Annotated in this window: 50 protein-coding genes and 1 tRNA gene (2 of these 51 cut by a window edge); 26 read left to right on the top strand and 25 right to left on the bottom strand. The window is 45.5% G+C overall.

Translation table 11 applies throughout. From position 1 onward, the window contains the following. The 5 genes from rpe to purH all read left to right on the top strand — a co-directional run. Positions 1-183: the 3' end of a ribulose-phosphate 3-epimerase gene (rpe, locus tag ACFSKO_RS05100; protein WP_380249070.1), read on the top strand. It extends 480 nt beyond the left edge of the window; 183 of the gene's 663 nt are visible here — the last part of the coding sequence; its start codon lies off the left edge, out of view; it ends in the stop codon at positions 181-183. Positions 184-196: 13 nt separating this feature from the next. Next, positions 197-1,990: a heparinase II/III family protein gene (locus ACFSKO_RS05095; RefSeq protein WP_380249068.1), complete on the top strand. Its 1,794-nt coding sequence runs from the start codon at positions 197-199 to the stop codon at positions 1,988-1,990. Further along, the gene (locus tag ACFSKO_RS05090; protein ID WP_380249066.1) at positions 1,987-3,006 is read left to right on the top strand and encodes an MraY family glycosyltransferase; all 1,020 of its coding nucleotides are present in this window, start codon (positions 1,987-1,989) and stop codon (positions 3,004-3,006) included. The genes ACFSKO_RS05095 and ACFSKO_RS05090 overlap by 4 nt, the downstream gene beginning before the upstream one ends. A gap of 141 nt (positions 3,007-3,147) precedes the next feature. Continuing rightward, positions 3,148-5,106: a polysaccharide biosynthesis protein gene (locus ACFSKO_RS05085; RefSeq protein ID WP_380249064.1), complete on the top strand. Its 1,959-nt coding sequence runs from the start codon at positions 3,148-3,150 to the stop codon at positions 5,104-5,106. A gap of 212 nt (positions 5,107-5,318) precedes the next feature. Further along, the gene (purH, locus tag ACFSKO_RS05080; RefSeq protein WP_380249062.1) at positions 5,319-6,893 is read left to right on the top strand and encodes a bifunctional phosphoribosylaminoimidazolecarboxamide formyltransferase/IMP cyclohydrolase; all 1,575 of its coding nucleotides are present in this window, start codon (positions 5,319-5,321) and stop codon (positions 6,891-6,893) included. A 114-nt stretch (positions 6,894-7,007) separates the two neighbouring features. Here the strand turns inward: purH and ACFSKO_RS05075 are convergent, their stop codons facing one another. Next, positions 7,008-8,231 (bottom strand): NAD(P)/FAD-dependent oxidoreductase, encoded by a 1,224-nt coding sequence (locus ACFSKO_RS05075; protein ID WP_380249060.1) that lies wholly within the window; start codon positions 8,229-8,231, stop codon positions 7,008-7,010. Between the two features lie 414 nt (positions 8,232-8,645). Between ACFSKO_RS05075 and ACFSKO_RS05070 the strand changes: the two genes are divergently transcribed. Together ACFSKO_RS05070 and ACFSKO_RS05065 are read left to right on the top strand one after the other, a co-directional pair. Continuing rightward, the gene (locus ACFSKO_RS05070; protein WP_380249058.1) at positions 8,646-9,566 is read left to right on the top strand and encodes a LysR family transcriptional regulator; all 921 of its coding nucleotides are present in this window, start codon (positions 8,646-8,648) and stop codon (positions 9,564-9,566) included. A gap of 155 nt (positions 9,567-9,721) precedes the next feature. Continuing rightward, a complete protein-coding gene (locus ACFSKO_RS05065; RefSeq protein WP_380249056.1) occupies positions 9,722-10,222 on the top strand; it encodes a hypothetical protein in 501 nt (166 codons plus the stop codon). A gap of 875 nt (positions 10,223-11,097) precedes the next feature. Here ACFSKO_RS05065 and ACFSKO_RS05060 read toward each other — a convergent pair. Together ACFSKO_RS05060 and ACFSKO_RS05055 are read right to left on the bottom strand one after the other, a co-directional pair. Beyond that, positions 11,098-12,363: a hypothetical protein gene (locus tag ACFSKO_RS05060; protein WP_380249054.1), complete on the bottom strand. Its 1,266-nt coding sequence runs from the start codon at positions 12,361-12,363 to the stop codon at positions 11,098-11,100. 410 nt (positions 12,364-12,773) lie between these two features. Continuing rightward, complete coding sequence (locus ACFSKO_RS05055) at positions 12,774-13,190, bottom strand: DUF2000 family protein (protein ID WP_380249052.1); 417 nt, start codon at positions 13,188-13,190, stop codon at positions 12,774-12,776. Positions 13,191-13,219: 29 nt separating this feature from the next. Here ACFSKO_RS05055 and ACFSKO_RS05050 point away from each other — a divergent pair, with 29 nt between their 5' ends. Further along, complete coding sequence (locus ACFSKO_RS05050; RefSeq protein ID WP_380249050.1) at positions 13,220-14,113, top strand: AraC family transcriptional regulator; 894 nt, start codon at positions 13,220-13,222, stop codon at positions 14,111-14,113. 92 nt (positions 14,114-14,205) lie between these two features. Here the strand turns inward: ACFSKO_RS05050 and ACFSKO_RS05045 are convergent, their stop codons facing one another. Together ACFSKO_RS05045 and ACFSKO_RS05040 are read right to left on the bottom strand one after the other, a co-directional pair. Continuing rightward, complete coding sequence (locus tag ACFSKO_RS05045; protein ID WP_380249048.1) at positions 14,206-14,883, bottom strand: NADPH-dependent F420 reductase; 678 nt, start codon at positions 14,881-14,883, stop codon at positions 14,206-14,208. A 59-nt stretch (positions 14,884-14,942) separates the two neighbouring features. Beyond that, entirely contained in the window at positions 14,943-16,442 is a 1,500-nt protein-coding gene (locus tag ACFSKO_RS05040; RefSeq protein ID WP_380249046.1) for an MFS transporter, read from the bottom strand. A 179-nt stretch (positions 16,443-16,621) separates the two neighbouring features. On the opposite strand from ACFSKO_RS05040, the gene ACFSKO_RS05035 reads away from it, so the two are divergent. The 3 genes from ACFSKO_RS05035 to ACFSKO_RS05025 all read left to right on the top strand — a co-directional run bounded on the left by ACFSKO_RS05035 (position 16,622) and on the right by ACFSKO_RS05025 (position 19,159). Next, on the top strand, positions 16,622-17,545 hold the full coding sequence (locus ACFSKO_RS05035) for a LysR family transcriptional regulator (protein WP_380249044.1): 924 nt from the start codon (positions 16,622-16,624) through the stop codon (positions 17,543-17,545). Positions 17,546-17,672: 127 nt separating this feature from the next. Beyond that, the gene (locus tag ACFSKO_RS05030) at positions 17,673-18,941 is read left to right on the top strand and encodes an MFS transporter (RefSeq protein WP_380249043.1); all 1,269 of its coding nucleotides are present in this window, start codon (positions 17,673-17,675) and stop codon (positions 18,939-18,941) included. Positions 18,942-19,015: 74 nt separating this feature from the next. Further along, positions 19,016-19,159 carry a hypothetical protein gene (locus tag ACFSKO_RS05025; protein WP_380249041.1) on the top strand — a complete coding sequence of 48 codons (144 nt, stop codon included), beginning with the start codon at positions 19,016-19,018 and terminating at the stop codon, positions 19,157-19,159. 53 nt (positions 19,160-19,212) lie between these two features. On the opposite strand, the gene ACFSKO_RS05020 is transcribed toward ACFSKO_RS05025, so the two are convergent. Next, positions 19,213-19,581 (bottom strand): hypothetical protein, encoded by a 369-nt coding sequence (locus ACFSKO_RS05020; protein ID WP_380249039.1) that lies wholly within the window; start codon positions 19,579-19,581, stop codon positions 19,213-19,215. 216 nt (positions 19,582-19,797) lie between these two features. On the opposite strand from ACFSKO_RS05020, the gene ACFSKO_RS05015 reads away from it, so the two are divergent. Next, positions 19,798-20,424 (top strand): LysE family translocator, encoded by a 627-nt coding sequence (locus ACFSKO_RS05015; protein ID WP_380249037.1) that lies wholly within the window; start codon positions 19,798-19,800, stop codon positions 20,422-20,424. A gap of 185 nt (positions 20,425-20,609) precedes the next feature. On the opposite strand, the gene ACFSKO_RS05010 is transcribed toward ACFSKO_RS05015, so the two are convergent. The 5 genes from ACFSKO_RS05010 to ACFSKO_RS04990 all read right to left on the bottom strand — a co-directional run bounded on the left by ACFSKO_RS05010 (position 20,610) and on the right by ACFSKO_RS04990 (position 24,690). Continuing rightward, positions 20,610-21,446: a hypothetical protein gene (locus ACFSKO_RS05010; protein WP_380249035.1), complete on the bottom strand. Its 837-nt coding sequence runs from the start codon at positions 21,444-21,446 to the stop codon at positions 20,610-20,612. A gap of 180 nt (positions 21,447-21,626) precedes the next feature. Further along, positions 21,627-22,121, bottom strand: coding sequence for a cupin domain-containing protein (locus ACFSKO_RS05005; protein WP_380249033.1), 495 nt, complete (start codon positions 22,119-22,121; stop codon positions 21,627-21,629). A gap of 24 nt (positions 22,122-22,145) precedes the next feature. Continuing rightward, positions 22,146-22,709 carry a cysteine hydrolase family protein gene (locus tag ACFSKO_RS05000; protein ID WP_380249031.1) on the bottom strand — a complete coding sequence of 188 codons (564 nt, stop codon included), beginning with the start codon at positions 22,707-22,709 and terminating at the stop codon, positions 22,146-22,148. Positions 22,710-22,921: 212 nt separating this feature from the next. Further along, positions 22,922-23,557 (bottom strand): LysE family translocator, encoded by a 636-nt coding sequence (locus ACFSKO_RS04995; protein ID WP_380249029.1) that lies wholly within the window; start codon positions 23,555-23,557, stop codon positions 22,922-22,924. Between the two features lie 248 nt (positions 23,558-23,805). Further along, positions 23,806-24,690, bottom strand: a complete 885-nt coding sequence (locus ACFSKO_RS04990; protein ID WP_380249444.1) for a LysR family transcriptional regulator — start codon at positions 24,688-24,690, stop codon at positions 23,806-23,808. Positions 24,691-24,892: 202 nt separating this feature from the next. Here ACFSKO_RS04990 and ACFSKO_RS04985 point away from each other — a divergent pair, with 202 nt between their 5' ends. Continuing rightward, positions 24,893-25,840, top strand: a complete 948-nt coding sequence (locus tag ACFSKO_RS04985; protein WP_380249027.1) for an NHL repeat-containing protein — start codon at positions 24,893-24,895, stop codon at positions 25,838-25,840. 18 nt (positions 25,841-25,858) lie between these two features. Then, positions 25,859-27,646, top strand: coding sequence for a HEPN domain-containing protein (locus tag ACFSKO_RS04980; RefSeq protein ID WP_380249025.1), 1,788 nt, complete (start codon positions 25,859-25,861; stop codon positions 27,644-27,646). A 90-nt stretch (positions 27,647-27,736) separates the two neighbouring features. Here ACFSKO_RS04980 and ACFSKO_RS04975 read toward each other — a convergent pair whose 3' ends face one another. From ACFSKO_RS04975 to ACFSKO_RS04965, 3 genes are all read right to left on the bottom strand, one after another. Next, positions 27,737-27,979: a ribbon-helix-helix domain-containing protein gene (locus ACFSKO_RS04975; RefSeq protein ID WP_380249023.1), complete on the bottom strand. Its 243-nt coding sequence runs from the start codon at positions 27,977-27,979 to the stop codon at positions 27,737-27,739. 116 nt (positions 27,980-28,095) lie between these two features. Next, on the bottom strand, positions 28,096-29,127 hold the full coding sequence (tdh, locus tag ACFSKO_RS04970) for an L-threonine 3-dehydrogenase (protein WP_380249021.1): 1,032 nt from the start codon (positions 29,125-29,127) through the stop codon (positions 28,096-28,098). A 302-nt stretch (positions 29,128-29,429) separates the two neighbouring features. Next, on the bottom strand, positions 29,430-30,617 hold the full coding sequence (locus ACFSKO_RS04965) for a glycine C-acetyltransferase (protein WP_380249019.1): 1,188 nt from the start codon (positions 30,615-30,617) through the stop codon (positions 29,430-29,432). A 210-nt stretch (positions 30,618-30,827) separates the two neighbouring features. Here ACFSKO_RS04965 and ACFSKO_RS04960 point away from each other — a divergent pair, with 210 nt between their 5' ends. Next, complete coding sequence (locus tag ACFSKO_RS04960) at positions 30,828-31,757, top strand: leucine-rich repeat domain-containing protein (RefSeq protein WP_380249017.1); 930 nt, start codon at positions 30,828-30,830, stop codon at positions 31,755-31,757. 152 nt (positions 31,758-31,909) lie between these two features. On the opposite strand, the gene ftrA is transcribed toward ACFSKO_RS04960, so the two are convergent. Beyond that, positions 31,910-32,866: a transcriptional regulator FtrA gene (ftrA, locus tag ACFSKO_RS04955; RefSeq protein ID WP_380249015.1), complete on the bottom strand. Its 957-nt coding sequence runs from the start codon at positions 32,864-32,866 to the stop codon at positions 31,910-31,912. 148 nt (positions 32,867-33,014) lie between these two features. Here ftrA and ACFSKO_RS04950 point away from each other — a divergent pair, with 148 nt between their 5' ends. Continuing rightward, positions 33,015-33,413 (top strand): rhodanese-like domain-containing protein, encoded by a 399-nt coding sequence (locus tag ACFSKO_RS04950; protein WP_380249013.1) that lies wholly within the window; start codon positions 33,015-33,017, stop codon positions 33,411-33,413. 83 nt (positions 33,414-33,496) lie between these two features. On the opposite strand, the gene ACFSKO_RS04945 is transcribed toward ACFSKO_RS04950, so the two are convergent. Further along, positions 33,497-34,081 (bottom strand): helix-turn-helix domain-containing protein, encoded by a 585-nt coding sequence (locus ACFSKO_RS04945; protein ID WP_380249011.1) that lies wholly within the window; start codon positions 34,079-34,081, stop codon positions 33,497-33,499. 241 nt (positions 34,082-34,322) lie between these two features. Here ACFSKO_RS04945 and ACFSKO_RS04940 point away from each other — a divergent pair, with 241 nt between their 5' ends. Both ACFSKO_RS04940 and ACFSKO_RS04935 read left to right on the top strand, forming a co-directional pair. Next, the gene (locus ACFSKO_RS04940; RefSeq protein ID WP_380249009.1) at positions 34,323-34,613 is read left to right on the top strand and encodes a putative quinol monooxygenase; all 291 of its coding nucleotides are present in this window, start codon (positions 34,323-34,325) and stop codon (positions 34,611-34,613) included. A 136-nt stretch (positions 34,614-34,749) separates the two neighbouring features. Then, positions 34,750-35,070 carry a YbjQ family protein gene (locus ACFSKO_RS04935; RefSeq protein ID WP_380249007.1) on the top strand — a complete coding sequence of 107 codons (321 nt, stop codon included), beginning with the start codon at positions 34,750-34,752 and terminating at the stop codon, positions 35,068-35,070. Between the two features lie 120 nt (positions 35,071-35,190). On the opposite strand, the gene ACFSKO_RS04930 is transcribed toward ACFSKO_RS04935, so the two are convergent. Continuing rightward, positions 35,191-40,026 (bottom strand): NAD-glutamate dehydrogenase, encoded by a 4,836-nt coding sequence (locus tag ACFSKO_RS04930; protein WP_380249005.1) that lies wholly within the window; start codon positions 40,024-40,026, stop codon positions 35,191-35,193. Between the two features lie 793 nt (positions 40,027-40,819). On the opposite strand from ACFSKO_RS04930, the gene ACFSKO_RS04925 reads away from it, so the two are divergent. Beyond that, positions 40,820-41,164 carry a hypothetical protein gene (locus tag ACFSKO_RS04925; protein WP_380249003.1) on the top strand — a complete coding sequence of 115 codons (345 nt, stop codon included), beginning with the start codon at positions 40,820-40,822 and terminating at the stop codon, positions 41,162-41,164. 68 nt (positions 41,165-41,232) lie between these two features. Here ACFSKO_RS04925 and ACFSKO_RS04920 read toward each other — a convergent pair whose 3' ends face one another. From ACFSKO_RS04920 to ACFSKO_RS04910, 3 genes are all read right to left on the bottom strand, one after another. Then, positions 41,233-41,631, bottom strand: a complete 399-nt coding sequence (locus ACFSKO_RS04920) for a hypothetical protein (protein ID WP_380249001.1) — start codon at positions 41,629-41,631, stop codon at positions 41,233-41,235. After that, the gene (locus ACFSKO_RS04915; RefSeq protein WP_380248999.1) at positions 41,615-41,833 is read right to left on the bottom strand and encodes a DUF2842 domain-containing protein; all 219 of its coding nucleotides are present in this window, start codon (positions 41,831-41,833) and stop codon (positions 41,615-41,617) included. The genes ACFSKO_RS04920 and ACFSKO_RS04915 overlap by 17 nt, the downstream gene beginning before the upstream one ends. 196 nt (positions 41,834-42,029) lie before the next feature. Then, a tRNA-Gly gene (locus tag ACFSKO_RS04910) sits at positions 42,030-42,104 on the bottom strand. A 194-nt stretch (positions 42,105-42,298) separates the two neighbouring features. Here ACFSKO_RS04910 and ACFSKO_RS04905 point away from each other — a divergent pair. The 5 genes from ACFSKO_RS04905 to ACFSKO_RS04885 all read left to right on the top strand — a co-directional run bounded on the left by ACFSKO_RS04905 (position 42,299) and on the right by ACFSKO_RS04885 (position 45,365). Beyond that, positions 42,299-42,832, top strand: coding sequence for a prolyl-tRNA synthetase associated domain-containing protein (locus tag ACFSKO_RS04905; RefSeq protein ID WP_380248997.1), 534 nt, complete (start codon positions 42,299-42,301; stop codon positions 42,830-42,832). Between the two features lie 167 nt (positions 42,833-42,999). Continuing rightward, complete coding sequence (locus tag ACFSKO_RS04900) at positions 43,000-43,914, top strand: tetratricopeptide repeat protein (RefSeq protein ID WP_380248995.1); 915 nt, start codon at positions 43,000-43,002, stop codon at positions 43,912-43,914. 77 nt (positions 43,915-43,991) lie between these two features. Beyond that, positions 43,992-44,651, top strand: a complete 660-nt coding sequence (locus ACFSKO_RS04895) for an LON peptidase substrate-binding domain-containing protein (protein WP_380248993.1) — start codon at positions 43,992-43,994, stop codon at positions 44,649-44,651. 65 nt (positions 44,652-44,716) lie between these two features. After that, complete coding sequence (locus ACFSKO_RS04890; protein WP_380248991.1) at positions 44,717-44,902, top strand: Trm112 family protein; 186 nt, start codon at positions 44,717-44,719, stop codon at positions 44,900-44,902. A gap of 64 nt (positions 44,903-44,966) precedes the next feature. Then, positions 44,967-45,365: a gamma-butyrobetaine hydroxylase family protein gene (locus ACFSKO_RS04885; RefSeq protein ID WP_380248989.1), complete on the top strand. Its 399-nt coding sequence runs from the start codon at positions 44,967-44,969 to the stop codon at positions 45,363-45,365. 44 nt (positions 45,366-45,409) lie between these two features. On the opposite strand, the gene ACFSKO_RS04880 is transcribed toward ACFSKO_RS04885, so the two are convergent. The 5 genes from ACFSKO_RS04880 to ACFSKO_RS04860 all read right to left on the bottom strand — a co-directional run bounded on the left by ACFSKO_RS04880 (position 45,410) and on the right by ACFSKO_RS04860 (position 54,734). Then, complete coding sequence (locus ACFSKO_RS04880; RefSeq protein WP_380248987.1) at positions 45,410-45,985, bottom strand: TetR/AcrR family transcriptional regulator; 576 nt, start codon at positions 45,983-45,985, stop codon at positions 45,410-45,412. A gap of 72 nt (positions 45,986-46,057) precedes the next feature. Continuing rightward, entirely contained in the window at positions 46,058-46,744 is a 687-nt protein-coding gene (locus tag ACFSKO_RS04875) for a hypothetical protein (RefSeq protein ID WP_380248985.1), read from the bottom strand. 157 nt (positions 46,745-46,901) lie between these two features. Continuing rightward, positions 46,902-48,152 (bottom strand): UbiH/UbiF/VisC/COQ6 family ubiquinone biosynthesis hydroxylase, encoded by a 1,251-nt coding sequence (locus ACFSKO_RS04870; protein WP_380248983.1) that lies wholly within the window; start codon positions 48,150-48,152, stop codon positions 46,902-46,904. A 260-nt stretch (positions 48,153-48,412) separates the two neighbouring features. Beyond that, positions 48,413-52,798 (bottom strand): translocation/assembly module TamB domain-containing protein, encoded by a 4,386-nt coding sequence (locus ACFSKO_RS04865; protein ID WP_380248981.1) that lies wholly within the window; start codon positions 52,796-52,798, stop codon positions 48,413-48,415. Position 52,799: 1 nt separating this feature from the next. Further along, positions 52,800-54,734 carry an autotransporter assembly complex protein TamA gene (locus ACFSKO_RS04860; protein ID WP_380248979.1) on the bottom strand — a complete coding sequence of 645 codons (1,935 nt, stop codon included), beginning with the start codon at positions 54,732-54,734 and terminating at the stop codon, positions 52,800-52,802. Between the two features lie 403 nt (positions 54,735-55,137). Between ACFSKO_RS04860 and amt the strand changes: the two genes are divergently transcribed. Both amt and ACFSKO_RS04850 read left to right on the top strand, forming a co-directional pair. After that, positions 55,138-56,520: an ammonium transporter gene (gene amt / locus ACFSKO_RS04855; RefSeq protein WP_380248977.1), complete on the top strand. Its 1,383-nt coding sequence runs from the start codon at positions 55,138-55,140 to the stop codon at positions 56,518-56,520. Between the two features lie 341 nt (positions 56,521-56,861). Continuing rightward, positions 56,862-57,671, top strand: the 5' portion of a protein-coding gene (locus tag ACFSKO_RS04850) for an aminotransferase class I/II-fold pyridoxal phosphate-dependent enzyme (RefSeq protein WP_380248975.1). It continues 489 nt past the right edge of the window; 810 of the gene's 1,299 nt are visible here — the first part of the coding sequence; it begins with the start codon at positions 56,862-56,864; the stop codon falls past the right edge of the window.

Genomic DNA, 57,671 nt, shown 5'->3' with positions numbered 1-57,671 from the left:
TTACGTAAAAAAATTGATGCAACAGGCCGAGATATCGACCTTCAAGTTGATGGTGGCATTAACTTTGAAACGGCACCAAAAGCAATTTCTGCAGGAGCTGACGTCCTAGTTGCAGGTACCGCAACTTTTAAAGGTGGACCTGAAAACTATGCCGACAACATTAAAAGAATGAAGGGTCTGTAAGAGCGTATAACGCATGGAAGGGCGAAGCCAAACCCACTCAACAGATACAAATAAAACGGTAGGTCGCTGGCTACGCGGTAAAACCAGTTTGCCTGAACGCTTGGCCTCATTTTTCAGGCTACCCTTACACACTGCCCTGGAGAGGTTAAGCTTTAAACTCAAATACCCTCTCTATTCCAGTCCGCTCTATAGATGGTTATTACAAGGGAAATCCGTCCCAAACTTGAATTACACGCCCACTGACCCTTGGCTTGGGGATCCAGCCAAGGGGCGTGACATTTTGAACGGGAAAATAGAACTCGCTGGGCAAACCATAACGAACCCCGCCCCTCTTTGGGCACCTCTCGGCGCGCAATCAGACTGGCTTAAGGAATATCATTCTTTTAGCTGGCTTCGCTCTTTACGTTCCTCGGCAGGCGACCACGCACGTCGAACAGCAAGAGAAATGGTAAAGCGATGGATTGAAGATAACAGCAGATGGCGGGCAATGTCTTGGGAACCAGCCACTACGGGCTGCCGTCTCTCTAATTGGCTTGGACACTATGAGTTTATAGGTAGCTCAGCCGATATAGACACCCGACAAAGTTTACACGACAGCCTCGCACAACAGGCACGGTATCTCTCCCACTGTTTACCCGCAGGCCTAGCTGGCGTTAACTTGATTAGAGCAATCAAAGGTTTGCTTTACGCGGGAGTCTGTCTTCCTGAAGGAAAAGAATGGCTCAACCACGCGCTGAATCTCCTATCTAAGGAATTATCGCAACAGATCCTACCTGATGGCGGCCATATCCAACGCAGTCCGCACATACATCTCGAAGTTCTCCGTCATCTTATTGATATCCGCGCCACCCTTCATGCAGGCGGTGAAGCCGTACCCGGCTCCATCATCTCGGCAATAGAATCAATGTCACCCGTATTAAGGCTTTTCCTCCATGCTGATGGTGGACTCTGCCTGTTCAATGATTCAAACGAAGATCATGGCTGGCAAATTGATATGGTCTTGCAAAGAGCCGAAGGCCGCAAACAACCGCTAATGTCCGCACCTCAAAGTGGCTTTCAACGCGTACAATCGGGACGGATACTCTTGATCGTGGACGCTGGTGCGCCTCCACCACCTGGATATGACCTCACAGCTCACGCGGGTACACTCAGTTTTGAAATGTCTATTGGTAGAGAACGTCTTATTAGCAATTGTGGTGTTCAGCGCCATCATCCCCAATGGCAATGGGTACCAAGAGCCACAGCGGCACACTCCACAGCAACCTTGGCAGAGACTAATTCGGCACATTTAACCCCTTTTGGCGGGCTCGCAAAACGACCACAAAATGTCACTTGTCGTCGAGACGAAGATGGTGGTGAAATATCATTGGATATGAGCCATGATGGTTATACTGAAAGATTTGGTATTACTCACCAAAGGCATCTCACAGCTCTCGCCAAAGGCGCCGGTATAGAAGGCTGTGATCAGTTTGCACTAAATGCCATTGGAAACCACAATTCGCGCCAAGAATTTGCCATCCGTTTTCATCTTCATTCAGACGTGCAAGCCTCGACAAATAAGGATGGAGAAGCGGTGTTATTACGTCTTCAAAAAGGCGGTGGGTGGCAATTCACCTGCACAGATGCTCATGTTGCTCTCGAACCTAGTGTTTACCTTGGTAAGGCGGGTGAAATCCGGCGTTGCCAACAAATAGTGCTTTCTGGCATTACTTTAAGCAAAGACACCGTAATTAATTGGTCGTTGTTAAGAGTCACGGCAAAAAAACCACCCGCCAAGAATAATCAAACCAATCTATGGGACCTATGACAGAATTCATTCATCTCTTAACAATATTTTCCATATTTGGTTTATCTTCTTGTATTGCAACAGCCCTGTTACGCAAAATTTTGATACAAAAAGGTGTCTTAGATACCCCCAATGCACGAAGCAGCCACACGATCCCCACCCCAAGGGGAGGCGGAATTGCCTTGATGGCAGTACTACTCTTGGGATGGCTTGGCTACGGGCTCTCTTCAGCAACGTCAATTCCCGGGTTATGGCAAATTATGGCCGGAAGCTTGGGCCTTATGGCGATATCCTGGCTCGATGATCTTAAGAACCTCTCAGCTAAAGTTCGATTGATCGTTCAGTTTGTAGCTGTTGTTATCGGCTTTTGGGGACTGAGCCAAGGCGGGCTCACAATTAAGCTCTTTCCAGAATTTATCCCTCAAACTGTGGATCTTATAATTTTGGGCATGGCATGGGTCTGGTTTATCAACCTCTATAACTTTATGGATGGTATCGACGGTATCACCGGGATTGAAACAGCATCGATTACCGTTGGCCTCATAGCCCTTGCTTTGCTTCTATCTTGGCCTCAGGAATATTATTATTTACCCTTAATTGTTCTCGCAACTACACTCGGGTTTTTAATATGGAATTGGGAGCCTTCCTCGATTTTTCTCGGCGATGTTGGCTCGGTTCCTCTTGGTTATATTCTTGGTTGGTTCTTTCTGTTGCTGATTACAAAAGGATTGTGGGCTGCAGCCTTTATATTGCCGCTCTATTATCTTTGCGATGCCACATGGACGTTGGTCAAACGGGCATTAAGAAGAGAGAGAATCTGGCAGGCTCATAAAGAACATTACTATCAAAAAGCCGTTCGAAATGGCGCAAGCCACAAAAAAGTGGCTCTTATTATCTTGGCCTGTAATCTTTGCCTCATTTGTATAACGATCCTGTTCAGCCAAACTTATCCGTGGTCAAGTCTTGGATCCAGTCTGATAATTGTGGCATCCACAATGGCGGTACTGTCTCAGAAAAAAAACGTAAAACACCCATAAAACCAACACCACTTAATAGAAATCCTTTCTGGTAAATATCAATTTTACCTCCTATTGTGCCCTAGTTGCGCTCAAACATTTTATTGCGCGAACGCATATACCCAATAATTTTGACAAGACGTACCTAAGGAAATGACACGCATGAGGTTTTTGGTTAAGTCCAGCACCAAATCAATGATCGCCTTTGCCCATGATTTAATTATGGTTGCGGCCTCTTTTGCGTTTTCCCTTGCTCTTAGAATGGACGTAACTGAAACAGTCCATCTTCCAGCAGGAAGCCTACTGCCGGCTTGGGGGTTGTTTATAGTCATTGGTGCCCTGACTTTTTGGATGCTTGGATTCTACAAAGGTATTTGGCGCTACGCCTCGATGAACGATTTGTTAAACATTATCAAAGCTTCCACCTTGATAATGTTATTGTTTTTACCCGTATTGTTTTTTTGGAACAGGCTTGAAGACGTTCCCCGTAGTTCCTTAATCATCAACTGGTTTGTCTTGATTTTCCTGCTCGGTGGCCCTCGGATGATTTACCGTATCTGGAAGGATCAAGGCCTTCGGCGATTGATGGAAAAAAACAGTCATCTACGGGTACCTGTTTTTCTCATAGGGTTTGATGATATTGCTGAAGCCTTTCTACGGCACATCTCCAGGGACCCAGAAAATGCATATGAAATTGTTGGCATATTAGATCCAAGCGGAGTGGAAACAGGGCGGCGCATTCACGATGTCCCTGTTATGGGTCCTTTAGATAAACTCGAAGATGCTCTAAAAACAACCTCTTCTGACAATAGAGCACCACAACGCATTATTATCTCTAAGGTTATTGACCGCGATAGTATGCAATTGATCAATCAGGTTGCTGAGAAGAACGGCCTTAGCATTGAGCGTTTACCCAACCCTACTGAATTCAAAAGTAGTGAAGGTAACGAGATTGAAGTAAAGCCTATTGCAATCGAAGATCTGCTTGGCCGGCAACAAGCAAAGCTGGATCGCCCGGCAATGAAAAAACTTATCACCAATCGCAAAGTCATCATCACTGGGTGTGGCGGATCAATCGGATCAGAGCTTGCACGTCAAATTGCATCTTTTGGACCTACCCATCTTGTCCTTTTGGATAGTTCCGAATTCAATCTCTATTCCATTGATTTAGAGATCAGCGAAAACTATCCCGATTTAAAACGTGATGCAGTTCTCGGTGATGTAAAAGATCGAGCTCGCCTCAATCAAGTTTTTGAGCGCTACAAACCCGAACTTGTCTTTCACGCTGCCGCGCTTAAACATGTTCCTTTGGTCGAAGCGAACCCTGTTGAAGGAGTTCACACCAATACAATCGGCACCAAAAATACGGCCGATGCCTGCCGAAAAGTTGGCGTCAGAACCATGGTGCTTATTTCCACGGACAAAGCTATCAACCCACCCAACATCATGGGTGCGACCAAACGATTAGCCGAAAGTTATTGTCAGGCCTTAGATCTTTTGGGCAAAGCTGAAAACAGTACACGGTTTGTAACCGTACGCTTTGGAAACGTTCTCGGATCAACAGGATCTGTTGTCCCGCTCTTCCAACGCCAGCTTAAAGCGGGTGGCCCCTTAACAGTCACACATCCAGACATTACGCGCTATTTTATGACGATCAAAGAGGCTGTAGAACTGGTCTTACAAACCATGACCCTCGGAGCCGAAATGGCAAGTGACGATGCCGGAAAAATATACGTTCTTGATATGGGAGATCCCGTCAAGATCGTTGATTTAGCGCGGCAAGTTATCAGATTGGGCGGCTTTGAACCCGACAAAGACATAAAAATAAAATACACTGGTCTACGGCCCGGAGAAAAACTCTACGAAGAGCTTTTCCACGAGACAGAACCTATGGTTCCCACTCACCACAATAGCCTAAAATTAGCAGCACCGAGAATTACAAATCTTGAATTTCTGTCCCAGAATTTAGATCATTTGGCGAACCTAATTAACGAGAGAAACCGTAAAGAGGTGATTCAATTACTGCGTCAACTCGTACCTGAGTATAATGGACATCAAGGAACAGTTGAAGAAACACAACTGATTGAACAGAAACAAAAAATCAACAGTGTATCCTCTTAAAAGACGAAACCGGATGTTTTCAATCTACGACAAGATTTTAAAAATGGCGTACCCTCTCATTGCATCCACTGGTTCTTCGGGCTATTAGTGGCCCCGCCTAATAAATTTTCGGCCAACCAGGGCTTTATTTGATCCCAAAACTTGATCAAAATCGTCCTTATCTTCCCGCCCCGGTGGGCACCTGGGGTGGATGACAGCTGCAAGGAACTGCTATGTCTAACGCCATCCGTCGTGCGCTCGTTTCCGTATCCGATAAATCGGGTCTTGTTGAATTTGGTAAATTTCTCACCGCTCAAGGCATCGAAATTCTCTCCACTGGTGGCTCGGCTCGCGCCTTGAGCGACGCTGGTGTTCCCGTTATAGAAGTATCCGCTCATACAGGTTTTCCAGAAATCATGGACGGCCGAGTAAAAACCCTTCACCCAAAGATCCATGGCGGTATTTTGGCCAGACGGGATCTCAAGACTCACACCGATGCGATGGAAGAGCACGATATCGCACCTATTGATTTGGTTGTGGTCAATCTTTACCCTTTCGAAGCAACCGTAACTTCTGGTGCTGATTATGAAACCTGTGTTGAGAACATAGACATTGGTGGACCTGGGATGGTTCGGGCGGCGGCGAAGAACCATGGTTTTGTGACCATTGTTACTGATCCTGCGGATTACGCACTGATTGAAGAAGAGATGAAAGCCAACGCTGGCGCTACGTCTTTGGGGCTTCGTCGGAAATTGGCCGCGACGGCTTATAGCCATACGGCGCGGTATGATTCCATGATCTCTAACTGGCTCCAAGGGGAATGTGGGGTAGACTTTCCCCGCGAAACGACACTTGGTGGTAGACACAAGCAATCCCTGCGCTATGGCGAAAACCCGCATCAGGTGGCCGCCGTTTACAGCTCCATCGATGCCCGCCCCGGCGTCGTGACCGCAGAGCAGCTTCAAGGTAAAGAGCTGAGCTACAACAACTTAAACGACACGGATGCTGCTTTTGAGCTGGTCTCAGAGTTTGAAGCCCCGACCATCGCGATCATCAAGCACGCCAACCCTTGCGGCGTCGCAACGGGTGATAATCTCAGCGAAGCTTACAAGGCGGCCCTTGCTTGCGATCCCACCAGTGCTTTTGGCGGTATCATTGCCACCAACACCACAATGGACGCCGCAACGGCCCATCTGGTGGCGGATCTGTTTGCCGAAGTGATCATTGCGCCGTCTATTGATGACGAAGCACGCGCCATTTTTGCGACAAAGAAAAACCTGCGTGTCCTCGTAACAGGTGAAATGCCAAACCCCGCCGATACGGGCATCGCAATGAAAACCATCTCTGGCGGCTTTCTGCTTCAAGGCCGAGACAACGGCCGCATTACGGCTAAAGACCTCAAGATCGTGACCAAACGCGCGCCAACCGATCAGGAAGTTGCTGACATGCTCTTTGCCTTCCGCGTTGGTAAGCATGTGAAATCAAATGCCATTGTTTATGCCAAAAACGGCGCAATCGTCGGTATTGGTGCGGGTCAGATGAGCCGGGTTGATTCTTCGAGGATCGCCGCATGGAAAAGCAAAGAAGCCGCAGATACCGCTGGTCAGGCTCAAGCTGGAACCATTGGCTCTGTCGTCTCTTCCGATGCCTTCTTCCCTTTCGCTGATGGCTTGCTTGCTGCGGCGGATGCCGGAGCGACTGCGGTTATTCAGCCCGGTGGTTCCATGCGAGATGCTGATGTTATCGCGGCTGCTGATGAAGCTGGCCTTGCCATGGTCTTTACCGGAATGCGTCACTTCCGCCACTAAGGACGTATAGGATCTCAAAACTCAAGGTCCGACTTCAACAAGCGAGATAGAGCCTCAGCACTCTGGCCCAATACTCTGGAAAGGCTGCCGATTTGGCAGCCTTTCTTTGTTCTGTTAAGCCGCTTTGTCTTCTTCCTCAAAAGCAACAAATGCAAATATCTCCTCTCGGGTCGCAGCTTCTGAGGGCGGATAGATCCATTGCGTATTAATCATCTGTTTCATTGCTTTGCCCTCTGCACCCGTCTTATCCGCAACACGGTCCCAACCCGTGGTAAACAAGGCCCCCCAATCGCCGAGATCCAAGCAGGTCGCGTAAAATGCTTGCTCATAAACTTTTGTCGCTTTGTCACAAAGAACACGAACGGCGTTATACCCCGCGTAACGGCCAAGTTGAATGGCATGCTGGCAAGATAGCAATGTCTTGTGGCGCGTATCCGTGTATGCCGAGGCCACATCCCCAGCAGCAAAAGCCCCCTCAAAGCCCGGAATTAACAAATCTGGACTAACCTCAAGCCGCCCGTGAAAATCCAGATCCTCGCCAAAGGCCTTCGCTAACGAACTGGCCACCAGCCCTGTTGCCAAGACCACGGTTTGGGTGGGGATGACCTCGCCGTCGCTCAAGATCACACGATCTTCTTTAAGCTCCGATATACTGGCATCCATGCGGAGTTCGATATCATGGAGGCGCAGCGCTTCGTCAATATAGGGCTTCGGGTTCACGCCGAGCTCTTGTCCTGCAAGTTCACAACGATCCACCAACACAATCCGAAACTGTTTGTCTGATGCTTTTTTCAAACGACTGCGTAGCTCTGTCGCCAATTCAAGCCCGGTAAAACCAGCCCCGACAACCACTAGGGTATTGGAAATCGACGCACGACTGGCTGCAATCCGTTCCAACTGGTTGTCCAGTGCGGTTGCATCTTCAAAGGTATCAGCTGAAAAGCTATATTGTTCCACACCCGAAACCGGTAGTTTTTTAAGCTGACTGCCCGTGGCCAGAATGACACTATCGTAACGCAGTATTTCCCCGCTGCTTTCCGACCCCCTCCTATTATCCGATAGAGAGATTTCTTTCGCCACAGGATCTATGGCCTCTACAGATGCCTGAACAAACGTGACACCCATACGATCAAGCAAGGGCTTGAGTAAAACCCGTTTATCGTCACCTGACCCCTCATAAAGACGGGGACGAATAACCAAATAGGCATCACGAGAAACCAAGGTAATCTTGATCTCTTGATTATCACCAGAAACTGCCGCCTTTGCGCGTTCTCCAGCCGCAGACATCGCCGCCCAAAGGCCCGCAAACCCGCCGCCCAGGATTATAAGATGTTTCATTATAAGTTTGGTCCTTTTACATCGTTCAAACGCCACTGAGGCTTACCTCGCATAAGCTCGGGCGTGTGGTCACACTTGCCAAATTGAGGGTTCAATTTGGTACTAATCGTTCAAACGCCACTGAGGCTTACCTCGCATAAGCTCGGGCGTACCCTCCATCCCCTTGGCACTCTTGCCAAATTGAGGGTTCAATTTGGTACTAATCGTTCAAACGCCACTGAGGCTTACCTCGCATAAGCTCGGGCGTCCCCTGCATCCCCTTGGCACACTTGCCAAATTGAGGGAATCAATTCGGATGATTGGTTCCGTTTAATTGTAGCTATGAAATCATATGCATTTATGAGATAAAAGTTGCCTCTTTGCCTTTTAAATTTGCGAGAATGCAACTATGATTTTCTGGAATGGTTTCCTGGCATGATTTCCTGGAATGACTATCGTTATGTGCTGGCGATATCCCGCGCGGGTAATATCCCGAGTGCTGCAAGTCAGCTCGCGGTCAACACCTCTACCGTTTTTCGGCGTCTGGAAAAAATTGAAGAACTCTATGCCATAAAGCTATTTGAGCGGCATCGTCAGGGGTATATTGCCACAGAAGCAGGACAAGAAATCATCGCCGCAGCAGAACGGATGGAACAGGAAGCTTTCACGGTTGATCGCGCTCTTACAGGTAAGGATCAACAACTTACGGGGCGCTTACGGATCACCACAACAGAAACACTCGCCGCCTCATTTCTCAGTCGACACATTCCCTCTTTTTCTCAAGAAAATCCCGGGCTTTACGTGGAAATTATCAGTGACAACCAACGCCTGAGCTTAACCGAGCGGGAAGCTGATATCGCCCTGCGTCCGACCCGCCCCAAGGAAGAAACCCTGATTGGTCGGAAGATCGGCACTTTAAATTGGGGCATTTACGGTTCCCGCCTTTGCTATGACAACAAAAGCTTTCGCACTGCAAAGGATCTCACAGGGCATCGTTTTATCGCCTGGGGTGGCGGGCCTCTTGCCCAGCAAACAACAGACTGGATCAAACGCAATATTCCAGACGCCAGAATTGTTTACGAAAGCAGCAGCATGATCACCAATGCCCAACTGGCTGCCAACGGGTCTGACCTGACCCTCTTGCCCTGTTTGACAGGAAGCCGTTGGCAAGGGTTAACACCCCTCCTCCGCCCTCTGGAAGGCACAGAGGGCGAACTTTGGCTGGTTACCCATAAAGATTTGCAAAAAAATGCACGTGTACGTGCCCTTCTCGATTACCTCGTAAAAGCGGCAAAGGAAGACGGCCCTCTGTTTGAGGGCAAAGATCAGGAAAAGGACTGTACAAGAGACAACTAAAATAACATCATAAGTTGTGTTTAAATATCAGGTCAGTGTCATACGGAAGCTTCCCTAGTCGGAAAACTTACTTCTCGGAAGAGGTCTGCTTCCAACCCAAAGCGGACTACCAGATTAATGCGAATTAAATATATAAGCTATGTTACAGGGAAACTATGCGTAACCTTATAAATGTTCATAAAGCCCGGCAGAAATCATTAGAATCACAGTTTCCGGATTTACTATTGCTCGCTTGTGTAGAACCTGCGGAAGATTATGAATATCTTGCTGTGTCCATTTTTGACCGTTGGTTAGGAGAAGAATTATCTTTGAAACTTCTACATAACGTTGAGGAAAAAGAACAAAAGCGTAGGGATGAAATGTTAGATCAATTTAACGAAATTCTTATTGCCAATACTGAAATATTAACATTTCGCTTTAATACCCGTAAAAGTAAGCCACAATTTAAGGCATTTACTTCTGAACAATCAAAGCATGAGTATTTAAGGCATACTGATTCCCCTATGTATATGGTCGTTTTACCCGAAATAAATGCAGTGTATTTTGAAGGCTGGGATGACACTAATGTATTTTACTTACGAGAGCATTCCACAAAGAAAAAAATACAAAACTGGGCTAATGAAGTTGGCTTACATTGCCTTAAATCTAGAAAATAACTTTGGGAACAGCCGCTTCTGGCACTAAACGGATAAAACCATAATCGGGTCTAACACAACGGAGCCCTCTAACCATGGATGCCAGGGCAATTACTCATAGGGAATTGGAAGTAATGATCCGAGAGCATGATGTTGCCAAGGTTGAGTGGATAGAACCTGTAGCCAGTAATTATTATCAATCGCTTTGTTTGGTGAGGAGGTATGTTCCACATTAACGTTAAGTTATTAAGTAGTGTAGATTTGTAGCTGTAGTAATGTTGTGTAAATTTTTCTTATCAGAAAGTAAATGTGATGATAGGATTATTTAAGTTAAGGTGTATCTATGTTTAAGGAAGCTATAGTTGCCGTATTGTTTGTTGTTATGTTGTGTGTGATTCTTAATTGTTTTCGCTATGTGTACATGTATTTTTCTGCTCGAAGTAGAGGTAATGTAAATAAGTATAAATATTTATGGAATTTTGTTTTTTATATGATGTTAGGTCAAATGTTATTTGTTGCTTTAATTTTTGTTAATGATTTACTTTGAGGATATCAATATGGGCCGAATAATAGATCCAAAAGAGTTTTTAGTTAATGAACTTATCGGGCTTTGTTGCAAAAATTCATACCTTGTTTAAAAGGCCACGAGAATTAAGCCAAAAGTTAGGTGGCGGCAAAGTTTTAAGGCTATTTAAACTTATCTTATGAGATGTCATCAGCTCAGCTAATGTTATTGAATACAGTTATAAACGCCTAATTATTTTTACTAGATACAGAGCTAGGACTCTTCAAAGCACATATTTTTCAGTAAGAATTTCGATATGCCAGATAAATCCTACAATATCTCTACAGTCCCAACAGCAGAACTCTTGACCTGCTCCCCAATGTGTACTCATTTATAAGTTAGTTGTGTTTATGTTTTGGGGGGATGAAGGCTCTTGCTCGAGGAGCTTTGAAGAATATTTTAAACCTTCAAACCATATACCAGCTTGAAAATTACCTTTTAATGTTAAGTATCGTACTCTGGGTAATCCGAGAGTCTTAATCCATTTCTCATGCCGACAAGATGTTCCAAGCCATGAGAGAAATGCGTCTCTGATAAGTGGATTTGTCCGGTACCACATTTCTAAAGTTGGTATTACCGCCCCAGTTGATTTTTGTCTCTGATGAATCCAATAATCCTCGGGCCACTCTTGGTGGCGATCTTTATACCATCTCAAACTAGTAATCTCCCAATCAGCAGGAGACGTTAATTGATCGTTTTTTGCATAAAGAGTGGAAGTGATATTACTATCAGCATAAAAAAACTGGAGAGTTGGAGGTTGATAATTTATATCTTCTTCTGTTGATCCTGTTTTAAAGGCAATGATTGATAATTTATCAGCACTTTCCAAATATACCGTTTGCCCGTGAATACCTGATATTTGAACATCGGTTGGATAAATAGCTTTGTGTTTTCCTGAAATTATCACACCTTTTGTATCTTTTTGAGGTACTTCTTTTATCCCCTTTAGATATAAGGTGTTTCTTGAAAAACTTGAATCTACGGATGTATGGAAATTTTCGGACCGAGGGTCTTCCCCAATATCATTATGAAATAACCATTTAGAAGGGCTTTTTTCATTTAAGGGGAAAAGCCATGAATTCTGTAGGGAAGATGAGTCAATATCTTTAAGGACATCGTCCGATATATCGGTTAAATGAAAATAGACACGCTCCAAAAGAGCAGACCATTCGCTGTTAAACCAACCCCCGTTTACTATCAGTTTAATAGGCGAATTTCCTGTGGCATATCTTTGGGGCCAACAGCTTAATGCATCGACAAGACAGTCATCAATTCTGCGCCAATGCCCGTATGATGGTGAGGAGGCATTTGTATCTTGTTCATTATTCCAGAGTTTCGCAGAATAAATGTGATTTAGGCGCCACCCAATACCCTGTTTTATTTGTTTTGTCTGAGTTTCGTATTCTATCGGCACAACTTCGATTATTGCCGGATAGCTATCACCCTTATATTCGTACTGGAAATGCAACCATTGACCTTTTGCAGGGGCATTCTCACCTGACATGCGGGCAATAAAACGCACCCGCTCGCCGGTTGTTTTGTTAACCAAGGTTTCGTTCTCAGGGTCAAAAGCCCACCAACCAAAGATATCAATCATAATTATAGTACCCTGTTATGGCGTTCACAGATAAGTGCAATTTAACTCAAATGAAGTCTTGTTGGGGTGTGGTTATAATCTCGTTAAAGTATTCAACAAAGGCCTATTCATAATCATCCATAATGGTACCTATAAGAATATTCTTGAAAACCATAATGTTTTAAAATATCAGAACATTGGGGACCTTGCCTCTTGCCCGAAAACCTAACTGTGACTTATTAGAGGTTGGGCTATTTTATTAGTGACCGATACCATAACCCCTGAGGATTTGGTCATATTTTTCATCCTCTTTCATCTGGTCCATTGCTTTGTCAACGCAATGTAAGGCAGCGGCATTACTGTCATCTAACTTCCGCTAATGGCACTAAGCTGCCTTAATACACACGATCTATATGCGTAGCTCATTCCACTTATTTGTGCATCTTTGCGCCTTTGATAATTTTATCCACCAATTTTTTATCGGCATGAAGACCAATACCGACAACGCTGGCATTCTCAGGGTCATATTCTGCAAAAACGGCCCGATTAGCTTCATCGTGGCCCGTAGAAAACATCTCTTCGATATAAAGTGATGATTTTACGTTACGTGCTAATGAGCGTTCATGAATCTTTTTCAAGGTTTCTTTTGCCGCTGAAAGAACGATAATTGGTTGCCGGATTAAAGCATTGTAAGTGTTACCTGCACGATCTTTATAGGACTCCCCTATGATGTCGCCATCTTGCGCGGTTATGCCGCCGGTTAAAAAGGCAGTGACATTCAAGGCCTGCCAAGGCATCAAGTCGTCGCGTAGGACTATTGCAATTTTGGTATCAAACACTTCGGACATAACGTATCTCTATTCTCTGGCTGTAATCAATGGAACAAGACACCCATAAAGAAGGAAAGCACGGCACGCGTCTTGAACGTTTGTGCAAACCTTCGCGATCAGGTGTCGGTGATGTTGCCAAAATAACTTCCGCGCCCTCGGTCCCCGGCATGTCACGGATTGAGGCCAGCTTTGTCGGGGATTTTTTCGAACCCCACAGACACGATACCTATGCGCTGGGGCTGACCATGCAAGGTATTCAGGCCTTTCAATATAGGGGGGAGCGACGATACAGCCATCCCGGTCGCATTATTGTGCTCCATCCTGATGAGCTACATGACGGGGGATCAGGCACGGATCAAGGGCTGCTTTATCGCATGTTGTATCTTGAACCTTCAGTCGTGCGCGAAGCCTTGGGCGAGATGTTCAAAGGCCTGCCTTTTGTTAAGGCGCCCATTCTCGATGATCCTGCGTTGCAACGTGCGATGATAGAGGTGCTTGGTCAAATGGGGGGGCAAATGGAGGGCGCTCTAAGTGATCTCGCCGCCAGTGACGCGATTAGTGCGATTGCTCAGGGTTTGGTGCGACACAGTGATATCGTTGCTAAACGGCCAGATAAATCCTGTATCAGAGCCGCCAGTCTGGCCCGCGACTTTCTTTATGAAAATGCCTTTCGAACCGTAAGATCAGAAGAGCTGGAAGAGATTACCAGCCTTAATCGTTATGCCCTCTCCCGCCACTTCAGAGCAAGTTTTGGCACCAGTCCGCATCGGTTTTTGTTAATGCGCCGCCTTGAGTTCGCCCGGAGCATGATCGAAGAACAACAGCCCTTGGCCGATGTTGCTTTTACTGTTGGATTTGCGGATCAAAGTCACCTGACCCGCCATTTTAAACAGGCTTTCGGTGTCACCCCGGGCAAATGGGCGCAATACATCACTCAATAAACCAAACATCATTTATGGTGCGACAAAAATTTAGCCGAACCAAATAAAACTGCCCCACCCCACAGCGTATTGATAAGGGCTGCTTTATCATATTAATCAGGAATAGAACCGGGAGTAAGCCAATAGCCGTCTGGCACTTTCGTTTCGCGCAGAGTCCGCGACAAAACTTTTTCCAGTTTTATCCTGTTGAGTGGAACACAATATGCTGGCCTAAAGCGCTCAAACTTCCAACTATCTTGCAGTAAGCCACCGTCGACCACATCAAAACCAAGTTGGTCCATCAAATCGATCATTACTTTCTTGGCCTCGGTATTGTCGCCACAAATTGGAAGCGCACGTCGATCTGGAGAGCTTGCAGGACGAGCGTCTTTTTCTAAATCCTCAACGGTAATTGCATTAAATGCTTTAACGATGCGAGCGAGCGGTAAGTGCCTTGCTACTAGCTCACTTGTCGTAATCTCACCATCTTCAAGCTCTGGTATATGGCCATCCCTATGCGGAAAATAATTAAGTAAATCCACAACGATTTTATCCACAAGAGGAGCAACCGGTATAGAACGATAAGCCGCAAGAGGAATTGCAATAAAAACAATTTCACCGAACGCCACTACTTCTTCTACGGTGCCCGCTTTACAGCCGAGGGTCTTGCTCTGTTGACGCAACGTTTCGGTTCCCCTCGAATTACTGATCATAACATCATGCCCTGCGTTAACAGCATGTTTCGTAATTGCCTGTGCCATTGCACCCGCACCAATAAAGCTTATACGCATACCTATTTTCCTTTTTATTTACAGTTTTTATTACCGAAATATCTTTTGTTTCAGCTATTTCAACCTGTCACCGATACTGATCTTCGACCGAAAACAACCAGACTGAATACTGAAAGTCCCCAAGAACAGGCCGCACCATAAAACATTACCCAACTAAAGCCTTGTGAAAGGGCCTGACGTGATACCGAAATTGAAATGCCAATGGCTTCGCCTGCATCTAGGTTTCCTGCGGCAAGAGATTCAACAAGGGTTTGGGTTTGAACGCCCGGTATGACTTGCTCTAGGCCTTGTTGAATTCCCCAAAGCAAGATGAACCCCATAAGTGCAATGTTAATCGCAAGCGAGATCATTCGAGCACTCATATCCATGCCAGAAGCCATGCCAGCGCGTTCGACAGGAAGTGAAGCGGTGGCTGTATTGGTTACTGGTGTGTTTGTCAGGCCCAAGCCGATCCCCGCAAGGACGCTGCCCGGTAACATGGTCATCCAGCTTGCATGGTCGCTTGTTGCTGCGAAGTGCATAAGAAAGAAACCCGTGCCAATCGTAAAGAGGCCGAGCGGAATGACACTGCCCGGTCCAAAGCGAAGCAGGAGCCGTTCAGCGATCGGTGGGATGATCAAGGTTGGCAATGTATAGGCGAGAAGAATCAACCCCGTCGTAACGCTATCGTAACCAAGAACAGCCTGAAAATAGATAGGTAGATAGATAACAAAAGGCCAAAAGCTAAAATTCATACCACACGATCCCAGGAGCGCGCCGGAGAAGTTTCGAACCCGAAAAGCCGCAAAATCAAACATGGGACGCACGACCCTGTTTTCGATAAATATGAAAAGGAGAAAGCTGAGCGCGCTAACGGTCGCAATGACTATTCCAGTAGAATTCTCAAAGCTCAAGCTATCACCCTGGGTAATAAGATAAACCAGACCAAAAACGGATATCGAGAGTGTTCCCATACCCATGAGATCAACACGCCCTGCATTTGGATCTACTGATTCTTCAACCCCGATACGTACCAGAAGCAAAGTGATAACCGCTAACACCACATGGACCAGAAACACCCATTGCCAATTAGATAAGGCAACGATTAATCCGCCGACAATCGGACCAAAACCCAGCCCGATCCCGAAGATGATACCCCACCATCCGAAGGCTATCCCCCGCTCTCGCCCATCACGAAACTGATGAGACAATATGGCGACCTGACAGGCCAGCATAGCCGCAGCGCTTATCCCCTGAAAAAATCGAGCTCCAATCAACATCGGCGCACTCGTCGCCAATCCACAGACAAGAGATGCGATACCAAAAATAACGATGCCAACCATAAATATACGCTTGCGACCAAAACGATCCGCCAAGGCACCCATCGCCATCAGACATGTGGTCATGGCGATGGTATAGGCATTCATGATCCATTGAAGCTGTTTAAAATCAGCCGGAAGGATATTTTCCAATGTGGGGAGGATCGTCGGAATACTGGATATTTCCAACCCCAGCATCAACGCCGACAAGCATACGGCGGCCAAAGCCACCAAATTTTGAGAGATTGCATTTAAATTCATAATTTAACCTTACTTCTTCCAACCACAGCAAAATGTAGATTTCATCCATGCTAATCGCCCAATTGTGTACAGTTATCATTTGAACGTCTGGGATGAATTGGGTGTAAGGTGGGGAAATATTGACCACAACACAATCGTATGAAAGAATATTTCAATGACAACAAAATAGGATAGTTAGCATGACAACACTTGAGGTTGATGCCGTCAGGACCTTTGTAATGATCGCTGACCTCCAGAGCTTCACCCGCGCTGCTGAAGCGTTAGGATCTACCCAAGGTGCTGTGAGTGTGAAGTTGAAAAGGCTCGAAGACAGGCTTGATCAAAAGCTGATCGAACGAACACCGCGACAGGTGCGTCTATCGATGCAGGGCGAGATATTTATCACGTCAGCTCGTGATTTTCTGGCCGCTCATGATCGGGCGATTTCTGACCTCACAACGTCACGCCGACGGTTTAAACTCGGGATCGCCAACCACGTGATGGGGCCAGAATTACCCTCTCTTCTCGCCAAGTTAAAGTCAATCGATCCTGCTCTGACGATAGAAGTCCGGGTCGACAACTCCCGAGAACTGCTCGATTTTTATGAAGAGGGCGCTCTTGATGCTGTCATCATACGCAGTGATGACGATCGGCGAAGTGGTCAGGTTCTCGGCCCTGAACATTTCGGTTGGTACGCTTCGCCAAACTTCCAATTTCGAGAAGGTGAGCCGTTGCAACTGGCGAGCTTTTTGCCCTGTTGCTCTGTACGCAATGTTGCAATGAAGCTACTTGATCGTGCTACGATTCCCTGGACTGAGGTCTTTAGCGGCGGTAGCTCTGCATTAGAAGCCGCGTTATCCGCAGGGCTTGCCGTTGCAGCCTATCCCCGTCGGCTTGCCCCTGTGGATGTCGTTGAAGTCAGTGCCGCGCTAAAGCTACCGCCCTTACCATCTCTATCTATTGTTATGCATTCCTCTTTGTTTGATCCCAAAACCAAAGAATCCTTAAATGCCATCACCGCCGCATTCCGGGAACATCATAAAACCAACAGAAAGAGCCCTTATCAACCGTCGCCCAAAGCAGAAAAAATTCAAGATGCACGCCAGCTCCAGCATGCTCCTTAAAACCAATATATTCCTGCTAAATGTAGTTAAATTGAGATAACTGCTTGATTCCGGTGTAGAAAATCAATCAGACTGGCTTTAGATACACGCCAACCACCAAAGCCTTTAGATCCCGGGACACCAAAATATGTGGCAAACGCTCAAGTCTATTTCCTCGCTTCTGATAAGCTTTGGCATGTTGATGTTGGGTCAGGGCATGATCAACACTCTGCTTGGCCTTCGTAGTCGTATTGAAGGATTTTCCACAGAAACCACCGGTTTCATCATGACGGGTCAGTTCATCGGTATGTTAATCGGTGCTTTGTTTGCCGTACGGGTAATTGCTGCCGTTGGACATATCAGATCTTTTGCTGCCTTTGCCTCTATCATGTCGGTCACCGTTCTGGCCCACGTTCTCTATGCTGATCCCATATTCTGGTTTGCCTTACGCCTTGCGACCGGGTTTTGTATGGCCGGGATGATCATGGTTGTCGAAAGCTGGGTCAACGAACGATCAGTAAACGAAAATAGGGGCAAAATCCTCTCTCTCTACATGATTACCAGCTATATCGGCTCTGGTACCGGGCAATTTATGATGCTGCTTGGCGATCCTGCGCAATTCCAGTTGTTTGTCATTGCTTCCATGATCTATTCCTTTGCGCTCGTGCCTATCCTGCTCACCCGCGCGACAGCACCCAAGCCAAGTTCGCCGCAACGGATGAAATTTACCAAGCTGTTTTTAGTCTCTCCCGTGGGTGTTTTTGGTACAGTGTGTGCGGGTATGACCAATGCCTCGCTCAACGGGATGGGCGCTGTGTTTGCTCGCGAGGTTGGGTTGACTATCGCGCAGGTATCCATGTTTATGGCCGCAGCAATATTTGGCGGCATGCTATTACAGTTTCCAATCGGCCGTATTTCGGATCGGTTTGATCGACGTACCGTGTTGATCGCAGCCACCTTTTGTACTGCTCTTTCCGGACTGGCCGTGATTTGGGCGACAGATCAAAGTATCTATATTCTGATTGCTTGTATCGCGTTGTATGGGGGGATGTCTTTTACGATCTATCCCATATCTTCATCCCAGGTAAACGACATGGCAGACCGGAGCAAACTGGTTCAAATTTCTGCTGGATTGCTAATCGCCTATGGGGTTGGCGCCAGCATCGGACCTATCGTCGCCTCACAATTTATGTCTTTAACAGGCCCCAAGGGATTTTTCATATTCACCACCGGAGTCAACTGCACTTTGATACTCTTTACCGTCGTACGTATTATCCAACGTCGCCGACATACAAACCATAAGGCTTCCTTTATGCCCTTAGGCGGTATGAATATCAGTAGTAAACAGCTCTATACTGCAGCAGTAACAGCTGATCAGGAAAAAACTGACGGCTCGAAACACTCAAAACAAAGTTGAGATTTTCATACCAAGAATTATGAGAGTTCAGGCGCTTATGGATGAACAGCAAAAACTCATCTAGGAGACCAAAAATGTTGCTTGTCCTGCACTCATCGGGGAAAGAATCGCGAGACAAAACCATTTATAAGCTCTTGCTGCCCACCCATAAGCGTCCAAACTATCGTCGTTTAATTTCACTCTTGCTCATCGTTGTTTCATCACTCGCATCGGAATAGCTACACTTCGCTCTTCACGCCTTGAGAAAAGTTAAGCTAAACAACGATAACGCTTAGCCGACGACGTTATGTCCACGTCCCTTCATACAATTCTTTACGATCTGTTTGCGTTCGTCTTGTGTATCCCAAGCCTGAGTACCAGCACCGATACCTGCGCCAAGAACACCCCCGACAAGCGCACCGCCGAGACCATCGGCTAGCCCACCAACAACAGCGCCGAGACCTGTACCAAGCAGGGCGCCGTTTTGCACATCTCCGTTCAGGTAACCGCGTTGATCAGCAACTTCGGCACAGGCCGTAAGATCGCTTTCATAGATCTCTGTATCTCCCCCATCAACGATTGGTCTGTAATCAGCACCTGTATTACTACACGCTGATAGGCCAAATATGCTGACGATCCCCATACATAACGAAAATTTCATTACTGCGGTCCTAATTAAAGACTAAAGAATATTAGAGCCTCTTTTAAGGGAAGTTTCTGACAGTAGTCTGACCAATACACATTGGTTAAAAACACTTTTGTGATACTAAAAGCCTGATGGAGTTGCAGGATATAACCTTTAAAGCTAACTTTGAGGCGCCCTCAAATAATCAGGATTTGCTGATTATTCAGGATATAAAAATAAAAAGAGAGCGTCATGGAATTCCACCTTTTCCTTATTTTCGCGGTCACGACAGCCATTGTGATCTCATCCCCCGGACCTTCGGCGATACTCGTGGTTTCTCAAGGAGCAAGTCATGGTTGGGAACGTGCAATATTTGGAATATTGGGAATTGCTGTTGGGGCGATGTTCTATTTTGCGCTCTCAGCAACAGGCGTTGCGTCCTTAATACTGACCTCAACACTTGTTTTCTCGGGCATCAAATGGATTGGCGTCGTTTTTTTGCTCTACCTAGGTTTCAAAGGTTTATTCAGTAAATCTGCCCTGATCAACATCCATCCCGACCGCGTTCAGAAAAAACGGTCCGCCCTTTTTCTACAAGGATTGTTCATCATGGCATCAAACCCCAAAGCAATGCTCTTTTTCACAGCAATCCTCCCTCAATTTATAGATCTGGATCGTGCAATTGTTCCCCAAATCCTGATCATGGGAGCAACCACCTTTGCCCTGCAGCTCCCAATCTATGGTTCTTATGCTTATATGGGAGAACGGATAATGCGTGGCAGCATTAAAGTTTGGCTTGTCAGTGGACTAAATAAACTGGCCGGAGCAGCCCTTGTTTTTGCAGGTCTGAAGATGATTACCCTGACAGTAAGCAAATAAACGAATTATTGAAACATCAAGGATCAGGACTTATTAATTCCCAGCGTTTTAGAATTAGCAGGTCCAGTTCCCCTAACAAAGAAAAGGCCCTGATGCCTACGAGGGAGAAACCTCTATTACACCAGAGCCCTTATTCGTCCTTTAAATGGCAACATTGCTGTTTCCATTACTTAGAACAAATGACGTTATTTTTTCAACCTTAGATATTCAAAAGCAAAAAGGCTGGTTGTTGATTTTTTATTGTAATATTGGCAATAAAGTTTTTCACCCTGAGCTGGCGCCAAAGTGCTTGTATTTGCCAAGACACTCAACATCGTTTTACCTTGGTTTTTAAGCTTTTTCTTCCAAGCTGAACTCCGGCTGCTATTGCTACCCTCTGCGCACTCAGCAATGTTTTCAGAGTTCCCGCAATGAAGCATCATGTCTTTACCGCTTAACACTTTCACATGATAAGGGTATTCCGTTTTGGGTTCCTTTGCGCCGACAATACCTTCATCCGGCTGTGCCGATTTTAAACACTGGATTTCCCAATCGTTAGAGCTGCCCATGGCTTCGTAAGCCTTGGTATCAACTTCCATGTAAGCAATTTGCATTGACTGAAGAGAAGGCAAAATACAGCCATTGCTTAATGTCGCTGTCTTCCGGTTGATTAAACCTGACCGCTTTTCATTACTAAAACCTTGTTTAAATGTGTATTCACCCATAGTACCGATGGTGATGTTTTCTGGTTGAAAATCGGTACACTTGGTGAGGCTTGTCAGATCTTTCGACGGTGTTCCAAGTTCGACCTTTTGACCATTCGCATTTGGCTGGTTCACCGCCACTTGAGATGTCGTTGATGGAACTGTTGCCTGACTACCATTCAGTGACTTCTTAATCTGCTTAGTTGCTTCATCTGCCGCTTCATTTTCCAAATTTTTCTTTAAATTTTGTAAAAATCCCTGTTGTGCCTGGGCAGTACTTACACACCCAAATGCCGCCAGAACAAAAATTCCTGTTTTTAAATTACGACGATAACCCATACCCTAAATATCCCTCTGCTATGTCCTGAAAATCGACAAAAATAAACCCTCATAAGACCAGGAATTAACCTCGTCTTATGAGGGTTACAGTTCAGAAAGAATTTTATTCCCTTAAAAGTGAAATTAATTTCAGGGCTTAAGACAAAACCTTGATTTTTTACTCGATTAATCCGTGATCTATTAATCTGTGGCTGGATTAATCACAGGACCACCAAGAGTTTCGATATTCTCAAAATCCACGAGCTGTGAGGGTGTGTCTCTTTGACGGTAGAGGCGTTTGTTCAGGTTTGGATAGTCACAGATATCAAAGTCGCGCCTTTGCCCCACCACGATGTATTTTAACGTCTCATCACCTGTGTTGGTTAAACTATGAGCTTTGCCCCCTGCGCGGTAACCGATGAAATCACCGGCACCAACTTCGTGTTCTTCATCCCCGACAAAGGCAAGCCCTCGACCAGACAGGATATAGACACACTCCTCTTCATGTGAATGGACATGAAATTCAGTAGAATTTTTGCCCGGCGCTACTTCAACAATATGAAAACCAAAACCTGCCAACCCTGTGAGATCGCCCAAAGACTTACTTGCCCTCAGTGCGTTGGGGTTCAGGAAATGCTCTTTCGCACGCGCTTCCATATCGTCGATCTCAGCTTTTTTAACGAGGTATTTATCCATCTTCATTCCAGACTAATCATGAGATCAAAGTAGATCCGTACTCTTTACGACCCGACAGTATTCACCATCCATGTTGGCCAGTGACATGTTATGTACGTCCTGCGCAGTTCGCAAAGTCCCGGCATAATCCGGGAAGGCAAAAGTAAAACAGGCGTCCTCAATCAAAAGAATATCAAAGCCAAGATTCCCCCCGTGCCGCACGGTGGCCTCTACCGAGTTATTGGTAATTACCCCCGCGACAACAAGCTTTGAAATACCTTGGCCCTTCAACTGGTCTTCCAGACCTGTGCCAACAAAGGCTGAATTGGCTGTCTTCCCGATAACAACCTCTCCTGCTAAGGGTGCCACTTCAGCCTTAAAGCCATGCGTTGGTGTTCCCGGCGCATAGGTAGATCCGGCATTTACACTGTCGTGGCGAACATGAAAAACAGGCCGATCCGCTTCGCGCCAAGACTTCAAGATCTCCGCCATCACTTGTTCCGCATCCGGATTGTTTCTGGGGCCGTATTTAGACCAGAAAGCTTCATCAATGGCTTTTTGCACATCAATGATCAGAAGGGCAGTGTTTTGATCCAAGAACTCTGGCATAGAGTTATGTGTCCTTTTGTTTCGTTCAAGCGCCACTGAGGCTTAACCTCGCATAAGCTCGGGCGTCCGGTCGGACTTGCCAAATTGAGGGTATCAATTTGGGGTATTTCGTTCAAACACCACTGAGGCTTAACCTCGCATAAGCTCGGGCGCCCGGTCGGACTTGCCAAATTGAGAGATCAATTTGGGGTATTTCGTTCAAACACCTCTACTCATAACCGCCTTAACGCGTCATAGGCGACGCCCAGACCGAGTAACGTAAAGATGGCGCCAAAGGTCTGTGTAATCTGGCGGCGCATGGCGATAAACTTTCGGGTGATAAATTCAGTCGAAAAAACTGTCGCCGTTATTGTATGACCAGACACCCCGAAGGCAACACAAACAATTAAGATTTCAACCAACAATTCAGTCGAGGCATTAGCAGGAACAAAGGCAGTTAAGATTGATCCAAAAAACAAGGCTGCCTTGGGGTTTGTCGCGCAAATGAGAAAGCCGGTACGGAAGGCCTGAAGGCCCGAACTGTTCGAAGAATTAAGAGGGATTTGCGTATTATCCATACGTGCAGCACTTCGGAACGATTTGATCCCAAGCCATAGCAAATATCCAGCCCCAAGCAATCGAAAAGCAAGTACGACATCTGGGAAAAGCTCAAACAACGCCGTTACCCCCAAGACCGCCAGAACCGCCCAGATAAAACTCGCCAGTGAAATGCCAAAGCCCGTCAACACGCCATGCCGACGTCCCTGATTAAGAGAAGCGCTCATAACCGCAAACATGTTTGGCCCCGGAGAAAGCCACCCCATGATGTTCACAAGTGCAATTGTCGATAAAACACTCAGGGTATCCATTTATTTAAGAGTCCTTATGTTTCGTTCAAACGCCACTCAGGCTTACCTCGCATAAGCTCGGGCGTGCCCTCCTAATCTCTGGCGAACTTGCCAAATTGAAGATTCAATTTGGAGTATTACGTTCTTGTCTGCTAGGGCTTAACTTGAAGCCTTGTGAATTCAAAACTTCGTACCAGCACTTTAAAAAATTAACCCGGGGCAACCGCCCCTATATAAAATTATTCACCCCTAGATAAAATTATTCACCCCTAGATAAAATTATTCTCTGGGAGGTTGAATTTTTCAACCATAAAGTCGACGAAGACTCTTACTTTTGGGGAGAGATGCCGACCGGGGGGGTAGATGGCGTAGATCGCGCTGTCGGGAACGTGATAATCGGGCAGAATTTCAGAGATCTTCCCTGCCTTGATTGCCGGCCCCACTAACCAAAGGGGCAAAAGGCCGATGCCCATATCCTGTCCGATGAGATCCATAATAACTTCGGGGTTATTGGTCTCAACCGCGCCATTAACATGAACCGTTTCTTCCCCGTCCGGGCCGTCTAAACGCCAGTCGTTACGAAAGGCGCGAGAGGCATAGATCAGGCAATCGTGGTTTTCCAAGTCTGACGGTTTTTTCGGGCTACCGTGTTTTTCCAGATATGTCGGCGAGGCACAGACCACCCGACGGTTGGCTGCGAGCTTACGCGCGATCAGACTAGAGTCTTCCAGATCACCAATGCGCACGGCGAGGTCATAGCCTTCACTCAACAAATCGACAAAACGGTCGTGGAGGTTGAGATCCAGTTTGATCTCTGGATAACGCTGCATAAACTCGGGGATCAACCCGGTAATCCACAACCGTCCAAAAGCCACGGGCACATTGAGCTTTAAGGTTCCGCGCGGCGCGGCATGGAGGTTTGCCACCGCATCTTCTGCCTCTTCCACATCCACAAGGATCTGGCAGCAACGGTCATAAAACCCCCTCCCCACTTCAGTCAGGGAAAGATGCCGCGTGGTCCGGTTAAACAACCGCGCCCCAAGACGATCTTCGAGGCGACCAACCTGCTTGCTGACAGCAGAAGGCGTAAGAGATGACGCCCGCGCTGCTGCCGAAAAGCTGCCCTCGTTCACCACCTTCACAAAGATGCCCATCGCAGAAAGATTGTCCATGTGTTCGCCTAGAGTCTGAGTTTATTTATGCCGCACGGGAATAAATAGCAGAAAATTCATACTGTGTAACCTAATTTGAGAATTAATTTTACGGTTCTTAAATGACGCTTAAACTCAAAATTTTACAGACAAAAATTGAATAATAGTATTGCTACACACCTAAATATTTTGCACTCTTTATCGCATGTTAGACATCTGGCTTGAACATATTGACACGATTTCCGATACAGAAGTCGGTTATGAGCTTATTTCACATTTTATCACATTAAATGGTGATGCAGTTTATCTGCATAAAAAGGAATCTAAGCCAGACACTCTAGAAACAATAGGGCAGCAATACAAAGTTCTGAGACACACAAAGGGACAGGTTGAAGAGACATTCCTCCCTCCCCTAAAAATGATGACCCACCTCGATCCTATCATTGATTTCTTTTCTGATGGGTCCCTTCTTATCGCCGACAGACGTTGCCAATATCGGGGTGTAGATGACTATGATTTAAACGGGATGATCTACAATCCCAAGACAAAAGAGATCCGCCAATTTCTCGCCGGCGATGGTATTGAACAAGCGCAAATAGACCACAACGATAACATTTGGATCTCATATTTTGATGAAGGAACCATTGGAAATTACGGTTGGGGTAATGTTAATGCACGCCCGCTTGCGGACCCGATAGGAAAAACCGGACTAAACTGCTTTGATTCATTAGGAAATATAATTTGGAAGTTTGATCAAGCAGACGCATTCATTGATGATTGTTACGCAATGAACGTTACCCCTCAGGATACTCATATCTACTATTACAGCGATTTTGATTTCTGCACTATTTCAGAAAACTACCAAACTAGTTTCTTTTCACCGAAGCTAGGAGGCTGCGAAACCTTTGCAATTTCAGGGAAATATTTACTCTTCGATGGTCAATATGAAGGTGATATCTGCAAAGCTTACCTCATCAAGAAAGCAGGAGAATCGTTTAATTCTCCCATTCCCGTAAATTTGAAATTAAGTCATGGAGAAGCTTTTTCTGAGGGAACTTTAATAGGAAGAGGCAATAAATTGCACCTATTCACCAAGACAGACTGGTTTGCTATTGATGCACGCGAGGCTTTTGAACAAGCTGATGCCGTCTAAAAATAACGAGAATAGTTTATGTTCAAAGAGGATATCCACTTTACCGATAAAATTACTGAAACTGTCAAAGTGTATACAAAGACTGGGGAATTTGTCTGTACTGGAGAATTAAAAATATCACCTAAGGAAATCCCTTCTGTACAGGTAGATTATATTGAACCATTTAAATTCCCCAAGAAATCTACTCACTTCATTTGCTCTTCTAGTCATCAAACCTACACGCTAATAGGTTGTAATTTAGAAAACGGGATAGCTATATATCCAAAATTAATAATAAAGGGAACGAAAAAACAAGCGCAGTTTAGAAAATTTAGTATATTGCTTCACGGTATCTCAGAATGGATGGACAATAGTTCCCGTTTTAATATTTCCGAAACTGAAATATTAAAAAAAAGAGAGGCAAAAACTTTCAAAGTCTCAATCAAAGATCACAACAATAAAAAATTTACGATATCTAGTAAACATTGGTGCAATGTTGAAAAAGAAACAGATAACACCCAAACTATAAATCAGCGCACTATCATCACTTATAGTATCAAAAACGGTTCATTCTCTGCAGACGAAGTACTTAAAAAATCTCATGAGATACAAACAATTTTCACATTACTACTAGGCTTTTCAACAAATATTGAATACATATGGGACCAAGAGGAAAAATCATCACCTAAGTCTATTTATTTCGTAAATAACTCAACACGGGAATATCCATATAAATATAAAGAGTATTGTCTTACTGACTCCAAATACTTATTTGATAATAATAAATGGCCCGTAATATTCAAAAAATTTTATGAAGAGAAATACGTAAATTTTGAAAATTTATGGGCGCGTGTAGCAGGAATGTTTTCATACTCAGGATTCTGGGAGTTTGAAATTTTAGCCTATGTTAGCTTAATTGATCGAGTGACATTTTTATTTGCAAATAAAAATAAATCGATAATGAATAGAAAACAATTTTTAAGAATTCAATCTGAAATAAAAATGCTAATCAAAAATAAAAAACATTTTACAGATCAACCATCTCCTCAAGATAACATAGACAATCAAATCCTAGACAGCCTTTTGGAACAGATAAATTATCTTAAAAATTCCGACTTAAACTCTTTCCAACAATATTTTGATCAGGCCTTATCAAAAATAGATAGCAATATAAAAGATATCATCAATCTAACACCAGAACAGTTCGCTCACTTAAAAAAATTGCGCAATCAAATTGCTCATGGCGACACGCCAAAATTAAATAAAGACAACAACTTAACCTATGAATATATACTCAAAAGCAAATTATTAATATTGCTATTATATTGGATCTATCGAGATTTTGGTTTTACAGATAATGATTTCATTACTTTTATTAGTAACTGGCAACACCCAAACGTTAGAGAAGCGTATTTGAATCAGAAGGTTATTGATCGTTTTTTTGGAAATCACCATTATTTTAAAATTAGCAACACCGCGCTAAAAACGATAAAAACATCCAAACCAAACATCATTATATTAGAATATAAACCAAGTATAAAAAGATATGTTTTTAGACCAGAGTACTCAAAAAAAGCCGCAAACATATGGAAATTTAGCACACATAATTTGAGTTACGAGGGTTATGTCGCATCCATTATCGATCCACGCTACATAAAGAAAGTTACTTATGCCAACAACGTATATTTAGAATCCAGCGACGAACAATATAAAATCCACATGGGTATTTGTATATTAAATGGCCCTAAACATTTGATAAAATCTAACAGAACTCAAATATACGATGAAAAAGATAATCAATGGAAATCAGACCTAAAGCTTAAGTAGCTTTTAAAAGATGATCGAGGATCAGAGAGAAATCCTGTTCGGCATTTGCCGAAAATTCAATCCGCCACGCCATGGGTACGACGCTTATTGTTAATCGTTGTAGAAAGACGGGATTTCATTTTGGGTGTGGAAATAAATTCGCCCTCTCGCCGCTGTGCGAGTAACAGGGCGAAGAGCCTCGAGATCTGTTTCTTCAGCTTCGGTTTTTTGCTGTAACAAATCTAGGCCTTGCTGGACAACGGCGCTTAGACTGCTGTGACGCCCTTTTTCAACTAGTGACCGCGCAAAGGCAGCTTGTTGATCAGTCAGAGAGATTGAGGATTTAACGGTCATAACACCTTCATTAAAAGCTTCCTGAAACTAAGAGTATCAAGCTTTGGAAGAAATACGGTACTACCAAGTAGCACCATATTCAAGATGCGCGCAAACAAACCATTCCCGAGCGGATGTTAATCCATCCCCCAATCCAAAATCACCTTACCCGAATTCCCAGAGCGCATGACATCGAAGCCTTCTTGGAAGTCGTCGATGTTATAATGGTGAGTGATGATCGGGGTGAGGTCGAGGCCGCCTTGGATTAGGGCGGACATTTTGTACCAGGTTTCGAACATTTCACGGCCATAGATGCCTTTGATCACCAAGCCTTTGAAGATCACCTGATTCCAGTCAATCCCCATATCCCCCGGTGGGATACCGAGCATCGCGATGCTGCCGCCGTGATTCATGGCAGCCAGCATTGAATTAAAGGCGGGCTCACTGCCGGACATTTCCAGACCGACGTCAAAGCCCTCTGTCATACCAAGGTCGCGCATGGTTTCTTCGACAGAGGTTTCGGTGACGTTGATCGCGTGTTGAATACCCATCTTTTTTGCAAGCTCAAGACGGTAGGGATTGATATCTGTAATCACCACGTGGCGCGCGCCGACATGTTTGCAGATCGCCGCGGCCATTATGCCAATGGGGCCTGCACCTGTGATCAACACGTCTTCGCCAACCACGTCAAAGGAAAGCGCAGTATGAGCTGCGTTGCCAAAAGGATCGAGGATAGCGGCGATATCATCCGTAATATCATCGGGTAGAATGAAAACATTGGTGGCTGGCAGGCAGAGGTACTCAGCAAAGGAGCCTGTGCGGTTTACGCCCACGCCCTCTGTATTACGACAGAGATGACGACGACCCGCGCGGCAATTACGGCAATGCCCGCAAGTAAGATGCCCTTCACCAGAAACACGCTGACCAATTTCTAGATGGGAAACCTGACTCCCGATCTTTTCAATGGTGCCTACGTACTCATGACCCACGGTCATACCCACAGGAATGGTTGCCTTGGCCCAGTCATCCCAATTGTAGATATGAACATCGGTGCCACAGATCGAAGACTTCCTGATCTTGATCAGAACATCGTTCGGGCCGATTTCAGGCAGGGCTTCATCGCGCATCCAGATACCGGGTTCAGATTTGAGTTTTGCCAAGGTTTTCATTTTTATAACTCCATCGGCTTTGCCGATTAATTTGTTTGTGTCGCTTTGTTCCCATGAATGGGAACTTTGCTCACGTTCAAGCGCCGACTCTGTACCGCTTTCTCAAGGGAAAGCGTATTTACGCTCAAGTGCCGCGCAGGCTTTACCTCGCATAAGCTCGGGCGCGTGGTCACGCTTGCCAAATTGAAGGAATCAATTTGGTTATTTCTTAAATCACGCTCAAACGCCGCTGAGGCTTTACCTCGTATTAACTCCGACGCGTGGTCACGCTTGCCAAATTGAAGGAATCAATTTGGTTATTTCTATATAATTCCCAGTTCTTTTCCGGCTTCGCCGAAAGCGACTATGGCACGGTCGATTTGTTCTATGCTGTGTGCAGCCGACATTTGTGTGCGAATGCGCGCCTGACCTTTTGGCACCACTGGGAAGGAGAAACCGATGACATAAATACCCCGTTTGAGCAGCGCGTCTGCCAACTTGGTCGCAAGCGCCGCATCGCCGATCATCACCGGGATAATAGGGTGTTCGCCCGGAAGAAGGTCAAAGCCTAGCTCTGCCATGCCTTTGCGAAAATGGTTGCTGTTTTCAACCAGTTTGGCCCGCATGTCCTGACCATTTTCAACGCGGTCAAGCACCTCAAGAGTCGTTGCCGTAATAACGGGGGCCAATGAATTGGAAAACAGATAAGGACGAGAGCGTTGACGCAGCCAGTCCACGATCTCTTTTTTTGCTGATGTATAGCCACCGGACGCACCACCCAATGCCTTACCCAGAGTTCCGGTGATGATATCAACCCGATCTCTCAGGCCCCAGTAATCCGGCGTTCCCGCACCGTTTGGCCCCATAAAGCCAACGGAATGGCTGTCATCAACCATCACCAGGGCATCATATTTATCGGCAAGATCACAGATAGCAGGCAGGTTGGCGATATAGCCATCCATGGAAAATACGCCATCTGTCACGATCAACCTGAATCGCTGATCTTGTGCCTCTATCAAGCAGCGTTCCAGTTCAGCCATATCACTGTTTGCGTAACGATAACGCTTGGCTTTGCACAATCGCACGCCATCAATAATGCTGGCATGATTCAAGGCATCACTGATAACCGCGTCTTCAGCCCCCAGAATCGTTTCAAACAGGCCCGCGTTGGCATCAAAACACGAAGAATAGAGAATCGTATCTTCCTGTCCCAAGAAACGGGAAAGGCGTGCCTCTAGCTCTTTGTGAATATCCTGTGTGCCACAGATAAAGCGAACAGAAGACAAACCAAAGCCATAAGCCTCAAGAGCTTTTTTCGCCGCGCTTACCAAACCGGGATCGTCAGAAAGGCCAAGGTAGTTATTGGCGCAGAAATTCAGCACTTCGCCGCTGGATTGAACCTTGATCGCAGAGGATTGGGATGATTCGATCACCCGCTCTGCTTTATAGAGGCCCGTTTCCTTTAGCGTTGCGAGTTCGCCCGTGAGATGCTTGATGATTGATCTGCTCATTACCCTGTCTGGATCCTGTTTCAGTAGAAATTCAATATAGTAGATATATTATCTAGTATAAAGGATACGTCAAGTTTTGAAGTTTAAATTTTTAGCTTCATCTTCCCAACGCCCTTTAAAAGGGAATACTATCACAGGTGAGTACGAAGACTCTTAAAGACCCTTAGGGCCGTTTTACACCCTCATAAGCTAATATCTAACAGGCATCCGATGTTCCATTCCCTGAAATCTCTTGAAGCCTTTGAATCTGGTATCTCTGTTATAGAAGTCAGTCATATTTCCGAACGCCTCGATGGCGTGGTGAGTTACTGTAAACAGGATGCAGGCACACAGGATACAGGCACAACGAACCCGGAGTTTTGGCAAATTGCCGCAGAAAACTGTGACTTTGAGATTCTGCCAGAAGACTTTTTAACGTTCAATAAACTGGAAAAACTCTTTATCGGGCGTAACAAGATCAAAGCAATTCCAGACGACATTGCCAGATTTGCCTGTCTCAAAGAACTTTATATCTATGGTAACGCCCTCAAGACACTCCCTGAATCTTTGGGAAGTCTTCCAGAATTGCGCATACTTGATCTCAGCCACCAAAGACTGGTGTCTCTGCCGGATACGATCGGGAATTTGAAGAAACTAGAGATTCTCTACGCAAGCAATACAGAAATTACTGATCTTCCTGAATCACTCTGGCGTTTAAACAAACTCAAATACCTGAACCTCACCGATAACAAACTAACCCGTTTGCCAGAGATGGTATCAAACTTGTCAGCGCTGCGGGAATTTCGGCTATACAATAATCACCTTACGGATCTCCCTGACTCGCTCAGCCTTCTCAAAAACCTTCGGGAGCTTTATCTCAACGGGAATCAACTCAAGAAACTTCCCGAGAATATAGGTATGCTGAAAAGCTTGGAAGTCCTGGATCTTCGCAACAACCGAATTGGCGCAATACCTGAATCTTTGGGTGAAGCAAAAAACCTGATTCATCTCGACCTCAGGGCAAACCACTTTACAAAGCTTCCTGAATGCCTTGCCAAGTTACCAAACCTTAAAAAGCTCGACCTGCGCTGGAGTCACCTTCGAGAACATCCCGCGTGGCTGCAAAGCCTTGAAGATCGTGGATGCGCCATCTATCTCTAAGCCTTGATTCAGGACTTTCTAGTCGCTTAGCTTAACTCTTGCTCATCTTTGTTTCATCACTCGTGTAAGAGTATCTACACTTCGCTCTTCACGTCTTGATCAAAAATTAAGCTAAACAACTATAGCTTTGAGCTTGAATCCTCAGTCTTGAATCAGCCTAGCTGATAGTTTTGACGATATCGTGTTGGGCTGATTCCCATTTGGTCCCGGAAATGGTGGCGCAGTGTATCCGCAATACCAAAACCACAATGGGTTGCGACCTCTTCAACCGACATCATTGTTTCTTCCAGACAGGTACACGCCAGCGCCAAACGCTCTTGAATCATCCACTTCGCCGGGGGAAGCCCTGTAGCCTCTTTGAAACGCCTAATAAAAGTCCGCAAGCTCATATGTGCGCGCTTTGCCAGATCCTCGACCTTGATCGGCATCTGGATATGGTCGCGAACCCACTGTAACAGCTCATCCATTGCCTGCTCTCTACGCACCAGAGGTCGATCAATAAACTGAGCTTGTCCACCATCACGCTGTGCTGGCAACACCAACCGCTTTGCCACTTTGTTCGCAACCGCCGGGCCAAAGTCGTTGCGAATAATGTTCAGGCAAAGATCAAGCCCCGCCGCAGATCCCGCAGAGGTCATAATACGGCCCTCATCAATAAAGAGCACATTAGGATCAACCTTTAGCTCTGGATATTTCTCGGCGAGCAAGTCCGCATAACGCCAGTGGGTCGTTACCTTTTGATTCTGCAAGATTCCTGCCGCCGCCAGCACAAACACACCAGAGCAGATAGAGACAATACGCGCGCCACGATAATAAGCCGCCCAAATCGCTTCTAGAAGCGCTTCCGGTGGACGTTCATGCACAGATCGCCATCCCGGAATCACGATAGTATCTGCCTTTTCCAAAGCTTCGAGACCATTTTCAGCCGTCACCTGAAGACCACCTAACGCACGGCACGGGCCAGAATCTGCCGAACATGTCGTGAAATCATACCAGGTTTCAAACTCGGGACGTTCCAGACCAAACGCCTCAACAACCATGCCGTATTCAAACGTACAGAGTCCATCATAGATGACAGCAGCAACAAGATGGTTTGGTTTTGACGTCATCATTTAACTCTTTTCGGCATACAGGAAACAATACTTATTTGGCATAATATACATGTATATAGTCATTTATGCCAATAGGCAAACTTAAAATGATGGTTTATGTTGATTGTATTGAGATAATTCGTTTTAAATTTATGGAGAAAGATCAATGCCTTCAGCTGTCGCACTTGTCCGTGCAGCCAAGCCGGAAGAAGCCCTGGCCCACTTTGAAAGACGCTTGCGTTTGGAAGCTGATTGCTGGGATACCCACTACGCCCTTACCGAGCAGATTCAGGACTTTGTTCTTTTGGACGTGCGATCCCCTGACCTCTATAATCAGGGTCATATTCCAAAGGCGATCAACCTGCCACACGGCAAGATCATTGCCCGAAAAATGAGAGAATATCCTGACGACACGCTCTTTGTCGTCTATTGCGCAGGACCACATTGTAATGGTGCCAATAAGGCAGCGGTCCGCCTGGCAAAACTTGGTTACCAGGTCAAAGAGCTAATCGGTGGCGTAGAGGGCTGGAAAGATGAAGGCTTTAAGTTGGCTGTGACGCCATAAACCCCGGGATTTATGCCAAAACAAAAGGGCGTTCCCCTGTCACAGGAGAGCGCCCTTTTGTTTGTTGAATATATATTTTGGCCCTAAAGCCCCTGAAGACGTTCCACAACAAGCAAGGCCACAGCCTCTTTATCCCCCTGATTCACCAATGCATGATCACAATCTGCGGGATATCGGGCTGTACCACCTTTTTCGACAATATCGCTCTCACCCGCTGATTCGACCAGTATTTGGCCCGACAGAACGGTTAGGTGTTCGCGTGTGCCTTCAACGTGGGGCGCAGATCGCAGGGCACCACCGGGCTCAAATGTCAGCTCATACCACTCGCACAAGGCCGCGCTCTCTACAGGAGAGAGAATGCGCATCACGCAGCTGCCATCAGGGCTGGACATTGTCGGCGTCAGGTTTGCCGGTACAACCTCGACCTTGATCACTTCAGGCTCTCGCGGCGCTCCTTCAAGTAGCTCATAGATATCCATGCCAAAGCTTTGCGTCAGGCTCCAAAGCGTTGCAAAAGTTGGGTTGGCTTGCCCGCGTTCAATTTGGGAAAGCATGGACTTGGACACACCAGATAACTTCGCAAGTTGATCCAGCGTCAGCTTCTTCTCCTTGCGTGCGTCACGCACCTTATCCCCGATAAGCGGGACGCCTTTGCGTTTTGGTGCCATCTGCATTTATCCTTGAAATCAGTCTTAGTGGAAATTCCAGCATAGTGGATTTAATTTATAGAGACCAGATCGGAAATTACTCATTCCCCCCATACCTTTTTACTTGAGCACTCAATACACGACACAAAAAGAACCTACACGCCCTGCCAATATTACAGTTTATATTACACGATTGTGCCTACTTGCGCTTTAAGACATTAGACAATATCTATTTATCTCAATTACTTACAAAGAGATCAAAATGCCAAACCTAACAATCGTTGCCAATATCTACGCCAAATTAGATAAAATTAACTTGGTCCGTGAAGAGCTGGAAAAACTCATCCCAACAACCCGCGGCGAACAAGGATGTTTACAGTACGACCTCCATCAGGATAACGAAAATCCTGCACATTTCATTTTTTTCGAAAGCTGGCAAACCCGCGAACTATGGCAAGACCATATGAGCGCACCGCATGTCTCAGCTTTCCTGATCGCGGCAGAAAACGCCGTTGAAGACTTTAGCGTCAATGAAATGACTCACTTGACTTGAGTTCTCCCTTTGTTGAACAAGCCAAATCATTGCACTTGTATATCAAACCCGCCGTTGCCATGATCGAACCGACAGGTTTTAAGATACAACAGCAGCCAACAATCTATAAATTCAAGAGATAAAAACGGGGATAATCATGCAAATCGTAACGACAGATTCCATTGAAGGAAAACGCATTACCGCTTACAAAGGCATCGTGAGTGGAGATGCCATCGTAGGGGCAAACTTTATCAAAGACTTCTTTGCCAAAATTACCGATGTTCTGGGTGGCCGTGCTGGTGGCTATGAAAAGGCTCTCCGTGGCGCAAAAGAACACGCAATGAACGATATGATAGAACAAGCCCAGTCTGTCGGGGCAAATGCTATTATCGGCGTCGATCTCGATTACGAATCAATTGGCGGCACCATGCTTATGGTTAGCGCAAATGGCACGGCAGTTGTGCTTGAAGACGCTTAACAGCCATATACCCACTACAAACAAAAATAAAAAGGCCAGTGAAATTTTCATTGGCCTTTTTATATTAAAATCAGATTTTTAAGCCCTTAAACGGACTTAAAAATAAGCTTGGGACATGCCTTAAGAAGAAACCATGTTCTTTAACTGTCGATTGGCAACCGCAAGCATGGCATAATCAGGCTTACCCGCGGCGTTAAGCTCGGCCAGAATTTGTTCCGTCCGATTAACCAGCGGCTTTTTCGATTCAGCCCATTCCTTAATCGCAGCTTCTACACGGTCAACTTTACCCGCATCCTCAAGTACCCGCGCTGTAAGCTCACCCTGATGACCATAGAGATCATCGACAATGGCTGTCACAGCAAGCTTATCCCAGGCAGATTCGCTCGGAAGACGGCTCGCAGCACTACGCAGCCAATCAAATCCATAACGTTCTCCGATAGAGAAGTAAGTGCTGCCAACAGTATCTACTGGCATTTTAAGAGTATGAGAAAGACGAACGATGTCACAGGCAGGAGTCAATAGACGTAGGCCCGCAATCCGTTTGGCAATCTCTGCAGGAACACCTTTTTTGGTAAAGGCTTTTATCTTTTCATGCAAAAGAGCTTTATTTTCTTTAGAAAGAAGCTTTTCCAAATGAGTTGCAATTGTTGTCACTTCCTTCACATAAGAACCAACTTCTTTACTGATATCCAGAGGATGCTCGCCATGACGCAAGAACCAGACAGTACCTTGCTCAATCAAACGTCCACATTCAGCGAGAAGTATCGCCTGTAGTGAAGCTGGCGCTTTATTGTCTAGGCCCTCAATCAAGGCAAACAATTCGTCCATGCCAAAGACTTCGCGGGCAATGGTATAGGCCCGCGCGATATCACACGCCGCCATACCGGTTTTTTCCTGCACCTCATAGGCAAAAATGAGCCCCACCCGATTAACCATGTCATTGGTTACTGCGGTTGCAATAATTTCACGGCGTAAACGGTGCTCCTTGATTTGCTTCTCATATTTTTTATGAAGAGGTGTTGGGAAGTACTCAACAAGCGTATCTTCCATATAAGGATCATCCGGAAGATTGGATACCAAAAGCTCATCATACAGTGCAATTTTACTATAAGACATCAGTGTCGCAAGTTCTGGCCGCTCAAAGCCCTGTCCTTGCTTCATACGCTCCATAACCATCTCATCATCCGGGAGGTACTCGATAGCTCTGTTAAGCATACCTTTCTTTTCCAACGTACGCATATACCGCGCTATACGGTCAAGAAGACGGCCGCCAATGTTCGCGGTTACTGAAATGGCCTGACTTTGTAGATAGTTATCACGCAGAACCTGCTCACCGACCTCATCCGTCATGCTTTCCAGTAACTTATCGCGCTGCTTACGCGTAATATCTCCATTAGCCTCAACAGCACCCAACAGGATTTTGATATTAACCTCGTGGTCAGAGCAATCCACCCCGGCAGAGTTATCGAGGAAGTCGGCATTAACGTGCCCCCCCTTTTGTGCGAACTCAATACGTCCCTGATGGGTCATACCAAGGTTGGCACCTTCGCCAACGACCTTACAACGAAGTTGCTTGCCATTGATCCGCAAGGCATCATTGGCACGATCACCAGCATCACCGTGGGTTTCGCCAGACTGCTTTACATAAGTCCCAATACCACCAAACCACAGCAACTCAGTTTCAGATTTGAGCATCGCCCGCATCAAATCAACTGGCGCCAGCTCATCTTCAGTGATTTCAAAAAGTACTTTCATTTCCGGGCTGATTTTTAGCGATTTGGCTGAACGCTCAAATATACCGCCACCTTTGGAAATCAGTTTGGTGTTATAGTCTGTCCAAGATGAACGTGGCAGATCAAAAAGGCGCTGACGCTCAACAAAGCTTTTTTCGACGTCCGGATCCGGATCGACAAAAATATTGAGATGATTAAAAGCTCCCACCAACTTGGTATGCTTTGACAACAACATCCCGTTGCCAAAAACATCGCCAGACATATCCCCAACACCTACTGCTGTAAAAGGTTCACTTTGAATGTCTTTACCTAATTCCCGGAAGTGACGCTTTACGGACTCCCATGCGCCTTTGGCTGTGATACCCATTTTTTTATGGTCATACCCTGCTGACCCGCCAGAAGCAAAAGCATCGTCCAGCCAAAACCCGTAATCAACAGACACACCATTAGCAATATCCGAGAAGGTTGCTGTTCCCTTATCCGCTGCGACAACAAGATAGGGATCATCCTCATCCCGGCGCACCACACGTTCTGGCGGCACAACTTCGCCAGACACAAGGTTGTCGGTAATATCAAGCAGGCCACGAATAAAAGTTTTATAACATTCTATCCCCGCCGCTAAAAAAGCTTCGCGTCCCTCAGAAGCCGCAGGAGGGTTTTTCATCACAAAACCACCCTTAGAACCAACAGGTACAATCACAGAGTTCTTAACCTGCTGTGCCTTAACCAGTCCCAAAACCTCTGTTCTGAAATCCTCACGGCGATCAGACCAACGTAAGCCACCCCGCGCAACAGGACCAAAGCGAAGGTGAACACCTTCCACATCCGGACTGTAAACGAAAATTTCACGATAAGGATTAGGGAGAGGGAGATCCGTAATTTTTTGTGAATTTAGCTTAAAGGAAAGGTACTTCTTAAAGTGTCCTTCTTGATCTTTTTGCAAGAAGTTTGTCCGCAAAGTGCACTCAATCACATTACGGTAACGACGAATAATTCTGTCTTCATCCAGATTACTTACTTTTTCGAGTAGATCATTTATTTTCTGGTTCGTATCTTGAGCTAATTGGTCATCGCGTTCTGTCCCCTTACCTGCGAAACGGACCAAAAAGAGATCAACGAGAAGCCGGGTAATTTCTGGATTACTGGCCAGCGTCTGCTCCATGTAAGATTGAGAGAAAGGAATGTTGGCCTGAAGCAGGTACTTACAATAAGCCCTAAGAATTGTAACCTCTCTTACCTTTAGTCCTGCCCCGAGAACCAAACGGTTAAAACCGTCATTTTCCATACGCCCGTGCCAGACAGAGGAAAAGGCCTCGTGGAACCCTTCACGTAAAGTACTGATGGAAATATCCAGATCATCAGACACCACCATGTTGAAGTCGTGCATCCACACGCTTTCACCTGTTTCAGCAGAATGAAAATGATAAGGAATTTCACTAAGAACCTTTAACCCCATATTTTCCAACATTGGCATAACATCAGATAAGGGAACCGGATTATCCCTGAGGTAAATCTTGAATCGAACCTGTTCAGGATCTGCCCCAAGTGGGCGGTAAAGGTTCATGGCCAAGCCATCACCCTCTAAAGCCTCTTCAGCACGGCTAATATCAAAAACAGCATCATTTTCGTTAAAATCTTCCTGATAATTAACCGGGAACGAAGCCCCAAGACGGCGCATTGTCCGGATGCCCTGCTCTTCACCGCGACCTTCAATCAAGGCTTCTTCTAAACGATCTTCCCAAGAGCGGCCAACCTCAGCAATACGTGCTTCGAGTTCCAGCACATCAACATCGGGAAGCTGTCCACGCGTTGTCTTAACAATAAAATGTACACGAGCAAGCGCTGTATCAGACAAATGAGTAAAGAAGGCGCTAATCTGGCCATTGTAAGCCTTGCAAAGAATCTCACCGACCTTGCGTCGTAATGCCGTGTCAAAACGATCCCGTGGAATATATGTCAGACAGGAGATAAAGCGTTCGAAAGGATCCTTGCGCACAAAGAGCGCAATTCGCCGACGTTCTTGGAGGTGTAAAATACCATGAGAGATATCAAACAGTTCGCTCGTAGAAATTTGAAAAAGCTCATCGCGAGGATAGGTGTCAAGGATATGAGTCAACCCCTTACTATCATGGCTTCCCGGTTTGAAACCCGACTTCTTCAACACTTTTTGCACCTTATGGCGCAACAGCGGAATATCGCTAGGAGAACGTGCGTAAGCTGCTGATGTCAGAAGCCCAGCAAATAGAATCTCCCCGACGACCTTACCTTCTTTGTCAAAGCGTTTAACCGCAACTGTATCCATGTGGACTGCGCGATGAACAGTTGATCGTCTATTTGCCTTCGTAATACGGAGTAAAACAGGTTGCGTCATAAAGGTACGCACCTCTGCAGGTAGAGATCCAAAATCTCTCAGACCGTCAAAAACATGAACATCAATATCACTCAAAACACCGAGAGAGTTTGGTTGAACCTTGAGGATTGCATTGGTGCCTGTGCCCTCAAACTGGTACTCACGGTAACCCAGAAAAGTAAAGTTATCCTGGTTCATCCACTCAAGGAAGGCGATTGATTCGTCGATCTCTTTTTTGGAAAGCGCTGGCGGAGATTTCTTAAGGTCAGCAATAACCCCATCCATTTTAGCTATCATCGGCTGCCAATCAGCAACCGCAGACTTCACGTCTTGAAATACGGTTGTCAGCTCATGCGCTATTTGTGTGTGGCTTTCAGTGACTTGCTCGCTAATTTCGATATGCAACAGCGATTCTGTCAAAATCCCTTTAGCACCACCGTTACAATTGAATGCAGTAATCTTGCCTTTTTGATCCCGCAGACAGCTGATAACCGGATGGATCACCAAATGGACTTCAACATCCAGACGTTCCAAAGCAGATGTCACAGAATCGACCAAAAACGGCATGTCATCATTAATGACTTCAATAACCGTATGGGATGATTTCCACCCGTGCTCTTCCGGGCGCGGATTATAAACTCTTATCTTTGTTTCGTTCTCATTACGCTGCTGGAGTTGCCCCCAAAATGACAGTGCAGACCCAAACAGATTATCTGGTGTCTCTTCCCTCAAATCATCGGGAGGAACATTGTCATAAAAAGTCCTGACAAACTGTTCAACCATTGGCGCTTTAGCTGCACTTATTTTTTTGTGAACCAGTTCGACTACTTTTTCGATACATTCAGATGTCGTGTCTATGCCATGAATGGCCATTGTTCTTTCCTCGGACCGCTGTCGCTTATTAAGTTTATTAATTATTAGGTTACTACTCTATTCGACGTCCTCACCCTAGGTCCGCGCCATAGGACAAAGGACAATCCACGTTAACCTATTTAAAAATCAATGTTAGTAAAAAGTGCGTCGCTCACAGGATATTTTTCTAATACTTAGGAAACAGTAAATTAAATGAGGTTTAATTCTCGTTAAAGTTGCTCACCAAGCCTTTTCACGCCTAAATTTTGAAGAACAAAAGTAGCTCATTGAGAAGACCTATTTCTTATATGGGCCAAAACAATCACACACCCTCCGCGTACTTTTCAGAGTCGCGAAACGCGCCCGTGGGACAATTCCATCAAACTAAATGCTCCAGAGCACTATTTTTTTTAAGAATTAAGTCCTGCAGTAAAAATTTCCAAGAAAAACAATAATTTCTCCTCATAATGATCACACTTTACAAACAGGATATATCTTTTACGCCAGTTACAATCCGAACCTCATAATTGTTGGTAAGAGAACGTACCCGCATAAAAATACTAATGATACAGAATCTACTTAGGAGCAGCCCTTATGACCCTTACTAAGCTGAGAAGCTAATTCCTTTCCATCTGATTATTTGGACAGAACTTGCACTCAGAAATAAGAAGGAGTAATAGTGTGAATATGTATCAGAGTAACAACGCCACATATGCGCGAATGTATACGACCACGCGAATGATCCGCGGCATGAAAATGCCGACGGTAATGTCTACGCCTGCTCGTTTACTTCTATGCCTTATGAGATCTGATCATGAACGTCCTTGCACTACAACTTCCATGTAAATCTGCTAACGCTGAACAATCCGTTAGATTAAACTTCTCCCTTGATCTGCAATCGATTCATATCGTGACACGCCTGCTGATAGATCGTGGATATTTTATTTCTCCAGAAGTCGCCTCAGAGTTAAGTTCTCCACTAAAAGATGGGTATTACTGCCTGATGATCGACACAGAAATCGATCCTCACTGGATTATTCCCTTTAGCCGTTGGCTATTCAAAAAGGCGAATCTCGCGTCCCTGGAAACCAGATTGGAAGATTCTGAAGGTACCGTTATTGTGCAATGTAATCTTTATGGTACTGGCATGTTCTTATAGGATCGGTCTTGCCCAAACAGGTATTAATCACACAAAGCTCTGTTTAATAGAGCTTAGCTCATAGAGTATTATTTAGCGGGGATAAGCAGCTTTTGAAGCAGAGGATCATTAAAGATTTTTGGACAGCTACTGTTTAGCATGGCGAGATAGAGAAACAAGCTACCTGATTCAGCCTTAAACGCAGCCCGATCTTCCGCTCGAATGCTCTGACGGCGAACCAGTCTCGTAAAAGGAGCCTGCAACCTATCTGGTGTTTTCTCCAAAGCCAGATCAGCAGCACATACACAGTGCTCTTCCATCTTCAACGCATTCTCAGCGCCAAATTTCCGACCCAACTCTGTAACACAGAAATCAACGGTTTCTTCTCGACCCAAATCACCAAAAGCCCAAGCTTTTTTCTCTAATAGTTCTCCGTTAACAACGGTTAGCAACAGAGTTAGAAGAAATATCTTACTGAGTGTTCTCATCGTCCAGTCGATCCCGCTTACGTTTTAACCAGAACATTACCTTAATAACTGGGTAGATCCAGATCAAACCGACAAAAGGATAATACACCAGATGAATCAACGGATGATCTGGTAACCAGTCTGTCCCAATTGTACTCACCACAGCAGCATAAAGTGCCAAAAAGGTAAAAAATAACATATAGCCGATAATATTCTTAATCACAGCGCCTTGTCCTCATCTTCAACGATACCTGCCTACCAGTTAAAAAATAGAATCAAAAGACAAAACCGCCCTTACGTCTTTCATGCAATATTACGATTTATGTCGTGCTGGAATCTAGATCGATTGGAAACTCTTTTATCTACAGTACCCAAAAACGAAAAAACCCAGCCGAAGCTGGGTCATTTTCATACAACACTGGAGCGGGCGATGAGATTCGAACTCACGACATTCTCGTTGGCAACGAGATGCTCTACCACTGAGCTACGCCCGCGTTCACTGTGTTGATGGAGGGGTATTTACGCCACGCTGTTTGACAATGCAAGAGCTTTTTTTACAAAAAAATTAATGTTCTGGTTTCTTACTTGATTATTGGTTGCTGCAAAGGCTAAAAAGTTCAACATATCCTTGGGCACAAAGGAAATTATACCATTTCAGAATTTTACATATAGCTACAGGCATCAGAGTATGACCAATCCAGCCCCAGCAACTCCCGGGCAACTTTTAGAGAAGCTAATTACTCTTGGAATCGAATCAAACACGATTTCTCACCCTGCTGTTTATACGGTAGAAGAATCCAAAGCACATCGTGGAGACCTCCCCGGGGCTCACACCAAGAACCTTTTCCTGAGAAACAAGAAGGGAAAGATGTGGTTACTTGTTTGTTTGGAAGATCGAAAAATTGATATCAAGCTCCTGGGTAAAGCACTTGGGGCAGGAAAGCTATCTTTTGGTTCACCCGATCGTCTGAAAGAATTTTTGGGAATAGAACCCGGGTCCGTATCACCATTTTGCGCCATCAACGATATAGATGGTCATGTTAAAGTCATCCTGGATTCACAGATGATGACCATGTCACCCATAAACGCGCACCCTCTAACAAACACCATGACCACCGCGATTGCGCCAAATGATCTGGTTCAATTTTTACACGGAATCAATCACCCCCCCGAAAATTTGGATATGGATAATATGGAAGAACTTGCAGCACAGGCAGTGTGATTCCTTGCGGTAAGACCCTTTCGACCTCATCTTGTGCACTAAAGCTTCTTTAGATGAGCAAAAGACTACTCGTAATCTGACACTCGACACTTAAATCGACTTATATATTGCCTACATCAAGGCTACCTGCTTTTAAATCTTAGATACCCGCATTGGACACTGGCATCATGGAAGAACTCATCGGCACTTCATCTGAACAGCCTGCAGATTTAATAAAAGATACAAATCAACAGGACTTTCCAAAAGACGTTATGGAGGCATCCATGAGTCAGCCTGTATTGGTTGATTTTTGGGCCCCTTGGTGCGGCCCCTGCAAACAAATGATGCCCGCCTTGGAAAGTGCCGTACTGGCGGCCAAGGGTGCCGTCAAGTTAGTTAAGATTAACATTGATGAAAATCAAATGCTCGCCTCGCAACTGCGTGTCCAATCGGTTCCAACTGTCTACGCCTTCTTTCAAGGTCAACCTGTTGATGGTTTTAACGGTGCGCTGCCTCCAAGCGAAATTAAAAAGTTTATCGATACACTGGTTCAGAAAACCGGTGGCGAGAAAAAAGACCCTGTAGCCGATGCCCTCGAACAAGCCACACTTGCGCGAGAAGCAAAAGACTTCATGTCCGCCATGTCAATATACAGCCAAATTTTAGAGCATTTCCCTGATAATGAACCTGCCATGGTAGGCATGTTAGAATGCCAACTCTCATCGGATATGACCGAAGAAGCCCAAGCCCTGTTTGATGAACTTCCCGAAGATTTACGGACCAAGCCTGAGTTTTCTGCTATCATTGCCAAGTTGGAATTAGCTGCTCAGAGTCTGGATAATGAAGAAGTGCTCGAACTGAGACAAAAAATAGAACTCGATCAAGCAGATAACCAAGCAAGATTTGATTTGTCATTGGCTTTGCAAGCCTCAGGGAATCATGAAGAAGCAGCAGATCATCTCCTTTACATTATCAAGAATGATCGTAGTTGGAACGACGATGCAGCCCGTCAACAGCTTCTTCAATTCTTTGAAGCCTGGGGTATCACAGACCCAATGACCATCAAAGCACGTAATCGGCTTTCATCCCTTCTGTTTTGTTAAAATCTTTTACGAAAACAGTAGATATCTACTACGGTTAAATCAGTAATTTTTAGCTAGGAATGTAATTAGGAACGAAAATGACAGGTGGTATCTTCGATCCAAATTTTGAGGATCTTCCGACGGAAATTCCCCTCTTCCCCCTAGAAGGTGCCCTTCTGTTGCCCGGCGGGACCCTACCGCTCAATATTTTTGAACCTCGGTATCTGACGATGATTGATCAGGCTCTCGGGAATTCACGATGCATAGGTATGGTGCAACCCAGTCAGACCACACAGGATGAGGGAACAGCACCTATCTATAAAACAGGGTGTCTCGGTCGAATCACCTCCTTTATGGAAACAGATGATGGACGGTACCTGATCTCTTTACAGGGAATAATAAGGTTTTCGATTAAACACGAACACCTTAATGATTTTGGATACCGTAAAGCCGTTTGCGATTACAATAGCTACTGTAAAGACATGGAAGAAGCAGATGACAGTAACCTTGATCGCACAAAACTTCTTCACTGTCTGAAAGCCTATTTTGATACAAACTCTATTGATGCCGACTGGAAAGCTATCGAACACACCAGTAATCATCGGCTGATAAACACACTTGCGATGATTTGCCCCTTTTCTGCAGCAGAAAAGCAGGCAATATTAGAAGCAACAACCCTGATCGAACGTGCAAATATCATGGAAACAATTATGAATATGGCCGTTCATCAAAAAAACCAAAATACTGCTCGTCAATAACTGGAATAATATCTTTGTTATAAACAATTCGATCCAGAATTAGTTTTACTGAAATGGAACTGAAAATGAAGGCCCACCCTCGCGTTGACAGAAAATTGCTCGAAATTCTTGTTTGCCCAAAAACCAAGGGACCCTTGGAGTATGACGCCGAGAATCAAGAACTTATTTCTCGGCAAGCAAAACTCGCATACCCCATTCGCGAGGGTATTCCCGTAATGCTCACAGATGAAGCTCGGCCTATAACAAACTAATTCTTCGCCGTTGCGTGAATAAGGCTCTAGGCCCCATATTATTTGATGAAACCAAGACTGGCAGATGACCCGTACAATTCAAGAAGATAACTCTCAAGAGTTTAAAACAGAACACTGGCCCACTGACCTCACCTACAAGTCAGAAGAAAGAGCCCTGCATATCTCGTTTGATAACGGTAAAAGCTTTGCTTTGCCTGCTGAATATCTTCGTATTGAAAGCCCATCAGCAGAAGTTCAAGGCCATCACCCCAGCCAAAAACAAATCCTTACAGGCAGACGGATGGTTGGCATAATTGCCATTGAACCCGTTGGAAATTATGCCGTAAAGCTTACCTTTGACGATTTACACGATACTGGAATTTTCTCTTGGCAATACCTCTATAAATTGGCCTTAGAACAAGATACCATCTGGCAAAAATACCTGGACGAACTTGATGCACGTGGCCTTTCCCGCGAGCCTTAAGAGACCACTAAAAATCAAAAATTTACGGTGCTTTTACTGTATTTTTACTGTGCTGCTGCCAATAAAAATACGGCAATCTTTCTGGCACGTTTGGCAGCCGTCAGATCCCCCGTAACCTGAGCAGTAACAATTGCGCCCTCTTTAAGCAAAAGGAGTTGTGCTGCCAGTTCGTCAGCGGCAGAAAATCCGGCAGCTTCAACAATAGAGACAAACTGTTTTTTTAAAGTAGCCTTATGTTCTGCAGCAACTTTATGAGCCTCAAGCTCTTGATCTGAAAATTCCGCTGTTGCATTTATAAACATACATCCGGAAAATTTTTGTTCCGGAAACGCCTTGCCTTGAAACCAAAGGTCTAGAGCATCGTACAAACCAAGTAATTGGTCACGAGCAGTGTCGTATTTCTCGATATAACCAAAAAGCCACCCTCGGAAAATCTCATCTCTCCGCCGAAGAGTCGCGACGATCAAGTCATCCTTTGAAGGGAAATATTTGTAAAACGTCATACGTGCAACACCGGCCTCAGAGATAATCTGATCAACCCCTGTTGCGTGAAAACCCTGCCTATAAAAAAGCTGAAGGGCCGTCTCAACCAATTGGTCACGCTTTTTAGAACGGTCCACAGTTTTTCCCCAATCGCTCGTTCTACAATTTTTAACCTGCTATCACAGTATTACGCGTGATACTGTGATAGCTTATTTAGGTGCTTTGATGATGATAACAGAAGGCTTGTTATTTAATTTTGCTAAAATAGGGTTCCAGTCTGCACAGGTATATTGCTGAGAGTTTAACTGACAAGCTCCAATTGAACTAATGCTGCCAAAGGCTTTTACCATGACCTCATCTGTTACTGGCTTAGCCCCTATTTCGAATTCAGGCACCCTGAAAACACGTTGAATAAGATAAGCAGCATTCTTACCAATTAGAGCGCGGAATAAAGAGACTTCCCCACTATTTCGGGTAAGATCCCGCGTACAGTTTATCAGCCTGAACCCGGTTAAAAATCCATTCACTTGATCTTTTAGCGGCGGTGTTGCGCCACTCACTTCACAGTTTTTCTTATAAATATCCGCCAATTCGTCTAGAAAAACACTGACATCACCTTCAGCCCATCCCGGAAAGACTTGTACCGTGATCATGTCCGTCCAATTTTCTACAGTTTGCCCCATAGGAAGCCACTCTGCAGATGTCTGTTGAACTTCAGTTACACGCGGTAATGCCTGCCAGCCATCAGGTATAGCAGCCATAAAAAACTCGCCATTCCCACCTTGTCCAACGGCGTGATCGCCTGCGGCAAGGGCCGACGAAGTTGTAACAAACATGATTGAAACAACAGCCACCGCACCCTGTAGCCAAGCCTGACATGACTTAACCAACTGCATAAATATCTCCATAAGGTTAAACAAACCCATCATCAGCACTATATTTAAAACCTTATCGTAAGAGAGAACTCTGGCAACTTTATGACCGTACAATACATTGAGTTAACGCCATAAACGAACACACCTTTATGTTATCACTTTAACTTGTGAATGCTTACTAAAGGCTCTTACCCTGCATCAGTCGCGGCAAGTCACCAACAATCCCCATGGCGTGTTTCATGAAAAAACGTTTCACAGGAGAAATTTTATCAACAGTTGCCAGCCCCAGATCACGCGCGATCCGAACAGGGGCCAGATCATTTGAGAATAGCTTTACCAAGCCGTCCATAGCACCGAGCAAGAGAACATTATCAAAACGACGCCATTTTGCGTAATCCTCGAGAACTTGCGGGGATCCAATATCCAAGCCAACTCTACGGGCATCAACGATAACTTCTGCCAGCGCGGCAACATCTCTCAACCCTAGATTCAGGCCCTGCCCTGCAATCGGGTGCATGCCGTGAGCTGCGTCGCCAACCAATGCCATTCGCGTATCAATATACCGTTCCGCATGTAAAGAACTTAAGGGATAAGACCAGCGCATTTCCGTAACACTAAATTTTCCAAGGTTGTCACCAAATCGTCGGTGCAGCTCATTGGCAAAATCTTCATTGCTCATGGACATATAGCCATCAACAAGTTCTCGTTTTTCCGACCATACCAGAGAAGAACGATGCACCCCTTCTTCACTATCTGGTAAAGGAAGAAGAGCAAAAGGGCCGGAAGGTAAAAAGTGCTCAAAGGCAATTCCGTTATGAGGCTTTTCATGAACAACCGTACAGACAATACCGTTTTGTTGATAGTCGGTTCCCGTTACCTCGATCCCCGCATTTTTGCGCAAAAGAGATCCACGTCCATCCGCGCCAATAACGACACGGGCTGTTATCTTAGTACCATCGTCAAGCGCGGCCCGAACACCTCGTTTGTCACGTTCCAGATCGACCACAGTATGTGGTGCCAAATGATGCAGGGTCTCTAACTCAGCTGCTTTAGCATGTGTGGCAAGACGAATGGCTCTATTTTCGACGATCCATCCCATCGGCAAATCACCGACTTCGCTAAAATCATAAGACATCGAGAGGGGCGACGCACCCCGATCGATCTGTCCGTCGGTGATTTCGATATAACGGATAGCCTCTGCCGCCCATGACATACCGTCCCACAGCCCTACCTGATCAAAAACCCGTTGTGACCCCAAAGCAATTGCCGAAGAGCGACCATCAAAGGGGCTGGCCTTTTGTTTAGAGGGCTGCTCACGATCTACCACAGCAACTTCTAAACCAGCACCTGCGATGGCAACCCCGAGCGTGAGACCAACCAGCCCTCCGCCGACAATAAGTACTTCAACAGATATATCTTTTTCAGCCATGAGATCAGCCGGTTTCTTTCAAATAGTAACGGTATTGCTAATGCGCTCATAATTGAAATCACTTAACAATTTTGAATGCTTCCCTCCTATATAAAAGGGAATTCGTCCTTTGCCAAAAGATTACCGCTTTTTGTGAGATACTGCGACACTATTACCAAGCATTCCTAAGACCTGGATAACAATGATTCGCTGATAGACTTGAGTTCTTGATAATTATATATGTACTTCAAATATTGATATGTTGCCAGTGTACCAACCAGTTAGTAATCCCATTTCCAGAACACACCGACCTTACTATCTGCTGTCTGCCCGGTTTCGCTTTCTAAAGTTATATTTGGTGTCAGTTCAATTTGAACCTTCGCACGGGTACTCCCCGCTGTAGCTCCTTGATCAACACCAACGTAAATATTATCATTAATATATTTACCCACACTGACTTGAGCATCCCCCGTATCTGCGTTTGTACCTGCGGAGAGAACATCCACACCTAGGGTCTCGCGGGCAAAGTCCATGATGCCGCCGCCTGAATCAATTTTCCCGGAGAGCGAGGCAACAGCCGAGGCCAACTGAAGAGCCTCAACAGGGGTTAGTTTACCCGCTGCCTTTCCAAACAGAACCTGTGAAATCACTTCATCTTCCGGAAGACCGTCAGGAGAGGAAAAACTGATCTTGGGGTTACTGGCCGTACCATTGATAGAAACAACCGCGGTCACATTTCGGGCCTCATAAATCGCAGAAAGATTAAGCTCCGGGTCAATTTTAGTGCCCCCAATTAAGGCAATTTTACCCTTTTGCAATTTAAAATCTTTTCCGGCGAAAGAGAACTGCCCCCGCACGGGACTCAAATATCCCTCAATCACCGGATCATTGGCTGTTCCCTTGATGGTAAATCGCCCTTCCCATTCAGAATCAAGCCCCTTACCTCGAAGAAAAACCTTCCGTGGCATGCCCAATATTAGATCAAGTACCACTTTTGAAGGAGGCTTTTGGTCCTTAGCCTCAGAAGAGGCAACCACGCTACCAGGCCTATTTTTCTCTATAACATCCAAATTGACAACACTTGGTGCAACAGCGCTACCAATATTGAGGTTAACCTCACGCGTGGTGATGCTTCCCGCGACATTCAATCCGGCGGGTGTCCCTTTAACGTTGATATTACCATCTGTTTGCACAGAGGCCTGATCTTGATCCAAAACAGAGAGATTATTGAGCTGAACATTAAGATCTAACAACGGATTTACCAAGTCTTGAAACCTGATCATCCCAGCTGTTTTAAATGTGCCTCCTTTCCCATCCTTAGCATCAAGCTTAAGCAACACGGTATTGCTGTTTTGAATAGTTGCTTCCAGCTCAAGTTGGCGTAACAGAGTACCAAACTCTATATTTTCATAATTACCTTCAGTAATTTTTGCCCCGCCCACAATCTCAGGGTTGGAAAATGTTCCTGCAAGTTGGGTATCAACGAGGATCTTTCCCGACATCTCCTGAGTATCCAAAGCCAGATAACGCCAGAGGTTCTGAATGTCACTATCAACCTTCACCCCTCCAGTTACAGGTTGATTATCCGGCAACTCAACAACTAACGGCGTAAAACTAACTATCACTGGCACGGAACCATACGCCTCTATTGTGGAGGCCTCCAATCCTGTAATTTCATTTTTAAACTCGAAGCGTCCCGCATCCAATGTACCCGTTAGTTGGCTGGTTATAGGAGGAAGGTTGGTATTTTCATCTCCTGCCAGCTCAACGTTACCTGCCGTCATCCTTATTTGACCCCGACTACTTTCCGGCATAAGAGCAACATGCACCTCACCATCGAGAGTACCTGTGATGACTTGGTTTGGAACGATCAGAGTTAATAAATCCAGTGGCAATGCTCTGATTTCCAAATCCGCGACCGCGCTGATGTCAGTTACTTCACCAGATCCAACAAGAATCCCACGATCAAAGGCCAGTTCAAACGGATCAAAGCGTGTAATTCCCTTATCCACAGTCAACGAAAACGGCGTTCGCAGGATAATTTCTTTACGCGCAAAGTGCCCGTTCAATGCTGAGATTCGGAGTTTTGTTTCTGAGACGTTTTCTCCCGATGGAAGAGCAAAGATTCCTTTCCCACTCAATTGTAGCGCTGGCTCAGCTGAGCTACTTAAACCAAAATTAAAATCAGCATTTGTTAATTTTCCATATGCAGAAAACTCAATCAGCTCTACGACACGATCTTCAATTAAAATATCAGATGCTTTTGTTGATAATTCGATTGAAGGATCAGAAAAATCACCCGTAGACTTGGCTGTCACAACCAACGTCTTAACAACGGCACTCTCCGATGAAGCAGAAATATTACTCCCTTGAAACTCAACATCTACATGTTGCTGCCCCTGCTGATCACTGAGCATAATATCCGCAGAAGTACTCCCCCCAACATCCATGCCAACAACACGCGCCAAGAAAGTTAAATCAGGGGCTTGCCCGTTTAAGTTTCCTGTTATTGGCGCACCATCTAAGGGTACGTTAACAGAACCAGAAATAGTATTAGTGAGAGCCTTCACACTGATATCAGTAAGTTGTAAGTTACTATAACTGGGAAGAGAAAAAGCCAACGCCAGATCGGTTGGTATACCCGGGTAAGAAAGATGAGCCTTTAAAATCCCGCCTGCACCGCTCGTAAGGTTTTTTGCGTCATAAGTGGTTTCAAGATTCCCGAAAGCGCTCTGGTTTAATACAATATCTTTGATTTGAAGAGTGCCCTGTAGACCGGGATCAGAAAGGGAGCCACTTAAAGTACTTTCAAGCTTGGCAATTCCTTTAACATCACTCCCGGCCACTTTACTAAAACGAGACAGATCATTCATCACAACCTGAATATTCCCGGCAATATTCTCAAAGCTTAACGGGAGCTGTACTCCACCGCCAAGCGTTGCCACAGGCAAAACAACTGCAATATTAGATAATTGTAAATTTTCGTTTCCAAGAACCACGTCAACCGTCATTGAAGGTGTCCTACTGACAAGAGCTTCGATATCCTTGTCACCCAAATCGAGGTCTTGCGCCTGGATCTTTATCTTCCCGGTCATCTCGCGTGCAATATTTAGACTTTTCAAGCTCGCAATTGCCAGTACCTTGCCTTGGACAGGGGCAACGGCCGCAAGGTCATCAACAAGCACTGAAATTTCAGCACTAGCAGCATTACTCTTTGTCGCTAAAGCTGCTCTCAAATCCGTACTGATGTGACGCCCTCGTCCACGTAAAAGTGGGACATTGAGCACCCCATCTCCAAGCCTGTAATGGCTGTCCAGCTCTACCCGTAGACTTGACCCTATTAAATTTGCAGCTTCAGGCGGCAAACCACTAATCTCGGTTAAAGCGGCAGATCCCGTAACAGGAATAATCTCCATATCACGGAGTGAAAGATCAGTGCTAATGCTACCAAAGATCTCACCGATACTCAGAACTTCATCAACGACGATCCCCCCGAGCTGGAAGGTCGTGGTTAAGCTAGGGTTTTGGAAAGTTCCTGTCGCGTCTAAAATCAAATTTCCGCGCGAGAGGCTCGCCGGATTAATCAGTTTATTAAGTTCGGTTGTCTCTAGCAGATCGGTATTAAGGCTAAAATCAATTTTTTCTTCTTCGAGGTCCACAGTACCTGATGCAACGACATCAAAAGAAGTATTTTTCATCTGAGACGAAACCAACTGAACCCGATTATCTTTTGAAGACCAGGAAAGTTGAGCGTCCAAACTAATCCGCTTATCATCTACCAAAGGAATGGGGGCTGCCATCAGATCGTTTAGTTGAATCCCCCCAGACAAGTTCAGATTGATAATCTGATCATCCCCGTTAAGACCGGAACTGTGAAGAGATAAATCGCTGGCAAACAGTTCTCCAGCAGAGGCATCGATTTTACCTCGCCAGTCATCCAAAGGTCCCTCCCCAACGAAACTCACGTCAACTTCCGGGTACTTCGGTAAGTCCAAAGCACGCGCAATGAGACCGCCTGCGGGCTCCATCAGTCTTACATCCACGGATAGCGTTTCATCCAAAGGGTGATATAGCACCTTAGCAGAAACGGCTCCTTCGTGAGCGTCAAGTTGAGTAATGTCCAACGTACTTTGAATAACCCCTTCAACCTCGCTTTTAAGGTTCACCGCCACCTGCAACAGCGCTTCACGGCCCAATACAGGCTCCGCAATATGAACTTCTGCGAATTTTATCTGTCGAAGGCTGATATCAAGCGGTAAAGGAAAAAGAGGGCTTCCTGGCTCCTCCTCACCTTCAGAATCAGGTAAAACAGGGGCTCGCATCAGATTCAAAGATGACAAGGATAATTTGTTAAGCCTTAATTTGCCCCCAAGAAGGTCCATGGGAGACCAGTCCAAGGAGATATCTGTAATTTCTAACCATTCTCCAGAACCATCTCGCAATCGAAGACTAGAAAGAGAAAAGTTAGAAAAGAGATTGCCCTGAATTTTTCCCAATTCTAGCGAGAGGCCAGCAGGATCATTCACGGCCTGCTCCACTTGTCTTACAACGGTCTGTCGACCACTGTCCGTTTGCAAATAGAGGTAAAGTCCAGAAACGAGAGCTGCGATAACGATTAGGGGAGTAAATACAATCGCCGCAATAATTTTAATCCTGCGGGGGTGCATCCTAGAAGGCCTGACCAATACTGATGTAGAATTGGAAAGCATCATCAACGTCGTCGCGACGATTTATAGGAACGGCAACATCTAGGCGGATCGGACCAATGGCCGTGTAATATCGTAGCCCTAAACCTGCGCCCCACTGGAAATTTTCCGAGAAATTTGGGACCATAGAATCATAAACATTGCCACCTTCGATGAAGGGCACCAGCCCAATCTCTTCTGTAATTTTTATCCGCGCCTCAACCCCAACTTCGATCAATGAGCGACCACCAACAGGATCATCACTTGAATTAAGCGGGCCAACGGTTTGATGTTCATATCCACGGATAGAGCCACCGCCACCGGCATAAAATCGCTTGGTAGCAGGAATCTCACGGGCACTATCGCCCGCCATCATACCAATTTTGCCACGAGCAGCTAACACCAACCTGTTATTATCCAAAACAGAATAATAAGTAGAACCATCTATCTCCGCCCGAAGAAAGTCCGGCGATGCAGCGTTCAAACCATAATAAGGTGTCGCCGTAGTGCCAAAGCGAAACCCGGTTGTCGGATCGAGCAAATCGTTGGTTGAATCGTATCGCGCGGTTAACGGCAGACTAGCAAAGCTATAATTCTCGGTACCGTCTTCATCTTCAATTTCAGAAAGTTCAAACGATAGTCCTGCTCCCACAACCCAATTTCCCCGCCACTTCCGTTCTATCCCAGCTGTGGCAATAACGGATTGCTCATCGTACGCTTCTGTGTTTTCGCGCCTTAAGTTGATATCACTATGGAATTTTTGATCCAAGCGAAGGTAATTTGGTTTAACAAACCCAAACTTAAATTGTTGTCGAATTTGAGCAACCGTAAGATCTGCTCTCAGCTTTTCCCCTTCGCCAAAGGTATTTCTATTTTCCCAAAAAAGTTGCGTACCCGCACCTTCACTGGTTGAAAAACTTCCTCCTAAACCGATGGACTTATGCTCTCGTTCGACAAAACTGAGGATGATTGGCGCAACAACTACTCCTCCGATCTCTGTTTCAATTTGTGCTGACGCGCTATCCACACTTTCATTTCGAGGCTTGAGATGTACAGAATCAAACAATCCCGTGCGTAGATACGTACGACGCAACTCGTCGATTACTCGGGCATTATACAATACACCCGCTTTCCACTCGGCAAGTTGTGAAAGGTAATTGGCGTCCACAGTTTGTAACCCCTCAAACAGGAGGTTACTCATGACCAAGCGCGGACCTTCATTTAAGATCAACGTGGTTTCCATTTGTTGGGTGGCAAAATCTACAATGGTTTCCTGATCTGCAATTTTAGCATCAGGGTACCCATGGTCAGCTAAAATTACCATCACCTGATTTTGAGCGTTCACAATGTCTTCAGAACGCGCCACCATGCCAAAGGTGATTCCTATATCTGACAACTTTAAGGCTTCGGGGACCAGACGGTCTGATAAAAATCGAATATCGAATTTACTAATTTTGAATTTTGGCCCGGGGTCAATTTGAAAGGTAATCTTTACAGGGTTTGTAATTTCATCAATATCAAAAGTAATTTTATTGTCGTAGTACCCTTCTGACCGTAAGACCTTATTAAAGTTATCAGAGTCTTCCCGAACACGACGCTTAAGGCCTGCGATACTGGATGGCGGCTTGTCCTTGAGCTGTTCCAAACGCGAAGATTTCGTCAATAGATCCATTACGTCCCCACCAGAAAGACCATCTTCTGATAAAGAGGAAATGACAACTTTGTATTCTATGGCCGCGCGATCAGTTTGAGTTTGTTCAGGAGAGACTACCTGTTGACTTTGAGCTTGAACGGAAACGAGCACCAGCATCCCTGCCGCGACGATCAACGCTGGTATCAGACGAAAAGCACTAAAGGGAAGATGTCGGAAAACTTGAGCACTCCGCAAGAGGCTTCTGTTCCATCCAAGGCAAGTCAATACTGATTTCTTTCATACCTAAATTAAGCGTTATTACGTTAGGGCTTATCATAAACAAAGTCCAGCGCAACCAAAGTTTCAACTCCTTGTTTACTGCGACCTTACAGCTTATTCAATTCGGACAATTACCTACCAAAAATTAAATACTTCAAAGTTCCCTGATCAAACTCTCATGAGATATCATCGTAAATCAGCCAATGAATACGCCTAAATTTTAATCATTAAAATATACAGGATTAAATTTTAGGCATATTTGTTTTCAAAAATTAAACCATAAATCAAAATAAATTACCATATACAACTTCTATCTTATTGTTTTTTATAAGTTAAATTAATTTTTAAAAGTTGGCACGTTTCTTGGAATTAATAAGTCAGTCCCAGAACGCAAAAAACGGAAAAAACAATGTTCAGCTTTCTCACTCCCAGTAAAAAAGCAGCTGCCTTAGGCGCTTCTTCTGTCGCTCTGATGATGTTCTCCCTACCTGCGCAAGCTGCGGTTACCGAAGAAACAGCATTTGTCTTCAACACCTTCTCATTTCTTGTAAATGGCGTTCTGGTTATGTGGATGGCCGCAGGTTTTGCCATGCTTGAAGCAGGATTGGTTCGTAGCAAGAACACCGCCGCTATCTGCCTTAAAAATATCGCACTCTATTCAATCGCAGGCCTGATGTTCTATCTCGTCGGCTATAATCTGCTTTATACGGGTGTTTCTGAAGGGAACTTCAGCGGCTTTATAGGCACTTTCTCCTTTCTTTACGATTCAAGTGATGCAGAAGTCGCACTTCTTTCTGCAGACACAACAACTGAAGAGCTAATCACTGCTGTCACCTCCAACGGATATTCCGTTATGTCCGACTGGTTCTTCCAAATGGTCTTTGTCGCCGCAACAGCCTCAATTGTTTCAGGCACCCTGGCTGAACGCATCAAGTTTTGGCCCTTTATGGCTTTCATTTGCATTCTAACTGCCATTATTTACCCCATCCAAGCCTCTTGGAGCTGGGGCGGGGGCTGGTTATCTGAACTTGGCTTCAGTGACTTTGCCGGCTCCAGTATTGTGCACTCCGTTGGCGGCTGGGCAGCTCTCACCGGCGCAATTATTCTCGGTCCTCGCAAGGGAAAATATGCCGCAGACGGTAAAGTAAAACCAATCCCAGGATCAAACCTTCCTCTCGCAACTCTCGGCACCTTCATTCTCTGGATGGGTTGGTTTGGCTTTAACGGTGGATCTCAGCTTGCTCTCGGTTCCGCAGCAGATGCTGTCGCAATGGCCATCGTTTTTGTAAACACTAACATTGCAGCCTCCGCCGGTGTCGTCGTTGCCATGACACTAACGCAACTCCTTTACAAAAAAATAGATCTAACCATGGCTCTTAATGGTGCACTAGCCGGTCTCGTTGCGATCACAGCAGGCCCCGATGTATCCCACGCATATATGGCAGTGATCATTGGCGGCATTGGTGGTGCTATCGTTGTTTTTGCAGTCCCACTTCTCGACAGTTTAAAAATTGATGACGTCGTTGGCGCAATCCCTGTTCACCTTTGCGCAGGCATATGGGGCACTCTCGCGGTTGGGATTTTTGGCTCAGGGGATATCATCTCACAAATCACAGGTATCGTGGCCATTGGTATTTTCACCGTAACCTGTAGCCTTATTGTCTGGACCTTCCTCAAAGCAACTGTTGGCATTCGAATCACCGAAGAAGAAGAATACAACGGCCTAGATGTAAGCGAACTCGGTTTGGAAGCCTATCCAGAGTTCGGTCGAGGCTCCCAAAAACTCGTTTAATCACAGATAATCTTACGTCTCAAACCTGAGATGCTCACAATTAAATTACTTCTTTTTGCGATAACCACTTCACAACAGGAAGCCATTAGAGGCGTTTACTTTTAAACACCTCGTCTCCTTAGGCCCTGCAGACCGCTATCCGAGCTCTTTCCTAGCAGGGTCTTAACTTACCGCCTGTTGCACCCCCGCAACAGGCGGTTTTTTTATCTGATTTGCATATTCTTTTAAGAATTACTTCTTTTCTCTAGCCACGTTCCTGCCTGAATTGGTATTTAAGAACATTCTATAGGTAAAATTGTTCTCGCCGTCCCTGGCATTAGAGTTAGAGGTTAATAGCTACTGTGATCACGCGCCACCTTGTCGATCGTCAGAAACTTAATGAGTTCCATCCCTTTACGCGGTTACGCGACCTGTTGGAGGCAACGCCACCCGGCCGCTCGCCCTTGGATGACGGCCAACCTATTAACCTCTCTATCGGTGAACCTCAAACTCAACCTCCCACTTTTGTTGCCCATGAAATATCACAAGCCGCAACAGGCTGGTCACGTTACCCCCTTTCAAAGGGAACGCCAGATTATCTAAGCGCTTGCGGACAATGGTTAGAAAAACGTTACAGCCTTCCCAAAGACATGGTCGACCCTACCAAACACATTCTTGGTGTACCCGGTACCCGAGAAGGCCTGTTTATGACGGCGCTTACAATTCTTCCTACACCAAAACAAGGGGAAGAAACCCCTATTTTCCTTACTCCGAACCCTTGTTATCATGTCTATACGGGCGCAGCCGCAGCAGCCGGAGCAGAGGTCGTCACTGTTAACGCCACTCGGGAAAGCGGTTATCTGCCCGATTACACTCAGGTCCCAGAAGAAATCCTCAAACGTACAGCACTTTGTGTACTCTGCAGCCCCTCAAACCCGGAAGGCGCCGTTGCAGACCCGCAAAGAATCCGTGATCTTATCGATCTCGCCAGAAAGTACGACTTCGTGGTTGCTTTCGACGAATGTTATGCAGAAATTTATACTGATACCCCCCCACACTCAGCCTTCGAAATTGCAGCTGATCTTGGCGGCGATCTCTCTAACATTCTCATTTTCCATTCCCTTTCAAAACGATCCAGCGCGGCCGGCCTACGTTGTGGCTTTATTGCCGGG

This window comes from Kiloniella antarctica (assembly GCF_042682825.1).
Taxonomy (GTDB): Bacteria; Pseudomonadota; Alphaproteobacteria; order Kiloniellales; family Kiloniellaceae; genus Kiloniella; species Kiloniella antarctica.
Note: the sequence above shows the minus strand (reverse complement) of the source record. Positions and strands in the feature narration are given on the sequence as shown.

Bases quoted from the DNA above. Each gene is read 5' to 3' on its own strand.
- ACFSKO_RS05085 (WP_380249064.1), top strand. From the start codon at position 3,148: ATGAGGTTTTTGGTTAAGTCCAGCACCAAATCAATGATCGCCTTTGCC.
- ACFSKO_RS04935 (WP_380249007.1), top strand. From the start codon at position 34,750: ATGCAAATCGTAACGACAGATTCCATTGAAGGAAAACGCATTACCGCT.
- ACFSKO_RS05050 (WP_380249050.1), top strand. From the start codon at position 13,220: ATGGAACAAGACACCCATAAAGAAGGAAAGCACGGCACGCGTCTTGAA.
- ACFSKO_RS05000 (WP_380249031.1), bottom strand. From the start codon at position 22,709: ATGCCAGAGTTCTTGGATCAAAACACTGCCCTTCTGATCATTGATGTG.
- ACFSKO_RS04890 (WP_380248991.1), top strand. From the start codon at position 44,717: ATGAAGGCCCACCCTCGCGTTGACAGAAAATTGCTCGAAATTCTTGTT.
- ACFSKO_RS04920 (WP_380249001.1), bottom strand. From the start codon at position 41,631: ATGAGAACACTCAGTAAGATATTTCTTCTAACTCTGTTGCTAACCGTT.
- ACFSKO_RS04905 (WP_380248997.1), top strand. From the start codon at position 42,299: ATGACCAATCCAGCCCCAGCAACTCCCGGGCAACTTTTAGAGAAGCTA.
- ACFSKO_RS04965 (WP_380249019.1), bottom strand. From the start codon at position 30,617: ATGAGCAGATCAATCATCAAGCATCTCACGGGCGAACTCGCAACGCTA.
- ACFSKO_RS04985 (WP_380249027.1), top strand. From the start codon at position 24,893: ATGTTAGACATCTGGCTTGAACATATTGACACGATTTCCGATACAGAA.
- ACFSKO_RS05010 (WP_380249035.1), bottom strand. From the start codon at position 21,446: ATGGGTTATCGTCGTAATTTAAAAACAGGAATTTTTGTTCTGGCGGCA.
- ACFSKO_RS04950 (WP_380249013.1), top strand. From the start codon at position 33,015: ATGCCTTCAGCTGTCGCACTTGTCCGTGCAGCCAAGCCGGAAGAAGCC.
- amt (WP_380248977.1), top strand. From the start codon at position 55,138: ATGTTCAGCTTTCTCACTCCCAGTAAAAAAGCAGCTGCCTTAGGCGCT.
- ACFSKO_RS04990 (WP_380249444.1), bottom strand. From the start codon at position 24,690: ATGGGCATCTTTGTGAAGGTGGTGAACGAGGGCAGCTTTTCGGCAGCA.
- ACFSKO_RS05025 (WP_380249041.1), top strand. From the start codon at position 19,016: ATGTTGCTTGTCCTGCACTCATCGGGGAAAGAATCGCGAGACAAAACC.
- ACFSKO_RS04870 (WP_380248983.1), bottom strand. From the start codon at position 48,152: ATGGCTGAAAAAGATATATCTGTTGAAGTACTTATTGTCGGCGGAGGG.
- ACFSKO_RS04895 (WP_380248993.1), top strand. From the start codon at position 43,992: ATGACAGGTGGTATCTTCGATCCAAATTTTGAGGATCTTCCGACGGAA.
- ACFSKO_RS04885 (WP_380248989.1), top strand. From the start codon at position 44,967: ATGACCCGTACAATTCAAGAAGATAACTCTCAAGAGTTTAAAACAGAA.
- ACFSKO_RS04960 (WP_380249017.1), top strand. From the start codon at position 30,828: ATGTTCCATTCCCTGAAATCTCTTGAAGCCTTTGAATCTGGTATCTCT.
- ftrA (WP_380249015.1), bottom strand. From the start codon at position 32,866: ATGACGTCAAAACCAAACCATCTTGTTGCTGCTGTCATCTATGATGGA.
- ACFSKO_RS05060 (WP_380249054.1), bottom strand. From the start codon at position 12,363: ATGATTGATATCTTTGGTTGGTGGGCTTTTGACCCTGAGAACGAAACC.
- ACFSKO_RS05020 (WP_380249039.1), bottom strand. From the start codon at position 19,581: ATGAAATTTTCGTTATGTATGGGGATCGTCAGCATATTTGGCCTATCA.
- ACFSKO_RS05045 (WP_380249048.1), bottom strand. From the start codon at position 14,883: ATGCGTATAAGCTTTATTGGTGCGGGTGCAATGGCACAGGCAATTACG.
- ACFSKO_RS05035 (WP_380249044.1), top strand. From the start codon at position 16,622: ATGACAACACTTGAGGTTGATGCCGTCAGGACCTTTGTAATGATCGCT.
- ACFSKO_RS04865 (WP_380248981.1), bottom strand. From the start codon at position 52,798: ATGCACCCCCGCAGGATTAAAATTATTGCGGCGATTGTATTTACTCCC.
- ACFSKO_RS04940 (WP_380249009.1), top strand. From the start codon at position 34,323: ATGCCAAACCTAACAATCGTTGCCAATATCTACGCCAAATTAGATAAA.
- ACFSKO_RS04930 (WP_380249005.1), bottom strand. From the start codon at position 40,026: ATGGCCATTCATGGCATAGACACGACATCTGAATGTATCGAAAAAGTA.
- ACFSKO_RS04925 (WP_380249003.1), top strand. From the start codon at position 40,820: ATGAACGTCCTTGCACTACAACTTCCATGTAAATCTGCTAACGCTGAA.
- ACFSKO_RS05040 (WP_380249046.1), bottom strand. From the start codon at position 16,442: ATGAATTTAAATGCAATCTCTCAAAATTTGGTGGCTTTGGCCGCCGTA.
- ACFSKO_RS05065 (WP_380249056.1), top strand. From the start codon at position 9,722: ATGCGTAACCTTATAAATGTTCATAAAGCCCGGCAGAAATCATTAGAA.
- tdh (WP_380249021.1), bottom strand. From the start codon at position 29,127: ATGAAAACCTTGGCAAAACTCAAATCTGAACCCGGTATCTGGATGCGC.
- ACFSKO_RS04875 (WP_380248985.1), bottom strand. From the start codon at position 46,744: ATGCAGTTGGTTAAGTCATGTCAGGCTTGGCTACAGGGTGCGGTGGCT.
- ACFSKO_RS05005 (WP_380249033.1), bottom strand. From the start codon at position 22,121: ATGGATAAATACCTCGTTAAAAAAGCTGAGATCGACGATATGGAAGCG.
- ACFSKO_RS04900 (WP_380248995.1), top strand. From the start codon at position 43,000: ATGGAAGAACTCATCGGCACTTCATCTGAACAGCCTGCAGATTTAATA.
- ACFSKO_RS05015 (WP_380249037.1), top strand. From the start codon at position 19,798: ATGGAATTCCACCTTTTCCTTATTTTCGCGGTCACGACAGCCATTGTG.
- purH (WP_380249062.1), top strand. From the start codon at position 5,319: ATGTCTAACGCCATCCGTCGTGCGCTCGTTTCCGTATCCGATAAATCG.
- ACFSKO_RS05055 (WP_380249052.1), bottom strand. From the start codon at position 13,190: ATGTCCGAAGTGTTTGATACCAAAATTGCAATAGTCCTACGCGACGAC.
- ACFSKO_RS05075 (WP_380249060.1), bottom strand. From the start codon at position 8,231: ATGAAACATCTTATAATCCTGGGCGGCGGGTTTGCGGGCCTTTGGGCG.
- ACFSKO_RS05030 (WP_380249043.1), top strand. From the start codon at position 17,673: ATGTGGCAAACGCTCAAGTCTATTTCCTCGCTTCTGATAAGCTTTGGC.
- ACFSKO_RS04975 (WP_380249023.1), bottom strand. From the start codon at position 27,979: ATGACCGTTAAATCCTCAATCTCTCTGACTGATCAACAAGCTGCCTTT.
- ACFSKO_RS04945 (WP_380249011.1), bottom strand. From the start codon at position 34,081: ATGGCACCAAAACGCAAAGGCGTCCCGCTTATCGGGGATAAGGTGCGT.
- ACFSKO_RS05070 (WP_380249058.1), top strand. From the start codon at position 8,646: ATGATTTCCTGGAATGACTATCGTTATGTGCTGGCGATATCCCGCGCG.
- ACFSKO_RS05095 (WP_380249068.1), top strand. From the start codon at position 197: ATGGAAGGGCGAAGCCAAACCCACTCAACAGATACAAATAAAACGGTA.
- ACFSKO_RS04995 (WP_380249029.1), bottom strand. From the start codon at position 23,557: ATGGATACCCTGAGTGTTTTATCGACAATTGCACTTGTGAACATCATG.
- ACFSKO_RS05090 (WP_380249066.1), top strand. From the start codon at position 1,987: ATGACAGAATTCATTCATCTCTTAACAATATTTTCCATATTTGGTTTA.
- ACFSKO_RS04980 (WP_380249025.1), top strand. From the start codon at position 25,859: ATGTTCAAAGAGGATATCCACTTTACCGATAAAATTACTGAAACTGTC.